Genomic DNA, 57,671 nt, shown 5'->3' on the forward strand with positions numbered 1-57,671 from the left:
GGTAAAATGTCATTTCTATCACATCATTTTCAAATAACCCGATATAACTATACTCTTCACCCACAGATAAAATAAGAGTCAAGCCATCCATAGCTTTTGGTAATTGACACTCTTCCGCTTTAAGTAAAGTATTGTGTAACAATAAATATAGAAGGAGTAGTATATTCAGTGTTAATTTATCTGTAGGAGCCATTTATCACACCCAAAATAAGTAAACTGCTCTAAGTGTAGAAGAGGGATATTATATTGACTATTCAATACATCACCTTCACTTTTAACACGAGTTAGAAACCTTATCTACAGGAAAACACAACGTAAAAACCAAAGTTCAATAACTTGTTACAATCACAATGGATATTAAAATTTGACTGCAAACCGCAACTAAAAATACATTATACAAACAAATTATAATGATAAAATATAAAACCTCATAAAATCATATGATAACAAAGTTTTAATTTTGTATTTTAGTTGTATTCTGTATACATAATAATAAAATATCACAGCAGAAAAGTATGAAGAATAAAAGCTGAAGTATGACTAGCCAAAAGTCTACTATAAAAAATTATTGTACCCTCATATTGTCACAACACTTTATTAGTCATTACTCAATAATCGGTATTATCATGCGCCAAAAAATCCTGTTTTTTATCAGCCTAACTTTACTCACACTCACTGTACAAGCCAATAATCTCCCAGATTTATCACTCGATAATAATCTTATCCCGTTTAATTCAATCAAAGGTAAAACATTTTTACACCGTAGCCAGCATAAAAATGATGTCTTTAATCTCATTCCCTATTTCAGCACGCAACAAACATTAACGTATTGCGGACCAACAAGCGCCTCAATGGTACTAAATGCGTTAAACATTCCTCGCCCAACATCGTTGTTATTAGCACCTTATCAAATTTTTGAACAAGATAATTTCTTTACACCAGACGTATTGAACATTGCCACACCCGCTCATGTTGGGATGGGTGGCATGACCATTGATGAATTATCCAGTGCGATCAAAACATTTAAGCTCAAAGTAAACTTACAACGAGGTTCGCAGATCAGTGAAACCGATTTTCGTCAAGATGCGATCAAAGCTGTAAGCTCGGATACACAATTTATTATTGTTAATTATCATCGTAAAGCGCTCAATCAAATCGGTTCAGGGCATTTTTCTCCATTAGCCGCTTATGATGAAAAAAGTGACCGCTTCTTATTACTTGATGTTTCTCGTTTCAAATACCCAGCCATTTGGGTAAATACAGCAGACTTATACCAAGCGATAATAAGCACTGCTGATTTAAACGCAGGATCAAGCCGTGGTTATTTATTAATTAATCAGTAATGATTTAAACATGACAGAAAAATCAAAGTAAAAATTAACGATTGCTTTAATTAACTTAGAAAATGAGAGCATGGATGCACTCTCAAATTATTGAAAGAAACTATATTATCTCCGCCGCAATCACTGAAATTTCAACCAATAATTCCGCTCTCGCCATTTTAGCTTCTACACACGCTCTTGCAGGTGCATAACCTTCAGGGACCCAAGTATCCCAAACCGCATTCATTTCGGCAAAAGACTGCATATCTTTAATATAAATCGTCGCAGATAAAATATGATTTCTATCACTTCCCGCTTCAATTAATAGTCTATCAACTTTATCTAGCATGCTCATCGTTTGTTCTGTCATTCCTTGATTAGCATCTTTACAAACCTGACCACACAAGTAAATCGTTCCATTGTGCTTCGTAATCCGGCTCATTCTCGCTTTTGTTTGTATTCTCTCAATGCTCATAGTGAAGCTTACCTTATCGTTACTATCATTCAGACAGTCTGCATATTAACGACTCATTCACCTTAACGCGAGCCAATAAGAAAGAGTGCAATAAAATGGATAAGTTAACCTCAGTCAAGTTAAGAAATACAGAAAAATAGAGACTAATTATCAATAAACTGCTCAGCTTGGGATCGAACACGTATGGCCAGCCGAGCTTTTTCAAACACAGATACAGCCAATAACAATAACAAAGTCCCCTTATGTGAGCTATCCCCCACGGCTAGCGCATTTTAACCCCAGATTCTAGCAGGGTTGAACGATACTCATCGTCTAGTCCTGCCGTCTTCTTTTTGCGGGCCGTACTCGCTGATTTACTTGTGTCTTTTTTAAATAGCGCTAGCGCTATTTTTCTCATGATATTAAAGGCCAATGCACCATTACCAGTCCTTATTCGAGACTCATCTTCTCTAAACGTCATATCTAGCATCCAGTGCATGCTTTCAACTTGCCAATGACTACGCACTGCTCGAGCTCCCAGTGCTGCATCCAGTCCTAATGAACTGATATACCACCGTGTTTCTGTTGTCTCTTTCCCTGTCGACTTTTCATGGACTTCAGAGTCCATCATGATGACACTTTTTAAACCTGACCACCGATACTCCTTACTTAACCAAGCTGGGTTAAGTACAAATTGAGTACAGTGTCGAGTCTCAATTCGACCATGGCCACTGTCGACTTCGGTATATTCACTCTTATCAATCCCCTCATAAAAACTAAGCGTGACAAGGGTTGTTGGTTGTGGCAGTCTCTTTTTACCCATTTTCATTTAATAATCTGATGCTTACCCACGATAAAATTAATCAACATATAGACAATATTTTTGGCCATGATATGTACGCAAAGCGTGTTCATTCTTTAGCAAATGCCACCCACGGCGTTATTCAAAAAGGCTCATTGGCTATTCATACCATTGGTAAAGGCTTAGCAACAGTCAAAAAACTCAAACCCAAATCATCTATAAAACAAGTTGACCGCTTACTCAGCAATCCCAAATTGAATGTTTGGTCATTATTTACCTCTTGGGTGCCTTATGTGGTTGGTGCTCGCAAACAAATCGTGGTGTCTCTTGATTAGACGGAGTTTGATAGCGATGAGCATTCCAGCATCGTACTGAGCATACAAACAAAACACGGTAGGAATACACCGTTACTGTGGAAAACTCATCGTCGCCATGGGCTTAAAGGTAATCGCAATCATTACGAAGATGAGTTATTGGTCAAACTCAGAGAAGTGATCCCACAAGATGTCCGAGTCACGGTTGTTGCAGATAGAGGCTTTGGCGATACCGCATTATTTAACTTTATCCAGCATGAATTGCATTTCGATTTCATTATCCGGATAAAATCTAACATTAAAGTTACGGATGCCTCAGGGGCGTTATTTCCTATCAAAGAATGGCTATTGCCAAGTGGTTGAACTAAGACGCTTAAGCATGTGCAAATAACGGGTAACAGACAAGATGTTGCCAGGGTTATTTGTTGTAAAAAGAAAGACATGAAAGAAGCTTGGTATCTTGCTTCGAGTCGAAATGATCTAGCCAGTAGTAAGATATTGACTTTATATGGAAAACGCTGGGGAATAGAAACGACATTTAGGGATATCAAGGATGACCGATTTGGCATGGGAATGAGTGCAACCTATACTCGCTCACCCACTAGAAGAGATAGATTATTTTTGCTTAGCGCGATAACGATAGGTTTACTGACGCTCTTAGGGAAAGCGGGTGAGGATGCGGATTTAGAGAAGATATTGAAGGCGAATACCAGCAAAACGCGCACTTATTCATTATTCCGCCAAGGGCGTGAATATTATGAATTGTTACCTGGAATGCGAGAAGAATGGGCAAAGCCATTGATGGATAATTTTAATCGATACCTTGAACAACATCATATATATCGATCAATATTCGGCATTATTTAAAGATCAAAAAATGAGGGGATCTCTAAGATATGGTACTTACAATCCCAACGTGTATGGGACAAACTCTTAAGGTCTCGCATAGGTTGCTCTCCTGTCTTTTGGTCGAGACTTGAGCGTACCTATACCGCGGTATAGGTGAAACCTATGCGAGTCACCTCGGCAGAGCCGGGGGGTTACCGTTTATTAATTAGCTTAACTTGGCTTCTTCCATTAGTTGACGTTTTCCAAGTGCAATAGGCGTTATTTTATCTTCAAGAGACGATAGCCAACCAAAATTAAAATAGAGCTCAGCCATCAAAAAGAATGGCCCAATGAGCAACTGATCTAAGTCATCAAAAAAGGCAGGTTTAGCCTTCTCAAAGTAATGGCCCACAAATTGGAAAATCCAACCAGTAACAAAAAGCCCTATTGCCAACCATAAAGCACCACTCCATTGAACAATACCGTTGGCAATAAAAAACATTAGAGCCATCGATACGATAAGCCCAAACGCTAAGCGGATATTCAATGCTAAATAATAAACAGACAGTGCTATTACGGCTAGCATATCAATCTCTAACCGATAATCGCCAAAAAGAATCGCCACCGGGGTTAAGGCTAACAAGATAAATACCGATAATACGATTAAGGGCACCCCAATGAAGTGAGTCATCACATTCCTAGTATTTAAATGGACACTCTTATAAGTTGATAATCTCTCTACTGCATTTCTCATTAATTGGCTTCCTTTTCACAATAATGCATCGCTGCTATAACCCTAATATACCCAAATCATCCAGAAATGCTAGTATTGACGCCCTCTATTAAACACGACACTTCACATAAAAAAAGCCCAATAAATGGACTTATACTTAACATTTGTTGTCTACATTAGGATTCTAAAATAACCGTCGCGACGGCATAATGCAGCTCATCGGCGATGGTCACATGAGCATTACACACTTTTAAGAACGCAAGCCTATCTGCCGCTCCACCCGTAAAATGAATATGCGGGGCACCGTAATCATCATTTGTAATTTCAATATGTTGAAATGACACTCCTCGTCCTATCCCTGTCCCTAAAGCTTTAGCCGCCGCTTCTTTTGCAGCAAAACGCTTTGCTAAATAACGAGCAGGTTGATTAATCGATTGAAAGTATTCAAGTTCATTCGATGTTAACACCCTTTTTGCTAGTTTTAATGGTACGCTAGCGACTAACTTTTCAATTCGCTCAATCTCAACGACATCAGTCCCTAAACCAACAATTGCCATAAATAGCCTCTCAAGCACATAACATCACGATTAATCATAAAATTCCGGTTCTCTACTCGCCACGTCGACCTTGTTGCATTAATCGTTTCATATCCTTAACCGCTGTAGCAAGCCCATCAATGACGGCACGTGCTATAATTGCATGGCCAATATTGAGCTCATACAACTCCGGAATAGCCGCGATAGGCTTCACATTGTGGTAGTGTAAACCATGACCCGCATTAACTATCAACCCTTTGGCGTGAGCATATTTTGCCATGTCAGTAATACGGCACAATTCAGCAGCTTCATCAGCCTCTGTTTTTGCATCCGCATAACCGCCAGTATGGATTTCAATCACCGGAGCGCCTACCTCAACTGCCGCATCGATTTGCGCTTTATCGGCATCAATAAACAAGGAAACCTTAATACCTTGAGCGCTCAAACGTGCAATAGCCGCCGCTATTTTTTCACGCTGTCCTGCGACATCTAAGCCCCCTTCAGTCGTTAGCTCTTCTCTTTTTTCAGGCACGAAGCACACATAAGTCGGTTTAACTTTACAGGCAATATCCAGCATTTCATCCGTCACCGCCATCTCAAAATTCATGCGCGTTTTTAATGTCTGCGCTAATACCTCAATATCTCTATCGATGATATGACGCCTGTCTTCGCGAAGGTGGACTGTGATCCCATCGGCGCCCGCATGCTCGGCCACGGCTGCAGCATGAACAGGATCAGGATAATGTGTGCCACGAGCTTGTCGTAAAGTGGCAATATGATCGATGTTAACACCTAATAAAATCTGGCTCATTGAATTTTCCTTTATTCTGTTTCATTATTTAATGCACATGTTATAGGGGTGCAATGGACTGGCGTTGCTTAAATAACGCCCTAGAATATAATGGTTTATTACCTAGAATACTGCCTAAAAGTTGCCGCATTAATTTTTTAGCAGTGAATAAATCATCACCCGTCAATGTTTGATTGGCTAAAGCCGACAACATACTGCCTTTAAAAAATTGATGTGCCGTAAAGGAGGTTGGGTAAACAGGCATAAACCCCTTATCGGGTAACAAACGATAAAAACCTTCTCCGGTAATAGGCATATCCAGAGGATCAAGCACTAAAGAAGGCATTGTGCCCAGCTCTTGTAACAACGCTAATTCAAAATAACGTAAATCTTGTTCTTTAAGCATTACCGCTATCGATAATAACGTTTGGTGATAATTAAAAAAAAGATGCTCGGCTTGATGCTCCACCGTTAAACAGCGTATGAGTAATTCATTCAGATAAAGGCCCGCATATAAACTATTCCCCAAAAGAGGCACTGCTGGGCTTGCGGCTTCGATCTGAGTTACGTTTTTAAGGGCACCATGACCTGATAAAGCAAATAACAAGGGTTGAAAAGGCTGGAGTATACTGCGGATCGAATTTTTTCTACCACCAAGGCGTGCGATAGCATCGACACGCCCTTGACCATCTACCAACAAATTAACAATAACGCGATTATCGCGATAAGGGCGGGTGTGCAACACATATCCACGCAGCATAAAATACTATCGACTTAATCTATCTTGCTGCCACCGACCCACTAACATTTATTCTTCACCATAACCTAAACTTCTGAGCGCACGTTCATCATCAGCCCAGCCAGATTTCACTTTCACCCACACTTCTAAAAAGACTTTATTATCGAATAAAGCTTCCATATCGAGACGCGCTTGAGTGGCAATGGTACGAATACGTTCGCCTTTCTTACCTATCACCATACGTTTTTGTCCACTACGCTCAACAAGGATCAAAGCATTAATATGATAAATTCCATTTTCCATCATTTTAAATTGTTCGATTTCAACGGTCGCATCATAAGGTAATTCATCACCTAAAAATCGCATTAGTTTTTCACGTACAATTTCTGATGCCATAAAGCGCTGTGAGCGATCAGTGACATAATCTTCAGGGAAGTAATGAGGTGACTCAGGCAAAGCGTTTAATGATAACTCCAAAATACGCTGAATATTCGTACCTTGAGTTGCTGAGATGGGCAAAATATCATCAAAAGGGAATTTGGTCGCCATCAATTCTAAATATGGAAACAGCGACTCTTTATCTTTAATGTTATCCACTTTATTAATCGCTAATACTATTTTTCTACCATCATCATTGTGGTGTAACTTCTTCAACACCATCTCATCATCGGCAGTCCAACTCATACCATCAACGACAAACACCACTAAAGCCGCATCGGCTAAAGAACTCGAAGCGGCACGATTCATCAAACGATTAATCGCACGCCTTTCTTCAATATGCAAACCCGGCGTATCAATAAAAACGACTTGTTTAGGCCCGTCAGTATGGATCCCCATAATACGATGACGTGTTGTCTGTGGTTTTTTAGACGTAATGCTGACTTTCTGCCCTAATATTTTATTCAGTAAAGTCGATTTACCCACATTAGGGCGACCCACAATGGCGACCATACCGCAATAAGTCACATCATAGTTTGAATGACGGGTTGATTTGTTCATTTGCGCCAGTAATTCATCTAAACTTGGTTCAACGCTTCCTTGTGCTGTTACCTCTTTCTTGTCACTCATTTCTTTATTAACTCCAGCACTTGGGCCGCGGCAATTTGCTCAGCTTTACGTCGAGAACTTGCAACACCCACAATAGGCTCATTGAGGCCTTTCACCATACATTCAACGGTAAAGGTTTGATTATGCGCTTCACCGACTGTTTTAACGACCGTATACACAGGTAACGGCTTCTTGAATCCTTGTAAATGCTCTTGTAGCAAGGTCTTTGGATCTTTCTGATCGACAGGTTTAATGCTTTTTAAACGGCTTTGATACCAATTTAAAACAAGCTGACGACAAGGCTCAATGCCCCTATCTAAATACACAGCCCCAATGATCGCCTCAACCGCATCGGCTAAAATAGACTCACGTCTAAAGCCACCACTTTTCAGCTCACCGGGTCCCAGTTTTAAATAATCACCTAGCTTAAATTCTAATGCTATTTCTGCCAACATTTTACCACATACTAGCGTGGCTCTCATGCGGCTCAAGTCACCTTCTTTGGCTTTAGGAAACTGATGATAAAGCGCATCAGAAATAACAATAGATAAAATTGAATCGCCTAAAAACTCAAGGCGTTCATTATGCTTACTCGCTGCACTACGATGAGTAAGTGCTTGATCAAGTAGCGTCAAATCTGTAAATTCATAGCCCAAAATACGGCATAATCTTGGGATATTCTTAATCGGTTCCATAGTTATTGAATTCCGCCTACACGGTTAAAGCGAACACCGGTTGGGATCCAAGTGGGTAAGAAATCTGACGCTTTACGATCAAATTCAAAACTCATCCAAATTGCAACAGCTTTACCCACAAAATTAGCCTCAGGGACAAACCCCCAATAACGACTATCAGTACTGTTATCACGATTGTCTCCCATCATAAAATAATGACCTTGTGGAACCACAAATTCACCAACGGGTAAATTGGGCTGTCTAAAATAATAATTAATCATATCAGGCCTAGCCGGATTGATTAAAATATCGTGAGTCACATCGCCTAACTGCTCTTTATAACGCAGCAGTGGTGTACCATCTTGGAAGAATTCACCACTATTCACTTCAACGCGTTTAACTAACTGGGCCGTAGGACAATCAATGCGTCCTTGCATGCAATTAGGTTTTATATACAATTGCTTATTACGATAAATAATCGTATCACCCGGCAAACCCACCACACGTTTGATATAATCAATTTTTGGGTTCTCTGGATATTTAAACACCGCCACATCTCCCCGTTTCGGCTCACCGGTTTCAATCAGTTTTTTACGCCAAACAGGATCTTTCAAACCATAACTGAATTTCTCAACTAAAATAAAATCCCCGACAAGTAATGTCGGCATCATGGATCCTGAGGGGATTTGAAACGGCTCATAAATAAAAGAGCGTAATATCAAGACAAACGCAATCACAGGAAAAATAGAACGTGCCGTTTCTACAATAGAAGGCTCGCGTATGATCTTTTCTGCACTTTCCTCACTCAATTCACTCGTCGCCGCTTGTGCTAATGCCAACTTTTCTCGGCGTTTCGGTGCAAACAAACGGGCATCAACTAACCATATAAGGCCACTAAATAGTGTCACAAGGACTAATATGAGGGAAAAATAAGCTGCCATAGTTAACGCACTCCTGCCACTCTTAAGTAATTAAATCACTATAAAATCAATAGTAATAATAAATTGTTCAACCATAGATAAAAGATACTCTATACGTACCCGTAGAAAATGGTTATCTTTGCTAGTTTATACAATAACATATTGTTTTAAATTATTTATTAACAAATAATCATTTAAAACAATTGCGGCATGACACAAGTAAACGTAAAAAAGATACGATTGCTGAATAAAAGCGCCGCAGAAACTGCGGCGCAACATAACCTAATCAATACCCTATTAACAAGCTTAACGGGCTAGTCATTCAATTTTAATGCCGCTAAAAAGGCTTCTTGAGGCACTTCCACATTGCCCACCTGCTTCATGCGTTTTTTACCATCTTTTTGCTTCTGTAACAGTTTCTTCTTACGTGATACATCACCACCGTAACATTTCGCGGTCACATCTTTACGTAAGGCTTTAATAGACGAACGCGCAATGATTTGACTGCCTATCGCTGCTTGAATGGCAATATCAAACATTTGACGCGGGATCAACTCTTTCATTTTATTAACCAATGCCAGCCCACGATAGCGTACATTGGCTTTATGAGTAATCATTGCTAATGCATCGACGCGATCACCATTAATTAAAATATCGAGTCTCACCATATCGGCTTCTTCAAAACGTTTAAAATTGTATTCTAACGAAGCATAGCCACGACTAGTTGACTTTAAGCGATCAAAAAAGTCCATGACAACTTCGGCCATCGGCATATCATAGGTAATGGCCACTTGATTACCGTGATAAACCATATTGGTCTGTACACCACGTTTTTCAACACATAATGTGATCACATTACCTAAATAATCCTTAGGCACTAGGATATTGGTCTCAACAATAGGCTCACGCATTTCTTCGATATTATTGACTGCAGGTAAATCAGACGGATTATCGACGTAAAGTATCTCACCATTAGTGCCGACAATTTCATATACAACGGTCGGAGCAGTAGTGATCAAATCAAGATTATATTCACGTTCTAAGCGCTCTTGAACGATTTCCATATGCAGTAAGCCTAAGAAACCAATTCGGAAACCAAAACCTAATGCTGAGGAGCTCTCTGGCTCAAAAAAGAGTGATGCATCATTCAAACTCAACTTATTCAACGCGTCACGAAAGTGTTCATAATCATCGGTTGAAATAGGGAAAACACCCGCATAAACCTGAGGCTTCACTTTCTTAAACCCCGGTAACGGTAATAAAGCACCATGCTTGGAATGCGTTAACGTATCCCCAACTGGTGCACCATGAATTTCTTTAATACCCGCAATAACATAGCCTACTTCACCGGTCCCAAGTTGAGCAGTATCGGTTTGCTTCGGCGTAAAAATACCCACACGATCAGCATTATGAGTCTGCCCTGTTGACATGACTTTAAACTTATCACCTTTGCGTAACACACCATGTTTAACGCGAACTAATGATACCACGCCTAAATAGCTATCAAACCAAGAGTCTATAATGAGTGCTTGTAAAGGTCCTTCAGTATTGCCTTCTGGAGCAGGGATCTTAAGGACAATATCTTCTAATACTTCTTTAATACCAATACCCGTTTTTGCAGAACATCTCACCGCATCAGTCGCTTCAATACCGACAATATCTTCGATTTCATCAGCAACGCGATCTGGATCCGCTTGGGGTAAATCAATTTTATTTAAAACCGGAACCACATCAAGATCCATTTCCAATGCGGTATAACAGTTTGCCAGAGTTTGCGCTTCTACACCTTGACCCGCATCAACGACCAACAACGCGCCTTCACAGGCCGCTAAAGAGCGTGATACTTCATAAGAAAAGTCAACATGTCCAGGAGTATCAATAAAATTTAACTGATATGTTTCACCGTTATTCGCTTTATAGTCTAAGGTGACACTTTGTGCTTTAATAGTAATGCCACGCTCACGTTCCAACTCCATTGAGTCTAAAACTTGCGCAGCCATTTCACGATCAGACAATCCTCCGCATTCCTGAATGAGGCGGTCTGATAGTGTCGACTTGCCATGGTCGATATGGGCAATAATTGAAAAGTTTCTAATATGCTTCATTATGCTGGGATGACTAAACTCGAAGTTGGAAAGAATTCTAAAAGTGCGGAATTGTACCTTATCAAACAGATAATACCAATCGTAATCATAAACATAAACCTGAGAAAAGCGAATAAAGGAAGGGGAACAAAGCCTCCGCCCCCTTATTTATCAAATAATTACGCCAACTTAAAGCGCATATCTCATTCTGTATAACACTTAAACGAGCTGATTAATTCGCTGACCAATATAAGCCAGAATCACAGGTTGAGCACTTTTTTCCATTAGTGCCGCTTTTTTCCGCGCCAAAGCCCAAGCCAGAACGCCCCCCGTCACACCCAGCATAAAAGCTGACATGTCTGAAGACATAAAAAAACTATTTGCCAAAAAAGCCCCCAGAAAAAAGCCCATTAAGGGGAATAAATACACCAAAGCTGCAGCTTTGAGTATCACGCTTTCGGGGAGGCCGATTTTTAGCCATTCGCCAATAGGGTACGCTTTATCACTTAAAATAGAAAATTGTTGTGCTTTCACAGAAAACGCTTTTGATACCGCAGAGGTTCCACAAGAATCATTATTATCACAATGATTACAAGCACTTTTTATTTCAACCTCGACTCTGATCCAACCGGTATCATCACAAGCGACAACTTTAGCCATTTCTTCCATCATAATACTTACCTATATACTCAATAGCCCTGCTTCACATTGCCAGCACAGTTTAGATTACTTAATCACAACACTTTTCGCTATTCGCGTTAAGGTCTCTGTCGGCACTTTCCCCACAGCTACCACTTCAACATTCCCCACCACTTCAGCCGACAAACCTAAACCATTACGAGTCACGAGTCCTTCAGGCAATGGGCTATCACCGACCTTAGAAATATAAACCGAAATATTGGCCAATCCATCACTTAGCGCAATATACTCCACGGTTTCATTATTACCCATTAGACGATGCTGATCATTTGTTTGCACCCTAAAACCTTGCGGCAACCAGCTGAAATCCCATTGCGTCTTTTTCGTACTCTGTGCTTGGACGACCACTGCTGGCCATTCTTGCTTCTTGGCTTCAATTAAAATAGCAGGCGCTTTATCTAATACCAGTAATTCCACCACGAGCAACTGTTCAAGCAACTGCTTATCCTTAGTCATTAAGTCATAGCGCAGCGGTAACGCCGTTTCCATGTCAAGCCAAATTTGATAACCAAAACGAAAATCATCTTTGGGAATTAAACGTACCAACTGGCTTGGGCGCCCCGCTAAACGACTCCGTCCACCTAATACAAATTGATATCCAGATTCTAATCGGCTGATGTCACCCGCAAAACCTGCCGGAAGTACACCGGGAATGCGTTTAGCGTTAACACTATAAGGTGCTTGTTTATACTCAATAAAACTAACGGTATTATCAACTCTCACCGCACTTTGTGGAGGACCATTAAGATATTCAAGAAAGGCCACTTCTTTAGCATCTACTTTTCCATGAATATACACTAATGGACTAATATGCTCAGCTTGGAGCTGAATAACGGATATTTTATATTCTTTCTCATGTAAAGCTTGGCTCATGTTTTCTAGCCAAGCTTTAGCAGACACTTCATCCTGAGCCAATGCAGGAAACATCATGGCTAAAAGAGCCAACCCTAAAATACGCACGTTCACTCTATTTAAAATTGATGACATAGATAATTACTGACTCTGTATTGCCTCTGTTTGGCTATTGTCATCTATATTCATATCACTATTCAACCTTTGTTGTAATTGATGGTCTTGAATATAAGCATTAATGCGTAATCTTTGATCTGCGACTTGATCATTTTTAGATGCCGAAGCCGAACTTTGTTGCATCGAACCTGTTTGTAAACTCACAGGGGATACACTCCCGACTAAAGGTCGAGTATTAAGCACTGATAACGGGCTCGTATCAACAGTATTACTTTGATTGTAATTATCAACACTAACAACAACCACTAAGGCAACACTGGCAGCAATCGCATATTGTCCAAACTGCTTAAATAAAGGCACTACTTTAGATTGTTGTTTCGATGATTGATTTGCTGCGGAGACATTTCGATCGATCTGTTCAGTTTTAACATCAGCCATATGATGGCATGGTTCTTGAGCAATTGCTTCAGCAATACTCATCGATAAGTCGATATTCAATACGCTCGGTAATTCATTACGCATTGCATCGCCTATTATTTGGTAATCACGCCATTTTTCATGTGAATCGATATCATTTGCTAATTCAGCCAACGTGTTATTATCGACTTCACCATCAACGGCTGCAGACACCCATTCCTGACCTAATTTATCCATTTCTCTACCTGTATCAATTTAAATGCTATCGCTCCAGCAAAGGCTGTAGCTTCTTATCGATTGCTTCTCGAGCTCTAAAAATACGCGATCTAACAGTGCCTACAGGGCAATCCATCACATTCGCAATATCTTCATAACTCATGCCATCAAGCTCACGTAACGAAATAGCCATCTTCAATTCTTGTGGTAATGTCTCTAAGGTATCAAAAACGACCTTCTGAATTTCATCTGACAACATTAATCGTTCTGGAGACGCAAACTCCTTTAATGCATCACTGCCATCATAATATTCAGCATCCTCAACATCGACATCATTTGCTGGCGCACGCCTTCCATATGCAACCAGATGGTTTTTAGCAGTATTGACTGCTATGCGGTACAACCAAGTGTAAAATGCACTTTCACCACGAAAATTAGGTAACGCTCGATAAGCCTTAATAAAAGCTTCTTGTACAATATCAGGCACATCAGCCTGATTACGCACATAACGAGCAACAAGATTCGCTACCTTATTTTGATATTTTAATACCAAAAGGTTAAAAGCATTTTTATCACCACTCTGTACACGTTCAACTAATTGTTGATCACTTATTTGTCCACTCATTCGAGCCGACTACTCCTAAATCTGTGCTGATTGCTCAGTCGCTCGAATTCATACATCTAGTATGTAGACTCACGAGTTAAAAAAAAGTTCTAAAAAAATATTCAAATGATGAATTTATCTTGTACTGACTCAACCTGTATCCATAATATCCATCTTAGTTTACTATAACCAGACCCACACAAGATACTATGATACCCGATGAAACAAGTAGTTGAACACCAATCTGACATTTTGGTTATTGGCAGCGGCGCTGCTGGTCTCACTTTAGCATTACATCTTGCTGAAAATTCTAAGGTTATTTTGCTCTCAAAAGGACCTCTCAGCGAAGGATCAACTTATTATGCTCAAGGAGGTATCGCCTCTGTTTTCGATGAAGAAGATACCATTGAATCTCATGTTTCCGATACATTAGTCGCAGGCGCAGGACTGTGCGACCCATCCGTCGTCAGCTTTACTGCTGAAAATGCCAAATCAGCCATTCACTGGCTCATTCGATGTGGGGTGGCTTTTGACAAGGAAGAAAACAAAGACGGGCATATCAGTGCTGACGCGGCTTATCATTTAACCCGTGAGGGTGGCCACAGTCACAGGCGGATCTTACATGCAGCCGATGCGACAGGTAAAGAAGTACAAGTCACCTTACAAGAGTGTGTACGCAGACACCCTAATATTCATGTCATGGAAAAGTACAATGCGATCGACTTGATCACCACACGCCGATCAAATCCCCCTGATAATCGAGTACAAGGAGCTTATGTTTGGAATAGAGATAGCGAACAAGTTGAAACCATCAAAGCACGTTTTGTCGCATTAGCCACTGGTGGTAGTTCCAAAGTTTACCAATATACGTCTAATCCTGACGTGGCTTCAGGAGATGGCATTGCCATGGCTTGGCGAGCGGGTTGTCGGATTGCCAATATGGAATTCAATCAATTCCATCCCACCTGTCTATATCATGCTGATGCGCATAACTTTTTATTAACCGAAGCCCTTAGGGGAGAAGGCGCTTATTTACGTCGTCCTGACGGTAGTCGTTTTATGCCCGATTTTGATGAACGTGCAGAATTAGCTCCTCGTGATATTGTGGCTCGCGCTATCGATTTTGAAATGAAACGACTGGGATCGGATTGTGTCTATTTAGATATTACTCATAAACCCGCTGATTTTATCATCAAACATTTTCCCACTATTTATCAACGCTGCTTAGAATTTGGCATCGATATCACAAAAGATCCCATTCCGGTTGTTCCTGCGGCTCATTATACTTGTGGCGGTGTAATGGCCGATCTTCACGGAAAAACTGATATCAACGGATTGTATGCCATTGGAGAAGTCGCCTATACAGGCTTACACGGCGCTAACCGTCTTGCCAGTAATTCATTATTAGAATGTCTGGTTTTTGCTCGTGCTGCAAGTGAATATATTAAAAGCCAATTACACAAGGTACCTATGCCGGGTAATATTCCACCATGGGATGACAGCCAAGTATCCAATTCTGATGAAGAAGTGGTGATTGCCCATAACTGGCATGAACTCAGGTTATTCATGTGGGATTATGTCGGTATTGTCCGATCCGATAAACGGTTAGAAAGAGCGATGAGACGCTGCTCTATGCTACAACAAGAAATCGAAGAGTATTATCAACATTTTCGCGTATCAAACCATTTATTAGAACTGCGTAACTTGGTTCAAGTAGCTGAATTGATTATACGCTGTGCAATGGATCGAAAAGAAAGTCGAGGGCTACACTACAATATTGACCATCCGAATAAGTCAAGCCACTCGAAACCAACCATCCTTCAACCAGACCCCTAATCCGCTCGGGCTAGTTGAAAATGCAGTATTCCGTTGGAATGATAAAGCCTTTGGCTGATCGCTAATGACTGCCAACATCAACAGACATCCCGTCATGAGATGCTATTGTCACATGAGTGGGCAGCGAGAATAGGCGTTAGTAAGGTATAAGCTGCAGCTGAAATCCTTCACTTAAGCTTGACGTTAAAAGTCATTTCTGGATTAATAACCGACATAAATGACGATAATTTATGTCGGTTAGCATATCAGCCCAAACGATCATCATGGAATACTGCTTCCCATCAAGATATTGATAATAAAATATCACCGCAAAAGGACTAATAAACGCCCTTCTAACCAAAGTAAAACGCCGTCCATCAGAAAAATGTCCCGCTCCAGAAGACATTAAACTGAATTGATATTGCCACGATCTTAACTGCCAACCTTGCCAAATAAAAAAAAGCATTAAACTAAGAGTAATTAACACTTTAATCGATAAATAAATAACATTATCGATTTGAGGCCACAGTAAAAATGAAGCAAAAAGTAATAAAGCAATAATGACTAACGATGATCGTTGGCCAAATGATGACTGAAGACTAAAATTAAGGTGCGTTTCGCCCACGAACTTTAACGATCATATCAGCAAATTCAGATACTTTGCATATCTCATGTCCCATAAACCAAGCAAAAAGATCAGGATCTTCACATTCTAATAACCGTACCAAAATCGCTTTATCTTCATTGCTTAATTGTTCATAGTGTTTATCAACAAAAGGCTGAAATAAAACATCCAGCTCTAACATGCCTCTACGGCACGCCCATCTCACTCTTGCAATCTTCATAGGCTCAGACAAGCTCGTACTCCCCGAATGTATTTATCTTAAGTAGCTAGTTTATCAGCCCCAATAGGAAGGTGTCGATATTCCATCATAAAGAAAGATCATCGAACCTTAACTCCCTAACTGATTTTTTCCTGCAAAGAAAGGAGTAAAATCCATTTCAAGTAAGCGCTTAACCGCAGGGTGCTGGATCATCCTTTCAGCAAACATAACATGATAATATTCTATTACTTCATCTGTTTCACCCAATAAATGCATGCCTCGTTTAATGACTTCTTGTTTATAAATACTGGGGACGACAAAAATGCCTTGATTTGAAAAACCAAATGCATTCATCATGGCCGCATCATCGAACTCGCCAAAAATACGCACCTTAAGCCCTTTTTCATCAAACCAATGCACCAGCTGCTGACCGAGTGATGTTCTACGCCCTGGGATCAATAACTTATCTTGCTCAAGACATGCCGGAAAGGGAGTCGACATAGGTCTATATGAAAAAAAAGCAACCCCACTCTGGCCTAATTTTTTAGATAAAATCTCTGGATATTTAAGTGATCCACCGGCGCAGTCAGACAAAATCATATCCAGTTTATGATCACGTAACCTAGCCATTAAATCCTCATGAGTCGATTCAAAGCAAGCAAGATGTAAACTACCGTCATGAGACATAACCGACAAGAGAATACGACTCACGAGTTCCTTGGATAATACATCAGCTACTCCAACTTCAAATAAGGTTTTTTCATCTTTCTGGTAATTAATAATATCCAGCATTTCATAGCTTAAGCTAAACATTTTATCCGCATAACGAAAAACCAGCTTACCCAGTTCTGTGGGGGATAACCGCCTTCCTTCACGCTTCAATAAACGCCCATTGAGACGGGCTTCTAACACCTTGATTTGTCCAGTAATGGTTTGTGGGGTTAAGCATAATGTTTCGGCCGCTTTAGCAACCGACCCTTTCTTTTGGATCATCCAAAAATAATACAGATGATTATAATTTAAATTAACCATCTAGTGATAACCTCTGTTCACGACTCAACTCTCTTAACTCTATCTAATTTATTATGATAAAAAAATAAAATATAGGTTACTTATTTCTATTACAATCCATTAAATTCAACATCACCCCCTTCAGTGCAGTAACATCATTAATATCACTGGTAATAAACGCCTCTCCAAGCCCTGAAACCAGCGATTCTCTATCTGGGATCCGTCCTTGGCAATAGGTGCGATTAGCGTCTTTAAAACGTTGACCACTTCGATATTTCAATGCCCTTTTTTCATAAGTGTTTGGCACAATATCCTTCTGAGAGCTGTCCATTCGATGCATTAATGCCCCATCAACCACCCCTTCTAAATAATCTTGGCAAATATCACTGCTTACATCTTTATTGCAGGCAGCAATTTGCGTTGCACTGACCTGCGATATCCAACATATTGACAAGAGTCCAATTAATATCTTTATTTTCATACATTCTCTCCCTTTTCATCTAACACTTTAGATAACCAGAAATAACCAATGACGGCAGAACAGATAGAACCAATTAAAATACCTAAGCGCGCTAAATCACCATAAATGGGATCGGCATTGATGAAAGCGAGTGAACTAATAAACATCGACATAGTAAAACCAATACCACACATCACAGCAACTGGAGCGATGTGCTTCCAACCCACCCCATCGGGTAATACCGCAAACTTTAATTTCACCGCAATATAACTAAATAACATCACCCCTATTGGTTTACCCAATAGTAACCCTAGCGCGATCCCCAAAGGTAATGGCGCAACCAAATAATCAATACTCATTCCCGTTAAATCAACCCCAGCATTAGCAAAAGCGAATACGGGTAAAATGAGAAACGTGCTCCAAGGATGTAAATCATGCTCTAACTTTTCAGAAGGCGAACTACCATCTTTTCCCCTCAATGGAATACAAAACGCAATAATCACTCCTGCCAGCGTCGCATGCACACCCGATTTTAAAACCGCAATCCATAAAATACTGCCTAACACCGCATAGGGAGCTAACGCCGTGACCCCTTTAACATTCAAACTCACCAACCCCATAATGGCAAAAGCAGCAATGATCATACTCAACATCGATAAGTCAGTGCTATAAAAAATAGCAATAATCACAACGACACCTAAATCATCCATAATGGCTAACGCCAATAAAAACACTTTTAATGATACAGGTACTCGACTGCCCAGCAATGCAATGATCCCCAGTGCAAAAGCGATATCAGTGGCCGCTGGGATTGCCCAAGCTGATTGAGCAACCGGATCAGAATAATTAAACAGTAAATAAATCGCCGCAGGAAAAATCATACCACCGATTGCGGCAAAAGTAGGCAATGATGCTTGAGCGGGGGTCGATAACGCGCCTTCTAATAACTCACGTTTCACTTCTAGCCCTATAAGAAGAAAAAATATTGCCATCAGACCATCATTAATCCAATGCAACAATGTTTTGTTTAAATCTAAACTACCCACACGAATTTGCATTTCTGTATTTAAAAAGTCTTGATATAGCCATGAAATAGGAGAGTTAGCGAGAATAAGCGCTAAAATCACAGCCAACATCAATAAAATACCTCCAGCGGATCCCTTATTCAGAAAATTTTTGATCACTCGTTCCATATTACTTCCTTTTTAGACCCTTACACTCGATTTAATCAGTGTAGCCGAATGAAAAGTGTATGAATAATCGATTGATTCAAACTTACAACTCGAAAATTTCGAGTTGTAAGTTTGAATCATCTAATAAAGCTAAGTTCAAGAACGTTAAAAAGAACAGAAAATAATTGGGGAGTACGATAAAAAACCCTTAATGTTGCCATTAAGGGTTTAGAGAGATAAGCAGAAGTCAGGCTAACTTAAACCGAGAAAGGATATTTAATGGCATCATGATGCTCATAACTTGTCACGTCAAAGTCATCTAAAGTCACCCAAGTTTCCAAATCATGAAGTGATTTAATATCGGGGTTAATCGCTAATTGAGGAGAGGTAAAAGGCTGACGTTTTAATTGTATATCGCGCATTTGTGGAAGTTGATCTTCATAAATATGAGCATTAACAATTTTATGGTAAGCCACTCCAGCTTTGTTTCCTGTGATCTGAGCAACTAAGGCTAATAATGTAAACACTTGAACTTGATTAAAATTAAGTCCTAAAGGTACATCACAAGAACGCTGAAAGCTGGTTAAATATAACGTATCACCCAATAAAGAAAAGTTATGAGTATGCATACAAGGCCGTAAGCAACCCATATGAAACTCACCAGGATTATAGAAACTTAAAATCTCACCTCTATCATCCACACCTTTGGTCAAATTATCGATAATTTTAGCAAGTTGATCAATACAGCCACCATCAGGTTTGCTCCAAGCACGTCCTTGTACACCATAAACCCGCCCCATATCGTCAGTGCCTTTACGGTGAGGGTTATTCAACCACTGACTATTATCATTGGCATTGGCATCCCACGTTTTAGCACCTAAAACACGAAAATCTGCAGCATTATCATAACCACGAATATAACCTAATAACTCAGCTATCGCAGCCTTCCAAAAGCTTTTACGTGTAGTAATCAAAGGAAACTGATTATTTTTCACGTCATAGACAAGATCAGCATTAATAACCGTTAAGCAGCGTTTACCTGTGCGTTCATTTTCAATCCAAGTCCCATCATTGATAATATGCTCGCATAAATCTAAATACTGCTGCATTACTTTTTCCCTTTCGTATTATCTGGTGCTTGGCGTAATAATAGATATAAACCAAATAAAATCATTGGAATAGATAGTATTTGCCCCATGGTCATAAAACCAAAATAAAGACCTAACTGAATATCAGGTTGACGAACCGTTTCAACAATCACCCTAAAGCAGCCATAACCGAGTAAAAACATACCTGAGACTGCGCCTCTTTTATTCGTTGTTTTACTAAACCAGAAGAGTAATAAAAACAGCGCAACGCCTTCTAAGGCAAATTGGTACAGTTGCGATGGGTGACGCGGTAAAGGACCCGCACCCGGAAAAACCATTCCCCAAGGCACATCGGTCACTCGTCCCCACAGTTCGCCATTAATGAAGTTACCAATGCGTCCGGCTCCAAGGCCAATGGGGACGACAGGAGCAACCATATCTGCAACGGCGAAAAATGTCCTATTCTGTTTACGGGCAATATAGAGCATCGCTAATATTACGCCCATCAGCCCACCATGAAAAGACATCCCCCCCTCTGTTATTTTAAATAAATACAAAGGGTTAGCAACAAACAAATCAAAGTGGTAAAAAATCACATAGCCGACTCGCCCACCTAGGATCACCCCTAGGAAACTATAAAAAAGCAAATCGGAAACTTCATCTCTGCTCCATAAGCCTTTAGAGCGATCCGCTTGACGATTGAGTAAAAACATTGCGGCTACAAAACCCAATAAGTACATGACCCCGTACCATCTTAACGCAGGTTCAAATGTCTGCCCAAAAAGCTGAAATGGACCAAATGACACTATGATAGGATCAATATTTGGAAAACTTAACGCCATATTTCTTCCAATTGTAAAGTAATAAAATAGAAGGGTTATCCAGTAAAGACTAACTTGAACCCGATAATAACCAATAATAATGCAAACATTTTTTTAAGTACACCCGTTGGCCAAGTACTTGCCCTTTTCGCGCCTATTGGCGCAATGAAAATAGAACTGACTACTATACCAAGCAACGCAGGGATGTAAATATAGCCAAGCGTGAATTGAGGCAAACCATACACATTCCATCCAGCAATCACATACCCCACACTGCCAAATAGGGCGATGAGTAACCCACTTGCAGCAGAAAAACCAATAGCATAACGCATTTGTAACCCGAAAAAAGTTAAAAATGGTACTAGCAATACACTACCACCGATCCCCATTAACCCGGCAATAATAGCCACTACAACCGCAGTCATAAATAACAGGACACTGGAGGGTAAATGTCTTTGTGCTTGCCCCTTAAAGGGAAACACCATTTGTATAGCCATTAATATGACAAAAATAGCAAAGCTTTGCTGTAAGGCATTCGCACTAATATTTTCTGAAATAAAACCCGAACTCAGTGATCCCAAAACAAACCCTGGTAACATAGGTTTAAACAAATACCAAGGAATGTTGTCTCTTTTATGATGAGATCGAGTTGAAGATAAACCAGTCAAAATAATCGCAGCAAGTGACGTCGCAATTGCAACATGGGGTAAAAAGTCATGTGAAACACCCACTAATGGTAGAATATGCAGTAATGCAGGAACAGAAATAAGACCACCACCTATCCCCAACAGCCCAGCCAAAAAGCCAATAATAACACCTAATACTAAACAAATACCAAAAACTTGCAGCGCTATTTCCATCTGTTTTACCTACATAAATAAAATCAATCGAAGGGAATTAAACCGAGGATGACAAAGCCAATAAAGTGCCCCTATTTACAAACTCAGTAATTCCACCAAGCCTATCGTTTCTAGATATTCCGCCAATAAAACCCTCACCTCTTGACCGCTGCTTAGACGTAATACTTTATTTAACAAATTATTCAAATCCTCAAAAGAAACACGCCTTAGTAGATAATTAATCCGTCCTAAACTTCCCTGATTCATGCTGAGATGGCTATAGCCCATGGATACTAATAACAATACCCCTATTGGTTCCCCAGCCAGTTCACCACAGACACTCACTGGCAAATTTAATGTTTTACATTCTTCACGGACTTGTTTTAATGCACGTAAAATCCCAGGGTGATAGCAATCATACAAAGTACTGACTCTAGGATTATTTCTATCTACCGCTAAAAGATATTGTGTTAAATCATTTGAGCCTACTGAAATAAAATCAACTTTTCTGGCCACATCGGGTAATTGATATAACAAAACAGGCACTTCAAGCATGATCCCAACTCTGGGCTTAACGATATCCATACCCATCTCAGTACTCAACTCAAAATAGGCTTGCTCTAAGTAAGCAAGCGATTGCTCTATTTCATCGATACAACTAACCATAGGCAACATAATACTGAGCTGATCACTCCCTTCAGCCGCTTGTAGCATGGCTCTTAATTGCACTAGAAATAATTCGGGATGATCCAGAGAAAGACGAATTCCTCGCCAACCTAAGAAAGGGTTTTCTTCATTGATAGGAAAATAAGCGAGTGGCTTATCTCCACCCACATCCAATGTTCGCATGACAACTGACTTACCCGCTGCGGCTTCAAATACTTGCTTATAAACTTTAATTTGTTCTGATTCACTGGGAAAGCGCTGTTGCAACATAAAGGGGATTTCAGTACGGTACAACCCCACTCCATCAGCGCCTGTGGCGATATCGGACTCTAAACTCGAAAGCAATCCAGCATTGAGTTGTAAGGCAATTCTCTCTCCATCGGTAGTGATGGTAGGTAAAGATAAATCTTGGGTATATCGCTCCTTTAACGCCTTCCCCATAGACATCAAACTTCTGAACTCAGTGATCACGCTGGGTCTGGGTGACACTAACAATTGCCCCCGACTCGCATTTAAAATGACTAACTTCTTATCAATATCGGCATTCAGAATATCTGAAACACCAATTAAAGCTGGGACGCCCAACGCTCTTGATAAAATAGCAGCATGAGAATTGATACCACCCAACTCTGTTACAATCCCCGCTAGTTTTTGTCTCGGAAACTCAGCAATTAACGTTGCATTGGCTTCTTTTGCAATTAAAATAACGGGAGTATCTGGTTCAAATTCAATTCTTCCCGGTTCAACTAATTGTCTCAAAACCCTCTGTCCTAGGTCTCGAATATCACCCGCACGCTCTTTTAAATAAAGATCTTTCATCTCAGTAAATTGCTTGATATAGCGTAAAGAAACTCGGCATACCGCAGATTCAGCGCTCCATCCCTGGCGGACTTCTTTAACATATTCGCCGCCTAAGCTGGCACTATCGAGTAATAATAACAAGGCTGAAAAAATCGACACGACTTCTTCATCTTTCTCTGAATCAAAACGCTGCGATAATGCGCTTAACAAGTCCTTAGTACGAGACATTGACAGTTTTAAACGTGTTTCTTCTGTGGGTAAGTCTCGGCTTTTAACATCGGGGAAAGAAAGAGAGATATGGCCACCGAGCACTAAAGCATTAGCAATGGCGACGCCATTAGCCGCTATTTTTCCAGTATAATACTGTTGGCTAACATTGTTGCCCGTTGTCGCTTTATGCCTTAATCCTCTTATCGCTACCGCAAGTTGTGCAGCAAGCGTCATTAAAAACGCTTCTTCTCCCTCACTAAACTGCCTAGGCTCAACCTGCTGCACAACAATAACGCCAATCACCACTTTTTGATAAATAATGGGAGCAGCCAAAAACGCTCGGTATTCCTCTTCAGCAACTTCAGGTAATAATTTGAACCTAGGATGGATATGAGCATCCGCTAAGTTAATCGGTTCTTCTCTTTGCGCAACAAGCCCAACTAATCCTTGTGTTAATGGCATACGCACTTTACCAACAGCTTGCCTATCTAAGCCATCAGTTGCAGAGAACTGCAATACATCTTGTTCAACTAAGTATATCGAACAACATTCTGTTGCCATCACCGCTTTTGTCTGTGATACCAACAAATCCAATGCCGATTGCAGATCATCTGCCGCCGCAACGGCCTGTGTTATATCCCTGAGCGTTTTTAACACTGAGCTCAAACTCCCTTGAGAAACGAACTACGACGTCGTCCTTTTCTTTTTTGATTTGATTCTTTCAATTGCAATGCTAGAGCCATCACGGCAAACTCTTTCATTACCTTTCGATAAACATCACGCTTAAAAGAAACCACTTGGCGTACTGGATACCAATAACTTACCCAACGCCAATCATCAAATTCAGGATGACCACTTGCGTTCAGATTAATTGCACTTTCATTACATTTTAACTGTAATAAAAACCATTTCTGTTTTTGACCAATACAAACAGGCTTACTATCTTGTCTAATCAATCTTTTAGGTAGCCGATAACGTAACCAAGATCGTGTAGAGGTTAATAATTTTACATGCTCAGGCTTCAAGCCTACTTCCTCATATAACTCTCTATACATAGCTTCTTCGGTCGACTCACCTTCATCAACACCGCCTTGTGGAAATTGCCAGGAATGTTGGCCAAATCGTCTTGCCCACATAACCTGCCCAAAGCGATTACAGATAATGATGCCAACATTTGCGCGAAAGCCGTCACTATCAATCACATGGACTCCGAACTTATTCGCTATTTAATAACTTGATTGTTTCACAAACCAAGCCTTGCAGCAATCCATATGATTAACACACACATGGGATAACATTCGTTTATTTATTCATTTATCAACAGAAAAGAGAAAATATCGCAAGATATCCACAGATTCTGTGGATATCTCTGTTCGAAACGCTCACTCAATGCAATATCACCCCGAATAAAAACATAATATTGATTTTAACACCTTAATGTAAAAACAAAAAAACATTATAAAACAATATGATAATAAAAGATAAAACAAGGGGGTCAACGAAAAACAATACAACGATTGATTTATAATCAACATTGTCAAATCTAACTTATCATCTTAATTAGCATACCCATTATTTTAAATTAAGCATTGAAACAATAAAAAAAAGCCCGTATTCTTACCCTTTATGACATTGACAAGGATAGATTTATTGATTAAAGCGCTTGGTTAAATAAGTTATCCAATAATTCTGTGGATAACTATGTTATCAAGCTCAATAAACCTTCTCAGCACTGTTACTAAATGAAAACAACAAATAATTAATCATATCTTTTATAATTATAGATCAATATATTATGTTGAAAGTAAAAGGTGATCCTCTTTAACTCACAAACTATGATTATTTTTCACTCAGCCTTTGACTTCATACTACTCTTAACTAAAAGACTCCATGAAAACGATACCACTGCCACCTCAAAGCACTGCAGAACTGATGGAACGAGCTGATTCAATGGCTGGCTTAAGTTTAGGCCTACTCGCCCATTCTCACAATATAGTGGTTCCAAAAAATCTTAAACGCAATAAAGGCTGGGTAGGCCAACTAATTGAGCATGAGCTAGGGGCTATTGCTGGCTCAAAACCAGAGCCAGACTTTATTAATCTAGGTATTGAGCTTAAAACTATTCCAATTAACCATCATGGTAAACCGATGGAAACAACCTACGTCACCACTGCGCCACTACTCAACATTCAAGGACTCACTTGGGAAAAAAGTGTGGTTTGCCATAAATTACAACAAGTATTATGGGTACCGGTTCAAGGCGAACGACACACCCCTATTGCAGAGAGGCAAATTGGTACACCTATCTTGTGGCAACCGAGCACAGAAGAAACCCAACAAATTAAACAGGATTGGGAAGAAATTATGGAATTGATAGCACTCGGTCAAGTCGAAAAAATTACAGCTAGGCACGGTGAGGTTCTTCAATTAAGACCAAAAGCGGCCAACAGCAAAATATTAACCGAGTCTATCGGCGAAAATGGTCAGCTTATTTTAACGAATCCAAGAGGTTTTTACCTGAAAATAGCCTTCACCCATCAAATCCTCTCTCAACTTATTTAACGCCCTAATACACTTGATTTGATCAAGATCACAAATACTACTGGAAATGATAGGGGGATTATCTATAAACTAGCGCCTCCAGAACTTGTTGCCACTAGGATACGACTAAAACTGTGAAAGCCGCTATACAAGCAAAAAAACTTATTTTCGCCATTTTTGCTTGGACAATCGCCATGGCATCTTTTGTTTTTTTCCGCTACGCCCAAGCGCCTAATTTACCTCAATGGGCAATTGGCTCGGCTGATCTCGCTACGCTTTCAATTTATATGGGCATTATTTTTGGCAGTTTACATTGGATGTCAAATTTAATTGCAGAAATCAGTGGGATCCACAGGTTACCTTATCTATGTTCCGTCATTTTTAAAGGACTGTTCCTCTTACTTGGAGCGATCACCTTAGCCTATGTAACACAATATCTAAATATGTGGGCGATAGAAAACCATATGACGACATTAAGGCAAATGCTAACGGCACATATTTTATATAGCCCTTCCTTTCAAGCCCTTATTGTCTATCTTGTCGTTGTACGAGTCAGTCTTGCTTTCATAGAACAAATGGCACTCCTTGTCGGTCCTAGAGTGCTGATGAATATTGGTTTAGGGAAGTATCATAAACCTCGCTATGAACAGAGGTTATTTTTATATTTGGACATGGCTTCTTCAACCACACATGCAGAATCTCTCGGTGATTACCAATTCAGTCGACTCATTCAAGATAGTTTTAGTCTATTAGCCGATCCGGTTAATAATAATGAAGCAGAAATTTATCGTTACATAGGCGACGCCGTCATTATTCATTGGCCATTAAAAGATGGCATTATTAATGACCGATGCTTAAATATTTACCATGAGTTCACGCAATTATTAAATTGGCAACGCCCTTATTTTACTGATAAATATGGTTTTGTTCCTCAATTCAAAGCTGCAGCTCATTGTGGGCAAGTTGTAGCAGCCGTTGTTGGCGTCCATAAACAAGAAATTGGTTTTTTCAGTGATGTATTAAATACCCTCGCAAGACTACAAGATCAATGTAATCCACTAGGGCAAAGAATGCTTATCTCAGGTGAGCTAGCATCACGCTTAAGCTTATCTCCTGCCTATAAGCTCAGTAACTTAGGACCAATCAAGCTTAAAGGAAAACAACACTCTATTGAAGTTTTTAGCGTATTGCCTAAGTAAAAAGCCTTCCACATAGTCGCTTACTGATTAATAATACGCTTTATTCCTGTTTTAATAACGTTTGAATTTCCAACCCTAAATTTCTAAACGTCAGCAAACGACTGGAAGTTTGTCGCCAAACTAACCCGATATCTCGATAGGGGCTTTCACCCAATGGAAGCATACTAATCAAATCCGTATTATCCAAAATCCCAGCATCTATAGCCATTTGCGGCAAGAAGGTCGTACCCAGTTTACAGTTAACCATCTGCACTAAAGTGTGTAAACTCGTTGCCGAAAAAGGATTAACCTTAGCGCTGTCTTCTAATTGGCAGGCACTAATGGCATGTCCTGTGATGCAATGCTCTGCCTGCAATAAAAAAATACTCTCATCTGGTAAGCTATGGTAATCAATGGGCTCATTTATTTGGCTGGACAAATCTTTATGTAATACCATTTTAAAGGGATCTATCCCCACTTTCATACTATGGTAACCACTTGTATCAACAGGAAGTGCGAGTAAAAGTAAATCTAACTCACCTTTTCCTAACCCATTTAATAAACGATCTGTCGTCTCTTCTTTTAGAAATAAATTCAATTTTGGATAAACTTTTTTACAATGTTGGACCACTCTGCTGAGCAAAAAAGGAGCAATGGTTGGTATGCAGCCAATGCGCAGATCTCCACTCATAGGCTCACCTTGATGTTTAACCAGTTCTACAAGCTCATCAACATCAGTGAGTATTGCCCCCGCCCTCTGAACAACTTCTTCTCCAATTGCTGTAAAAATAAATGATTTATGATCCCGCTCAATCAATTGGTGGCCAAGCTGTTGTTCTAAATTTTGTATGCCACTCGATAACGTCGACTGACTGACATGGCAAAGTTTAGCTGCACGATTAAAATTCTGTTCTTGATGGAGATTAACCAAATAAAATAAATTTTTTAAACTAGGAAGGTGCTTCATAAATGCATAGCCAAATTGAGAAGAAAGATCATTTTTTAGAGTTTAGCATACTCAATCCCTGAGGAGAATGAGCTTAAAAAAGCTAAAATGACAGATGAACACTGAAGAATATCTACCGTATAGAGGCCCTAAGAACGAAGTATTAACTGAATGAAATAACGAATATGATAGACGATAAAGTGGATGGGTTAACGACAGCAATAAAAAAAACAGCTCATGAGTAATGAACTGTTAATATAGATTCATTCACTTCACTAATTATTAAATGATGACATTAAATATTAGTAAAATTCGTTGAGATTAAATAAAGTTAACCTTGACGAAAACGTAAGACATTACACCTGAGATTCAAGGTGTTCCTTAAGTTTAGCTAGATCGTCTTGAGCATGAGTCACAATGGCTTGCAACCAAGCACTGTGCCCAGTCGCCCATACAGCTTCTTCTCCGTGTTGTAACTGCTGAGCATACTGTTGAATTCGCTTTAAACCAACTGATCCCGCCGCACCTTTGAACTTATGCGCTTCTGAACATAAGGTCGCTTTGTCATTTGCTTTATCTGCACTCACAAGATTACCTACATATTCAGGCATCAGTTGTTCAAACAAAACAACGCTTTTCAGTAAGGTCGCAGCTCCAATAGCCTGACAGTATTGTTCAAGTGTATTAAGATCTAAAATTGATTCTAATTCGGCTGTTGCCATATTTAGGCACCCCTCAAATATTGCCAAATGTATAAAAAGACTAACCTAACACATATTACTCATTATCGCTGCTTACGCAACAACTCGAGACGTTTCATTGTTAAAACTGTCGATAAATAACCATTGGTTAACTAAAAATTAATAAAACAAATAAAATAAATATCAACAAAACATTGTTATAACAAAAAGCTCACTCGATTCATTCTCAATAACCTATCAACCGGATGATACTTAATTCTAGAGCGCTGTGATCAACCGGAACTCTGGTTAAGCCATGTCGCTTAAATACCATTATTCCCTCTATCTGTGTTACAAGTAATAGCGGGCTATTACACTGTCTTGATGTCGACAAATATTTTGATTCTAAGCAGAATATAAGAGTGAAACCAACCAACGCATACATAACAAATAGATTTATAAGTAAATAATAGAGATAAATCCTAACACTCATTATACTCAAATCCTATTATTAATAAAAAGCACAGTATCAGCTTGCTTTATATTATCCCATGAAACAAAAAAGCCTTGTTTCACCCAAGTAACACCTTTCGTCGCAAGTTTCCACGTAGGCATTGTATTCATCACTGAAGACAGCAAAAGACCAGCATCTTATATAAGCTCACAAAATTCACTTCCTACAATACTGCTATAAACAATCAAAATTAATTTTATATGCATAAATAATCAATTCAAAGAACCTATCAATCTCTCTACAATGTAAAAATTAATATCCAAACCACTCTTTATTAGAATGTACCCCATAAGTAAGCCTCAATATTGATAAAAGTTAAAATCCTTTTTATTCATAGTATTATATGATCAAATAGGCAGTTTACGTTAAGGTAATCTATCACTTCGTCTGTCAAAAACACAGACATAGAGCCAAAGAACTCTAATTAAGTTTGATTTGACCTTTGTCTACTCTCGCGTTAAGTTGGTTGGTTCGGTGCATATCTATGAGATTAGGAGATCATGTATTCGAGTTGTATTTAAAGCGATTGAGGGAGTGTTTAAATGGGCTTATATCATCCAAGTTTTGAACGTGATAATTGTGGATTTGGGCTAATAGCTCAAATGGATGGTGAAGCGAGCCATAGAATTGTTCGAACCGCTATCCACGGCTTAGACAGAATGAAGCACCGAGGAGGCATTGCAGCCGACAAAAAGACGGGCGATGGCTGTGGCTTATTAATGCAGCTACCAACGGCTTTCTTTAATGCAATAGCCTTAGAAAATGAATGGCATTTAAGCCGAAAATTCGCCGTTGGTATGCTATTTCTTAATCAAGATGAAATCTTAGCTAGCATCGCCAAACAACTATTAACAAAAGAATTAGAAAAAGAAACCTTAAGTGTCGCTGGCTGGCGAACCGTGCCTATTAATCCTGATGTTTTAGGACCCATAGGTAAAGCTTGCCAACCTCAAATTTGCCAAGTTTTAATTAATGCTCCGATAGGATGGCGAGAAAAAGATTTAGAACGACGCCTTTATATGGCTCGCAGACGTGTTGAGCAGCAGTTAGTACATGATGATGAATTTTATATCGCGAGCCTTTCAGGACAAGTCATTGTCTATAAGGGTTTGATGATGCCTGCTGATTTACCTGAATTTTACACTGATCTTGCTGACATACGATTGCAAACTTCAATCTGTTTATTCCACCAGCGATTTTCAACCAATACTTCTCCTAAATGGCCTCTAGCACAGCCTTTTCGTTACTTAGCGCATAATGGAGAAATTAATACCATTACGAGTAATCGTCAGTGGGCACGAGCAAGAGCTTACAAATTCAACGCCCCATTATTGCCAGATCTCCAGCAAGCAGCGCCTTTTGTCAACGAAAATGGTTCAGACTCTTCAGCACTGGATAATATGCTAGAAATGTTACTTGCTGGAGGTATGGATCTATATCGCGCCATGCGACTACTCATTCCACCCGCATGGCAAAGTAATCCAGAAATGGATGATAAACTCAAAGCGTTCTATGATTTTAACTCTATGCATATGGAACCTTGGGATGGACCGGCAGGCATTGTGATGAGCAATGGTCGTTATGCGGCATGTGCCGTCGACAGGAATGGTTTAAGGCCTTCAAGATATGTCATCACTAAAGATCGAATCCTAACCTTAGCCTCCGAAGTGGGTATTTGGGACTATTCTGCTGATGAAGTCACAGAAAAAGGACGAGTAGGACCAGGAGAGTTACTGGTTTTAGATACATTAAATGGCAAGTTATTCTCCTCTTTTACGATTGATAACGATTTAAAGAGGCGTCACCCCTATAAAGAATGGATGGCAAAAAACAGCAAAACCTTGCTTCCTGCTGATAGATTTGAACTTAATCAGCAAGGTAATAATGAGTTTGATGCGCCAACACTACTGCAATACCAAAAGTTATTTGGTTATACCCGTGAAGAACTAGAGCAAGTTATTTGGGTACTGGCCCAAAAGGGAGAAGAAGCCACCGGTTCAATGGGTGATGATACCCCTATGGCGATACTATCTAAGCAATCGCGCAGTATTTTTGATTACTTTAGGCAAAAATTTGCTCAAGTCACCAATCCTCCCATTGATCCTCTACGGGAAAAACATGTCATGTCACTGTCAACCTGTGTCGGACGTGAACAGAATCTATTTAATGAGACAACAGGACATGCTTATAGAGTCATGTTCAATTCACCCATTTTACTCTATACCGATTTAATGCAGTTAATGGCATTAGACAGTGATTATTATCAAGCCGATACGATTTGTTTAAATTATCTCAAAGAAGAAGGATTAGAAGCCGCATTGCATCGTATTTGTCTCCAAGCAATACAATTGGCACAAGCTGGCACCACCTTGTTAATTTTATCTGATCGCGCCACAGCGAAAGACAAGTACATCATTCCTGCGGCAATGGCTGTCGGAGCGGTTCAACAAATATTAGTGAATAATAATTTACGTTGCGACACCAATATCATCATAGAAACCGCATCTGCGCGCGATCCCCATCATTTTGCTGTACTGTTAGGTTTTGGTGCGACAGCCATTTACCCTTATTTCGCCTATGAATGTATTTCCAGTTTAGCCAAACTGCATCAAATTGATGATCATCGCACATTACTGCTCAACTTTAGACAAGGTATTAATAAAGGTTTACGAAAAATAATGTCTAAAATGGGGATCAGTACTGTTGCCTCTTATCGCTGTAGTCAGCAATTTGAAGTCATAGGGCTCAATGACGATATTATCAAACTTTGCTTTAATGGTGTCATCAGCCGCCTTCAAGGGGCTAATTTCCAACTGATCGAACAAGATCAAGCTGTATTACATAAAGCAGCATTTCGACCTCATCTGCCGCTGCCACAAGGAGGACTGCTAAAATACGTTGAAGGCGGGGAATACCACTGCTTTAATCCTGATGTCGTCAATACCTTACAAGATGCTCTCAAACGTAAAGACTATAATACTTATCAAATCTTTACCGCGCTGGTTGATAATAGACCTGTCGCCACATTGCGTGATCTTATTGCGATTGACTCACCCGCTCATCCTGTAGCAATCGATGCTGTAGAAGAGGCTAGCCAATTATTTTCGCGTTTCGATAGTGCAGCAATGAGTATTGGTGCATTAAGCCCTGAAGCCCATGAAGCATTAGCGGTTGCAATGAATAGGCTAGGCGGACGCTCAAACTCTGGAGAAGGAGGCGAAGATCCCCGTCGTTTCAACTCTGAGCGCAATTCAGCCATTAAGCAAGTCGCTTCAGGTCGATTTGGCGTCACCGCTCACTATCTTGTTAATGCTGATGTATTACAGATAAAAATCGCTCAAGGGGCAAAGCCAGGAGAAGGCGGCCAATTACCTGGCCATAAGGTCAGTGCGGAAATTGCGGTTTTACGTCATGCAAAAGCAGGAGTGACCTTAATATCTCCTCCTCCTCATCATGATATTTATTCAATTGAAGATCTTGCCCAACTTATTTTTGACTTAAAACAAGTGAATCCTAAAGCCCTTGTCTCGGTAAAATTGGTGTCTGAACCCGGCGTGGGTACCATCGCCACAGGTGTCGCTAAGGCTTATGCCGATATGATCACCATATCGGGTTATGATGGCGGCACAGGAGCCAGCCCCATTACCTCTGTCAAATACGCGGGTAGCCCTTGGGAGCTCGGATTAGCAGAAGTCCATCAGGCCTTAGTCAAAAATGGACTGCGCCATAAAATTCGCTTACAGGTGGATGGGGGCTTAAAAACGGCAAAAGATGTCATAAAAGCGGCCTTACTTGGTGCTGAAAGCTTCGGCTTTGGCACTGTCCCTATGATTGCGCTGGGCTGTAAATATTTAAGAATTTGTCACCTCAACAATTGTGCTACCGGCGTTGCGACCCAAAACAAACAATTGCGTGATCAGCACTATCATGGCTTACCAGAAAGAGTGATCACTTACTTCGAATTTGTTGCGCAAGAGATTCGAGAATACATGGCAAAACTCGGTGTCACTCGCTTTGAAGAATTGGTCGGACACGGTGAGTGGTTGACGGCTCTCGATGGCCAAACAGAAAAACAAGCGCATTTAGACTTAACGCCAATCTTATTTACCCCTACTGTTCCCGCAGACTCTGCACTGACATGGAAAGAGAATAACCAATCTCCAGATCTTGGGAAGCTCAATCAAATATTATTAAATCAATGTAAAGAGGCCATTGATACAGAGCAATCCCACAGCCTAACTCACTCTATTAATAATACTGATCGTGCTATCGGGGCAAGTTTAGCTGGTTATATCGCTAGGACTGCGGGTAGTGCAGGCCTTAAATCACCTATCGCATTAACCTTCAATGGCAGCGCAGGACAAAGCTTCGGCGTATGGAACACCCACGGCTTGGAGCTCACCCTCACTGGTGATGCCAATGATTACGTTGGAAAAGGGATGTCTGGCGGAAAAATTTCTATTCATCCTCCATTAGGCAGTTCTTTTAAAAGTGAACGCTCATCAATCATCGGTAATACCTGCCTATACGGTGCAACAGGAGGTAAGCTTTTCGCCGCGGGTAAAGCGGGTGAGCGATTTGCTGTTAGAAATTCAGGCGCATTAGCCATTGTTGAAGGGGTGGGTGATAACGGCTGCGAATATATGACTGGAGGTGTTGTTGTAGTGCTTGGAAGAACCGGGGTTAACTTTGGTGCTGGGATGACGGGCGGATTTGCTTATATATTTGATCAATACGGTCATTTCAATCGTCGCGTCAACCCTGAAATGGTCGATACCCAAAAGCTGAGCTTTCCCATTCAACAACAGCATTTACGTTCATTAATTGAAGAACATGTTAATGAGACGGGCAGTGAACATGCCAAAATGATCTTAAATGACTTTGAGAATTGGCTAGATTGCTTTGTATTAGTCAAACCGAAGAATATTAAAGTGAGCGATCTGCTTAAATTGGCACAAACTGAACCTGCACTCGCAGTCAGAGCGGGGTAAATAAAGATGAGCAATGATTTTCAATTTATCGATGTCGGGCGTCAAGATCCAAATAAAGTCGATACAGAAACGCGAAAAATACAATTTGTTGAAATTTATCAACCTTTTGAACAATCTGAAGTGAATGAGCAAGCCGATCGCTGTCTAGATTGTGGTAACCCTTATTGTGAATGGAAATGCCCATTACATAATTACATTCCCAATTGGCTTGATTTAATCAAGCAAGGCCGCATTATGGAAGCGGCTACTTTAGTTCATGAAACCAATACATTACCTGAAATATGTGGTCGTGTTTGTCCACAAGACAGATTATGTGAAGGTGCCTGTACTATTAATGATGATTTCGAAGCCGTCACTATCGGTAATATCGAAAAATACATCACTGATACCGCCATCGCACAAGGCTGGCGTCCCGATCTGAGTCAAGTCAGTCCCAGAACTGAACGAGTGGCTATTATTGGTGCAGGGCCCGCGGGTCTGGGTTGCGCCGATATTCTCAGCAGAAATGGGATCAGCGCTGTTGTTTATGATAAAAACCCTCAAATAGGGGGATTACTCACCTACGGGATCCCCGCCTTTAAACTCGAAAAGTCCGTTATGGCGACTCGACGAACCATCATGGAAGAAATGGGGATTCAATTTCAACTGGGTGTTACCATAGGGGAAGATCTCAGCTTTGATTCACTATTAGCTGAATATGATGCCATTTTCTTGGGTATGGGCACTTATACGGCCATGAAGGCTAACATTGAGGGCGAAGATGCCCAAGGCGTATACCAAGCCTTACCCTACTTGATTGGTAATACACACCATCTTATGGGAACCCAGCAACCTGATAACCCCTACCTCAACTTAAAAAACCAGCGCGTTATCGTTCTTGGTGGCGGAGATACGGCAATGGATTGTGTTCGCACAGCCATTAGGCAGCAAGCCCAATCGGTGATCTGTTTATATCGGCGGGATGAAGCCAATATGCCTGGTTCTCGCAAAGAAGTGCAAAATGCAAAAGAGGAAGGTGTTCAATTTCTCTTTAACCAACAACCTGTCGCCATTAAAACGAAGAATGAGCAGCTTATAGGAATTGAATGTATTGCAACAGAAATGGCCGCCAGTGATGCCAATGGTCGTCAAGCCGCCATCCCTGTTCAAGGAAGTGAACATATCCTAGAAGCTGATGCCATTATTATTGCATTTGGCTTTCAACCCAGTCCGGCCCCTTGGTTTAGCCAACATGAAATTGAAGTGGATAATATCGGTCGAGTCAAAGCCCCTAAAACCTCTGATAAACCGTTTCAAACCAGTAACCCCAAAGTTTTTGCCGGAGGTGATATGGTAAGAGGATCAGATCTTGTGGTCACCGCCATCGCCGAAGGACGAGATGCCGCGTTAGGGATCCTTAATTATTTTGATGATTTAACCTGAACTCTGGATAATGGGTGTGATATTAAGTTTTAACTTAAACTCAACATGTTAATTAATATCGGTTTTATAGTCACTCTATTATCTAGATTGGTAGTAACATTATTGTCTATATCAAGACGAAAGTTCGTACGTAATAGCGAGCTATTACTCGAAATTTCAACACCGATAGGGCAATAATAACGCGACTGAGTGGCGCAGCTTATCCAGAGCTCAGGTTGATTGAGACCATTAACAAAATATCTCACTGATTATTCTTTTTCAGTGAGATTCTTTTAAACCCAATTTTTCAGGTTATTTAAACCTACATCAAAAGTTTCAGCACCTTACTCTTCTTTAAGTTCAAGCCTGAAGACTTCACGCTATCCAATGGCACATTCATCGCGACATTATGCTATATTAGCAGCGTATTTATTACCTAACTTATAAGGTTATTTCATGAAAATCGGTATTATCGGTGCAATGGAACCTGAAGTTGCTCATATCATTGAGTCAATGGCTTCAAAAACGTCACAAACTATTGCTGGCATCGAATTTGTCGCAGGAACTTTAGCCGATAAAGACATTATAGTAACTCGCTCAGGTATTGGAAAAGTGGCGGCCAGTATGGCAACGACCCTTTTAATTGAAAAATACTCACCAGATGCCATTATTAATACAGGCTCCGCAGGCGGGTTTTCACCCGAGCTTAATATTGGCGATATTGTTATTGCTTCAGAAGTTCGCCATCACGATGTGGATGTCACCGCCTTCGGCTATGAAATCGGCCAAATGGCACAACAGCCAGCGGCTTTTATCTGTGACAGTCAATTAGTCAATGCAGCAAAAAAAGCCATATCTGAAATTGGTGAAGTCAACACCATTGAAGGACTCATTTGTACAGGAGACAGTTTTATCTGCGATCCTAACCGAACAAAGCAAATGCTAGAACATTTCCCATCCATGGCAGCCTGTGAGATGGAAGGTGCCGCTATAGCACAAGTATGTCATCAATTTAATTTACCCTTTGTCGTTATTCGTTCTTTATCTGATAATGCCAATAATGACTCTCCAGTTGATTTTGATACTTACCTCGCTAAAGCGGGTCATCATTCTGCTCTAATGGTCATGGCATTATTAAAGACCTTATAATGAATTTTAATATTATTACTCCAGAACTTATTTCCTCTTTAACAATCGATAGAGGGATACTTCAAGGAGCGATAATACTCATTATCTCTATTTTACTCGCTAGAATTGCTCCCTTACCGAGAAATATGCAACCTATTGTTTGGTTTGGGATCCTAGCCAAAAAGCTAAGCAAAAGAACCTCTCACAACAACTGCTCTGCTTTTCAGCAAATTATTGCCGGCATACTATCAAGCTTACTTTTACTCTTGCCTTTTTTTGCTTTGGCTTTATTCCTTACACATAGTGTTGGTTTTCCTTGGATATTTGAGTTTATTATTCTTTATATTTGTCTCAATGATGCTAATTTTAAGCTGGTTGCTGAAGAAGTTTGTGTCTCTATTGCCCAAAAAGATAAGCTTCGTGCACGGGCATTACTTCACCCTTGGCTCACCCGTAATACTTTTGTACTTTCTTTCGACAGTTTAAGTAAGGCAACCATTGAAAAATTAATCACAGCACCCGTTTATGGTGTCGTCGCCACCATCGCCTTTTACAGCTTAGGTGGTGCGCCCTTAGTATTACTTGCAAGAATGATTAAACAACTAGAATTAACTTGGCCCTGCTTTAATCCTAAATATCAATATTTTGGACGGTCTAGCTATTTAATCGGTAATATCGTTTTCTTCATCCCCACCTTATTATGGAGTTTTAGCTTAGCGATTCAAGGTGGACCTCAAAGCTTGTTAACCTTTGTTAGGCCACGGGTTAAAGGGGTGCCTAGAGGTTACATATATGTTTGTGAAATCGGTGCGAGGGTGCTCAATATAGAGTTAAGTGGCCCGATGACTTTTGGGAGTAATTGCATCGCATTACCTAAAATAAAATATGGCCCAGTCCCCGATCATCATGATATAAAAAGAGCCATCTTACTGACTTCCACAGCCTTTACTTTTTGGATCTTAAGTTTAATCATCATCCCTGCCATTTGGGCTTTACTTCGTTACTTACAATAAATCATCTATAAAATGAACCCAAACGAAATGATTAATTTATTTTGAACATCACTAAGGGACTTGGTATGATCGGCCTCACTTATTCGCCATCGGTAGTCTTTATATGGCCCTCGATAATACCCAGATATCGTTAACCACTCCAGCACTGTTGTTTCCCGCTATTTCTTTGTTACTACTCGCTTATACAAATCGATTTTTTGCCCTAGCCGCCCTCATTCGGACATTAAGCAGTGAAGGCACTCCCGTCCATGCTGATCAACTTAAAAATTTACACCGACGCATTAGTATCATAAGAAGAATGCAAGAATCAGGCGTCTTCAGTTTTGCTTTTTGTGTCTTATGCATGATTTTCATTTATGCTGGTTTCTATCATATCGGTTCACTCATATTTGGTTGTAGCTTATTACTGCTTTTATATTCATTGTTACTCTCCGTTATTGAAATCCGTATATCAGTTGATGCTCTCAATATCCATTTGAAAGAACTAAATAAATAGAAGTGCATTCAATAAAAAACTTAAAACAGCAAGCTTAAAATGAACCATGTCCCTAACAAAAACATGATAAGATATTTTAATATGAAACTGAGACTCATAAGTGTTTTTTTACTGTTCCTCTTTGTTAATTTTTCCGCCAAAGCTAGCAACGGTGATATGCCCCCAGAGCAAAAAATGGCGGTTGATTATATGAACGCACTCACACATCAACAATTTTATAAATTAAATCATTATTACAATCGTGATAGTGTTTTCTATGATAAGACGGCTAACCGTAAATACATCGGAAGAAAAAATATTCTGTCTTTTTTACAACGAGTACAGCAAGGCGTCCTTGAATATAAATTTAATATTGACCATATGTTTAATTCAGGTTCTTTAGTTGTTCTTATCGGAAACTATTATTATAAAGGACCCGGTGATTTATTTGGTAAACCTGGTAAAATCATAACCTTAGCGATACCCAGCGTCACAATGCTCACATTAGATCTTGGGAAAAAAAGAATAAAAGAACATCAAGACCTACTTGATTATCAAACAATGTCAGACCAACTCACCATACAATGAATAATAAATGTTATGCATTTTTCATAAAGTTTTACAAATTTAAAGTAAACTCTGCTCACATTAATCGGTCTAAAAATGCTAAAGTGATGAACCAATTGAAGTATGGTTATATTATGAAAAAAGTACTCAAAGGACTCATATTTAGCATACCTCTTGTATTAATAAGTACAGTGAGTATTGCCTTTGAGGAACCAATAGTGATTTCTTATGCGCAGCAACTCACTGAAAACTTCAATCAAGATCTTGCAGATGCGCAACTACAACAACTCAGTTGGAGTTTTCATCCTCAGAAAATTTCAGCTCAATATGCCGGAAATGATTTTGTTTTACTTAAAGTAAAACAATCTGAAGATAAAGTAGTGACCTATAATGTGCATCAAAATAAAAATAAAAATCAAACCTTATTACTCATTCTGACGCTCACTCAAAAAGACCAATTATGGGTATTGGAGGAGGCTAAGTTAACATGGCAATGCCAAAGCCTAGATGGCCAACATTTCGATACTAAGCCTTGTTCATTAGCCCCTTCTTTACGCGATTAATTTTTCGCAACCAAGATGAACAATAACGCCCATCTTGGAGATGACATAAATTAGACGAGTGTCACCTTCGCAAATTTACGTTTACCAACCTGAAACACGCCTGTCATTCCAACGGTAAGCTGTAAACGAGTATCAGTCACTTTCTCACTATCCAGTTTGACTGCCCCCTGTTTAATCATCCGCATAGCATCTGAAGTCGAACTCACCAGTCCTGCTTCTTTAAGTAAATTAGCAATGGCTATCCCTGCGCCAACCACTAATTCCAATTCAGGAATATCATCTGGGATAGCACCTTTTTGAAAACGCTGAATAAACGATTGATGAGCAGCCTCAGCAGCAATATCATCATGAAAGCGTGTAATGATTTCTTTGGCCAATGCAATTTTAACGTCTCTAGGATTCGCTCCCTGCTCTACTTCTTGTTTTAACCGCTCAATCTCTGTTAAAGGACGGAAAGATAACAATTCAAAATAGCGCCACATTAATTCATCGCTAATCGACATTATTTTACCGAACATTTCCTCTGCAGGATCATTTACACCAATATAATTATTGGCAGACTTAGACATTTTTTTAACACCATCTAAACCTTCAAGTAGTGGCATCATAATCACCGTCTGAGGTTTTTGACCATCTGATTTTTGTAGCTCACGGCCCATCAGCAAGTTAAACTTTTGATCCGTACCACCTAGCTCTACATCCGCTTTTAATGCTACTGAATCATAACCTTGTAATAATGGATACATAAATTCATGAATGGCGATGGATTGACCTGAAGCATAACGTTTCTTAAAGTCATCTCGCTCCATCATGCGCGCAACCGTCTGCTGCGAAGCCAAGCGGATCATACCCGCTGCGCCTAAAGGCTCTAACCAATCCGAATTGAATTCTATACGCGTTTTTTCAGCATCGAGTATTTTATAGACTTGTTCGATATAAGTCTGAGCATTCGCTTTCACTTGTTCACGGGTTAACGCTGGACGAGTGCTATTTTTACCACTTGGATCGCCGACCATCCCCGTAAAATCACCTATCAAGAATATCACCTCGTGACCTAAATCTTGAAAAGTTCTTAATTTATTTAAAATCACTGTGTGTCCTAGATGAATATCTGGCGCAGTAGGATCACAACCTAATTTAATTCTTAATGGGCGATTTTCTTTTAATTTTTCCAACAAATCGGCTTCAAGCAATACTTCTTCAGTACCGCGTTTAATCTCTGCTAATGCATGTGCTATATCAGCCATTTCGGCAATTACTCTAGTCATAAAATAATAATGACCCATGTTACTTGTTAGCCAGCATAATTGAAAGAGTGTAAACTAAAGGGATAAGTTAGTAGGGATAGAATTAGGTTTAAGCTCCATGGGAAAGATCATTACATTATTTAATTTGTTACCAAAATTTCATCAAATAGCATTAAGTGTCTTAATTTGCACCCTTCTTTTTGTCGTTCTTATTTTTCCTCATGGTGAAAAAACGACCCAACGGAGTGCACTCAATAACGGCGAATATGCTCTGAATACTCGCTATACTGTCGATATTAATGGGACAAAAAAACCAGCGCAGTCAGCATCATTGGTCCACTCTACGTCCAAGAAGCGTCAACAAGAAAACGCTTCTGTAAATTCCCACTCCCTCATTCAAGCCAAGCATGACCTCAGTCCAATCAAACTCACGACTGTTGAAGCACAATATCAGACTGAAGAGTTTACGGTCAAAAAAGGCGATACGTTAGCCTCACTTTTTAAACGCGCAGGCTTAAGCTCTAAAGATGTATACGACATCACTTTACTTCCCAACGTTAAAACCAATTTACTTAAAATACTCCCAGGGGAAGAAATCATCATCGCTAAAGATCAAGCTGGAATGTTAGTTCAGTTGCATTACCCTCTTGATCCTATTCGTACGCTTATCATCAATAAAAATAAAGACCACTATATAGAGAAAATAACCAGCAAAAAAGTTAAATATAATCAAAAGTTTGCTTCTGCTATCATTAAAACTAATTTTTGGAATGCGGGGATCTCCGCCTCACTGACACCCAATCAAATTATGCAACTGGCCACTTTGTTTGGCTGGGATATCGATTTTGCATTAGATCTACGTAAAGATGATAGTTTTTCAATCCTTTTTGAGAAAAAATATGCCGATGGTCAATTTTTAAAAAACGGGCATATACTGGCGGCAGAGTTCATCAACCAAGGAGAACGCTATACCGCAATACGCTATACCGACGGCCATTACTATTCTGAAGAAGGCCGAAGTATGCGCAAAGATTTTTTACGTTCTCCCGTTGACTTTAAATATGTCAGTTCTCGCTTTAATCCCAGACGTTTACACCCTGTTACAGGACAAGTTAAGGCGCATCGAGGCGTTGACTATGTTGCCGCTATCGGCACGCCGATTAAAGCGGCGGGTAAAGGAAGAGTCATAAAGTCTTCTTACAATAAATATAATGGTAATTATGTTTTCATCAAACATAACGATACTTATACCACTAAATATTTGCACCTTAAAAAACGCAAAGTAAAGACAGGTCAAACCGTTAAACAAGGTGATATTATAGGCACTCTAGGGGCGACCGGGCGTATTACAGGCCCTCATTTACATTATGAATTTATTGTCAATGGGGTGCATAGAAACCCTAGGACCATTAAATTACCGAAATCAAAACCCATAGCATCACAAGAAAAAGCACAATTTTTATCACTAAGTCAACGTGTGATGGCTACACTTGAACAAAATAAACAAGTTCAACTGGCTTATAGAGATTAAGCATACTGATTTAGGTGATAGTCATCACATTATTATGCTAAAAAACCAACAAGAGTATTAATTCATGAATAAAACTTATTTTATCGGCTTAATGTCCGGCACCAGTATGGACGCCATCGATGCTGTGCTTGTCAAATTTCATGGTGATATTCCAACATTAATCGCTTCACACCAAGAAGCAATGCCAGAAAAAGTCTTCAAAGATCTGAATAAACTCTGTTCGCCAAGTAACGATGAAATCAACCGCCTTGGCCAAATCGATCGCACTATGGGAAAACTTTTTGCCACTGCGGTTAATCAATTACTGGCCCTATCGGGTATCAAAAAAGAGCAAGTCATTGCCATTGGTTCTCATGGACAAACCATACGGCATATGCCAAATCTGAATATGGGTTTCACCTTACAAATGGGCGATCCCAATACTATCGCCTCAGAAACAGGCATTGATGTCATTGCTGATTTTCGAGGAAAGGACATCGCACTCGGTGGACAAGGCGCACCTTTAGTCCCTGCATTTCATCAATATATCTTCTTCCAGCCCCAGCATAAAAGAATGATTTTAAATATCGGCGGGATAGCCAATATTACTTTTTTACCTGGAAATGAAAGTCAAGTATTGGGCTTCGACACTGGACCGGGGAATACCTTAATGGATACCTGGACCCAAAGAGTCAATCAAGAACCTTATGATAAAGCCGGTGCTTGGGCAGCATCTGGGACAACGGATCCTGATATGCTGGCTCAATTATTATCCCATCCCTATTTTTCACTTGGCCATCCCAAGAGTACCGGACGTGAACTCTTTAGTCATTCATGGCTAGAGCAGCAATTGTCGAACTATAACCATTTAAATGAAGCTGATATTCAATCGACGTTACTCGATCTCACTTGCCAAAGTATCGCAAATGATATTATTAAGTTATCAGCGACAGGAGAGTTATTTGTTTGTGGTGGAGGCGCTTATAACACAGCATTAATGCATCGATTAGCAAGCCTTCTGCCTCAATATCAAATTAACACCACAGAAAAACTGGGTATTTCACCTCAATGGGTAGAAAGTATTGCTTTTGCTTGGTTAGCCATGCGCTATGAATATTCCCTTCCCGGTAATCTACCCGCGGTCACCGGTGCCTCAAGAGCGGCTATTCTCGGAGGAAAGTATCATGCAAATTAATTTAAGAAAGGGCAAAATAAACCCCAAACGACCCACAGTCTCGTTATGGGCTTCTTCATTGCAACACTAAATGTTATGATCGCCAAAGAAACAGGTCGGCCTTTCAATACATCACGCCTACTCAATGACTATCTATTTGATAATAGCCTTGGCACTACTGTCTATTTAAGCTTTATCTAAAATAAGAGAATATCCAAAATGAGCACAAAAGAGAAAAGCTTAAAGCAAATTACACAATTAACGCCTGAAGCGCGTTATGATTTTTTAGTAAAACAAGTCAAAGAACAAAAAAACCTTTGGACATTACAAGATCTCAATGGTTGCGTCATGTTAACCACTGATGAAGAGGATTGTATTCCTATGTGGCCATCTGAAGACGCGGCGGCACTCTGGGCCGTTGATGATTGGGTCGATTGCCAACCCCTAGCAATACCACTAACAGAATGGCTAGAACGCTGGGTGCCTGGAATGCAAGATGATGAGCTTTGTGTCGCTGTTTTTCCTGTGCAGGATGATTTAGGCGTGGTCATTCCACCTTATGAGTTAGAATCAAGATTACAAGCCAAACAACAGCACTAATCATCCAATACATTCATTGATAATATGAATATTAACGGGCTTTGGATAACAAATAGAAAATTGATTACCCAAAGCACGTTATCTCGTTCAGGACGCAATACTTGCTTGCCCATGTCGAGGTACTCTGAATGAAATCAACACACAAAATCTATGACTAACATCTATCAATAAACTCTGTGGATGAAATCGATGGCTGAAACCCCCCATAAAATAGAAAAAAAAATGCCATTACCTAAAAGATTAATGTTACTTTTAACCTTGATAGCGCTCACTGGCATTATAGTGCTTCAGTTTCAACAAGGGGGGTTATTATCCATCTTGCTTTTACTGATTATACTTGCCTCACTTGGACGACAAAAATCAGGTTTAATCATGCTACGCCTGTATAGCTGTATACACTTATTATTCGTCAGCTACCTCCCCATCTTCATCTATCAAGCGGGTAATACTGCCGATATGATACATGCTTTTCCTTTACTACAAGACTGGCCAAACCAATTTTATATTTTACTGTGGGTTGGAGTCAGTCTTCTCTCAATATTACAAGTTTATCTCGCTTTTAATCTTAAGATCAGCGCTTACTTTAAAGATAAAATCAATTTAAACATTATTAGTTAGTATTGATTAATACTCGATATTCAGTCATCAAATGATGTCTGAATATCAATTTAGCACAACAAGACGCTCACTTAAAACGCTTCAATTCTGTTAAAAGACGCTCATTTATACCGAGAAACTAGCACCACATCCACACGTAGTTGTGGCATTTGGATTTTTAACAAAAAACCGCGACCCTTCTAAACCAGAGGTATAATCCACTTCTCCCCCCACTAAATATTGCAGGCTCATAGGATCCACGACAAGCTTAACACCTTGTTTTTCAACTATAAAATCGCCTTCATTTACTTTTTCATCAAACGTAAAGCCATATTGAAAACCAGAACATCCGCCACCGGTAACATAAACGCGAAGCTTTAATTTTTCATTTTCTTCTTCATCGAGCAAAATTTTTACTTTTGAAGCCGCTGCATCAGTAAAACTAATGGGCAAAGCATCTTCTGTTTCTTCTGTCATGACTACCTCTAAAAACGCATTACTGTGATAGATTATCTAATACCTGACTACTTTGATCAAGTATTCCCTCTGCCTCTTTTTCTTCAAGCTGTAATTCTTGCAATGTATATTCTTTTTCTGTTTTAGAGCCCTTAGACCAACGTCCTTTAGGGACAACCACCTTCACCTTTATACTCGATAAAGTAAAATCATCTGGAAAAGTAACAGAAGTCTCTAACACTTGAAAGTAACGGAATTGAAACTGAAACGACGCCTTAGATAAACCGCTTAATTTAATCTCTTTACGCTGCCCTTTTGAAAGCCCAATAAAAGTCACTTCAGCATTACCCTTTAACGATTGTTTTTTATTTTGCAACTGCGTTAAGACTAATTTGATCCTATATTGTTCAGAAAGTAAGCCTGACGATAATTCAAAACCATTTATCACAACCCCATCAGCATTACTTTCCGGGGACATAATGCTGCGATAGAAAGCCAGCTCTCTTTCCAGTTCTTTTTGTTTACTATGCTGGGCTTCGAACATGGCTTTCATGCCTTCATTCGTTTTAATCGACATACTTAATTCAAGCTTTCTTGCTGCTAACTTTTGATTTAGCACTTGCACTTTCATTCCTTCAGCGCTTACACTTTGAACAGAACCATCAGCTTTCATTTTAAAATAGGGGATAATAGCGTTAGCGCTGACACCACCCAGTATAAAAACAACCACTAATAGTAATAGCAAGTTAGCCTTGGATGAGTAGAACTTTCGCTCCATTGCTTGCATGCGATCAAGCCAGCGATAATAATTTGACATTAAGTAACAACCTCTCTGTGCCCTTTGCACTCATTTAAATGAGTCACATAAATCAGGATATATTTGTGCCATTGTCCAAACAAAAGCAAACCATAACGTGGCGAAAAAACTTTAAAACAAATCTGAAAGACACTCTTTCACAAGCGAAAGTCAGTGTCCAGCTTTGCTTATTGGCTTTATTATTCGCACTTATAGCCTCAACAGTTATCGTTATTTTTAGATCACTACTTGCTTGGCTCGACAGTTTCACACAAACGCAAAAGTTTAATTTTACTGATCTGATTGACGACTGGCGAGTATTATTACCTATTTTGGGTGCCTTTTTAATTTGGGCGATCGCACAAATGGGATCTAAACACTATAAACGTATGGGAATTGCCTATGTATTGCACAGAGTGAAACTGCATTATGGAAAAATTCCACTCGCCTCTGCACCCGCTCAATTCTTTCAGGCCTTATTTGCTTTAGCATCACAATTTTCCGTCGGCCGTGAAGGCCCTGCTATACACTTAGGTGCCGTCAGTGCCAGTGTATTAGCTGAAAAGTTTAAACTCCCAGATAACAGTGTTCGTATCATGTGTGCCAGTGGTATTGCCGCTGGCATTGCCGCTATTTTTAATGCTCCCCTCGCAGCGGTCATTTTCGTTCTTGAAGTCATTTTACGAGAATATAAAATTCATTACTTCTTCCCAATTACGATTTCTGCGATTTGTGGCGCTGTATCCAGTCGGTTATTTTTTGGAAATATTCATATTTTTGATCAAATTAGCGTCATTAAAATTCCATTGTCTCAATACCCGATCTTAGCCTTATCAGGACTTATATTAGGCTGTGTCGCTGCTTTTTTTAATTTTTCATTACTCACTTTAACGGAAAAGTCACACAAATGGCCGCTAATGAAGCGTCTATTAATTGCAGGGGTAATAACCAGTCTCATTGGTCTTTTTTTACCACAAGCGATTGGCAGTAATGAACACGCTATTAGTGAAGCCATTCAAGCTAATCCAAGCATCCTGTTGTTAGTCGCTATACTCATTGGTAAAATATTTGCCACAGTAGCAGCAGTAGGGCTCGGGATCCCTGGTGGACTCATAGGTCCACTTTATGGTATAGGTGCCCTACTCGGTGCCGCCATAGCCTTATTTTTCCTAGAGTGGTTCCCTTCCATGGCGCCCTTTATTGGGCTTTATGCCATCATAGGAATGACTGCAATGATGGGTGTCTGTTTAAGCGCACCACTAGCAGCATTAGTTGCACTCATCGAGTTAAGTGGCAATACCGCTATTATTTTGCCTTCAATGTTTGTCATTATCCCAGCCTTTCTTATTTCACATCAACTATTTAAAACTAAGTCTATTTTTTTTAGACAGCTCGAAATTATGGGTTTAGGGTTTAAAGTCACTGCAGTCAATTTAGGACTACAAAAAATCGGCGTTAGAGCCATTATGAATAAAAACTTTGTGGTTATTAAGAATGAAGATGAACACTTACTTAATGCATTAAAAGAGCAGAAAGGCCATCCGATTCTGACGTATACGAAAGAGAACAATGTTGAAATTATTCAGTTAGAATTACACACCAGTGATACTGAAACCACACTACTAAGAAAGGGCGTGAAAGGCATAGCAGACACTTGTACCCTAAGTGAAGTTTATCAACTATTATCCCCATTACGGCGAGGAAATGTCTTTATCTTCGATCACACATCTCTCGATATTGTCGGTGTCATTTCTTGGGAAAACCTCTTACTTGAGATACAATCAGAACAGATTTAATTTAAGATCTCACTTCATCAGGTTAGACCAGTTTCTCACAACCTGCTACACAATTTTATATTCATATGATGCCAAAAATGAAAAAATCATTGCCAATAGAATAATCAACGTTTTTAGCATGCATGGAATATGATAGGCTGAATAGCATTTTGCCGATCGCATCACTCGGAGTAATAGTATGAGCACACCAATCCAACCATCATCGGTTTATAACAATACTGTAAGCTATGATAGTCCAAGCGATGAAAAAACAGGGACCGTAAAATCCGGATCACAATCTGATGATGAATTGAGATTGCTTAAAGACGGTGCTGAATCGGGTAAACCCGATAGTCTCTTTAAGCTCTACCAACTTTCAACAGAGCCCGGTGAACAAGCAGAGCAAGCAAAAATGATTTTAGCAAATTTGCAACCCGACCCTCTTAATCTAACAAGCAGCAGTAACGTGCTTCTTCAATCTAGCCTGGCACTTTATCTAGCTTGTAAAGAAAATTCAACCGCTGAATCTAAGGCTGCCTTACAAGCATTAAATAATACATTAGGTTCAGAGGCCCACTTACAAGATTCACTAAATGAATTAATTTTAACCAGCACACACAAAACTATCCGCTCAGAAACATCAAGCCTTCAAACAGACAATAATCAATTTCAAATGCAAAGTCAGGCTTTTAGAGAAAAGTTCATGAAAAATGAATAAACAAAGAAGAAAATAACTTACTTTGTGTGTACTTAGACTTAACTTGGTTGATTATGAGACCGGAATGTATTGATGAATAAAAAACCTCAAGGAAAGAATGGGTGTCTTCTAAAAAATATTACATTTATTTCTAGCACATCTGATGATGCTTATTGTCATCCTGCCTATTGATAGAAGAACATAGGTAATAATAATCAGATAATAATTAAAACATCAATGTTAACGCTAATAATTTAGGTGCTTTAAATGACACCCATTTCTTCTAACACAACAAGCTTTCTTCATAATATAGGTCCCTCGAATACAGAAGAAAGTCAAAGTCATTTTGATATATTGTTTAGTGAAAGTTACCTAGAAGAAGAGTCCTTTAATCGTTTAAATTTAGCAACAACATTTAATGAACTTAAAGACTGCTTTCAACAGGGAGATCCTGCCAGCATTGATATTCTTTTTAGTTTAACAAGCCGAAAAGATCAAATAGGAAAAGCAGCCACTCAAGTATTAATCGAAATCAAAGATCAATCTTCGGTAGGCACTCATGAAAGAGATTACTTTGATGATCTATGTAACACTTTTTATCAACAGTGTCGGCTTAATGAAGACAATAACCATTCACCGCAATTATTTCAGTTGTCGACAGAATTGCTAACAATGATGTTAGACGTACAGCTAAAAAGGAACAATGATACTCGTAACCAAGATATATTTAATATTATACAATTATTACAAAAAAAATCAGCAGTAGATGAAAGTCATTTAGTGAAAACATCTGATAGCTATTCAACTTCTGTGACAATGGCAGAAGATGATGGGTTTATCATCATATCAAGTCCAAAAAATATTTCACCTTTTGACAATCACTATAAAGATACATTAACGACGACCACAGCAGAAACAATCGAAAATCACATTATGGATAATAATATAACCAAGATGAATAACTCCACACTCCATCCTTATTTATCACTATCAGAACAAAATCAGCTACAAGATAGCGCATTAAGCCACTATTTTGGTACTCAAAAAATAGACTCACTTTCTCAAACAAGACATGAATTTATCGAATTCTTGCAAAAGCTAAGAGAATCAACACCTTTTAGTGATAGAATCATGGATAAACTGATTCATAAATGGGACTTTAACAATCCTATTTTTATACCAAAACCTGAAGTCAATACTGACACTTCAACAGTACAAGCAATGACCTTACCGCACTGGCAACTCGATAGTCACAGTTCGCCTCTGAAAGAAAGCATTCTGGGCAATGTTAATACCTCAATCCCGACTTCTGTTACACCCAAAATATCTATCTCATCCATTCAAACTAAAATAGAAGATGAAAATAAACAGAAAGTAGAAAAAGTACTATCTCAAACAAAAAAAATAACAGATAGATTACCTTCTTGGTTAAGTTCACTGTTTAATAAAAATAATAATTAAAACATAAAATCAATGTATACCTCCCTCGAAAAGCTATTTCATACTAACAACGTCATTAAATAGCTTTTTTTATTTATCACATGATTTCTCCTATTGAAAATAATAACTAAAACATTTAATTACACCCACCACACTAAAGCAAAGTAAAGTAAATACAAATTTATACGCCGTTAAAACTATTAACCCAACAACTGGTCTGATGACTTTTCTGTTGTTTAAGTTATTTTTAGAAGAACTATATTTTTAATTAAGTAGAATATAATATAATATAATCTTTAATTTATAAGTAGTAATATGACTTCTATTTCTCCTTCCGCTACTAGCTTTTTACATAATATTGAACTTGATAATTCCAAACAACAAGAGATTGATTTTGGTAACCTATTTACTAATAAAAACATCACTCCCGAACGTTTTGACCAACTAAATTTAGCCTCCACTTTTGACACATTAGAAGCTTTTGCCAAAAATAATGATGGCGAAAGTATGGAAATACTTTGCAATCTGACTGCAAGAAATGACGAGATAGGTAAAGCTGCAACAGATGTACTCGTTCATATTAGAAATTTATCTGAAGAAGGCAGTCATAGACGCGAGTTGCTCGACACTATGTGTAATGATCTGTATAAAACTTGCAGAAATAATGAAACTCATAATCGAACACCTCAAGCTCACCAGCTGACAGCTGGTATGCTTGAAATCATATTAGATAACAAACTATCTACTGAAACAGATCTCAATAATGATACACAAAATTTACTTCATTTGTTACATCAAAAATATACTCAACCTGCTACATCTTCGGTTGTATTAACTGAAGACAACATCCATTCGAATGTCGAACTGAGTAGGCAAGAAGCACTTGAGAACCGAAAGCAAGTACTCAGCAAACCAATTGAAAGTAAACCCTCACCATTTACACTCAAAAACCTCGAACTATTTACATCACAAGATGAAAACAGACAACTTTCTCCTAAAGAAAGATTAGAAAGAGCTTTTGGTCCTATTACAGCAAGCCAAACAGCCCACAACAGCACAACCAATGAAACTGAATCAACATCTTCAAGTAGTTTATATACGGCAGAAAGCATTAGACCTAGACAACAAATGGATGTTCAAAGCCAAGTCAGTGGCTCATTAATGGGGGCTCAGTATATTGGTGACACTCAAAGTGAAATGAGCACAACCAGCTTTCTCAGTAATTCCAGTATCGGGAATGAAACAGAATCAACTATATCTTCAAGCAGTTTCCACACAATAGACAGTATTAAACCTAGGCAACAAATTGATGTTCAAAGCCAAATAAGCACAACCAGCTCAGTCAATACTAATTCGACTCTTTCTACAGTAGATAGTGATAGTCAGGTTCTTTTCAATACACCAAAAGACCCAAATGACAGAAAAGGTGTCACTATAGCCTCCTCTTCGAGTACTACACAAGAAATGCCCTTAACATTGACCCAAAAACAACTAGATGCAGCAGCCCTAAAAGAAGCGATAGCTAAACATCAAGAGTTTAGAGACAGCTATGAAGCTTCAATGAAAGCATTATTATCTAATTCTAGCATGGCTAATCGTCCTACTGAGATTATGTTGCAACGTTTGCAAAAAGCAATGCAATCTTATGATTTAAACAATCAATTACCTACATTGGATACACTGAAAAAACCAACACAGGCGATAACATTACCTCAGGATAGCTCACAGTTAAAAGAAAAATTAGCTAAACAAGAGATAACCCCTAAAGAAACAGCTGTCACGTCCATGGCATCGAAAAACGAAACATCTTCAAATGAAGTATATGAATTAATGGTTGGGCAAGAAAGTCCTTTAGTCACACAGAAGATATCTCCTTCTACAACTGACAATCAATCAAAAGTGACTTGGTATAACCCATTCAGTGTCATGGCTGCTAGCTTAAACTGGGCTGTCGGACGTGAATTCCAAGATGGAAGAAAGGTATAACTAATTCAGTCTTCTTCACTTAATTCTAAATAAAGTGAAATCAAACCGACCAATACTATCGTGATGGGTCGGTTTTTTTAACCATCACTTAACCTCATTGCTCATAGCCAAGAAGCCAACTTATTCGATAAGCACCTCTGCAACAAACTCTATTAACTTCCTGCTGCCTTTCTGGTATCATCGCGCCTCAGCCACATTCGACTCTCTTTCTTCAACTTTTGGGCTTATGTTCAACGAAAGATGACGGTGTCATCAACGTTGGTAACATGACCCTATAACATTGGAAACAGGCTGATGACTCAGTTTCAAGGATCGCATATCCTCTCGGTAAACCAACTCGATTTAGATGCAATTAACACCATTTTTAATGTCGCCACTCAAATGACACCCTATGCCCTTAGGCAAAAACGTACCCGTGTATTAGAAGGGGCTGTATTGGGTAATTTATTTTTTGAGCCCAGCACGCGAACCCGCGTCAGTTTTGGCTGTGCCTTTAATTTACTCGGTGGCCATGTTCGCGAAACGACAGGTATGGCCTCTTCTTCATTATCTAAAGGTGAGTCCTTATACGATACCGCTCGCGTACTCTCCACTTATTCTGATGTCATTGCGATGCGCCATCCTGAGCCGTTTTCAGTGCAAGAATTTTCAGTCGGTAGCCGCGTGCCTGTGATCAACGGGGGTGATGGTACCAATGAACACCCAACACAGGCATTATTGGATTTATTTACCATCCAAAAAGAATTAGCTGAAGCAAACAGAGGCATCAACGGCCTGCACATTGCGATGGTGGGAGATTTACGCTTTGGCCGCACAGTGCATTCTCTGTCACGCTTATTATGCATGTACAAGAATGTCACCTTCACCCTTGTCTCACCCAGCGAACTGTCCATGCCTGAGTATGTGTTGTCTGATATCGAAAAAGCCGGACATCAAATAAAAATCACCGATCAACTCGAGGGTCACCTCGATAAAGCCGATATTCTCTACCTGACTCGCATTCAAGAAGAGCGTTTCCCATCACAAGAGGAAGCCAATAAATACCGCGGTAAGTTTCGTTTAAATAAAGGTATTTATACCCAACACTGCAAATCGAATACGGTGATCATGCATCCCTTACCACGGGATTCCCGTGCGGCAGCCAATGAATTAGATAACGATCTCAATAGCCATCCTAATTTGGCTATTTTTAGACAAGCCGATAATGGACTATTGATCCGCATGGCATTATTTGCGTTAACACTCGGCGTAGACACCCAACTCAAACAATATGAATCTCCCGTGAATTGGTATTCACGTAAAGCCGATTTTTAGCTGACGTCACGATCCACTGCGTTCGGTTAATCAACAATATCATTTAATGATTTATTTAAGGATGACACATGACACGTTCTGATACGCTTTTTGCTCAAGCAAAAAACAGTATTCCTGGTGGAGTGAATTCTCCCGTTCGCGCTTTTAATGGCGTTGGCGGCTCACCGCGTTTTATTGCAAAAGCCGATGGCGCTTATATTTATGACGTTGATGGAAAAGCCTATATTGATTATGTGGGCTCTTGGGGTCCAATGATTTTGGGTCATAATCATCCCGCTATTCGTCAGGCCGTGCTCGATGCGGTTGAAAATGGCCTCTCATTTGGTGCACCAACAGAGCTTGAAATACAAATGGCTGAAAAAGTCATCGATATGATGCCTTCAATAGAACAAGTCCGCATGGTGAGCTCAGGTACAGAAGCCACCATGAGTGCTATCCGCTTGGCACGTGGCTTTACCCATCGTGATAAAATTTTAAAATTTGAAGGTTGTTACCATGGGCATGCCGATTGTTTACTGGTCAAAGCAGGCTCCGGCGCCCTAACCTTAGGTCAGCCTAGCTCACCAGGCGTACCAGAAGATTTTGCCAAGCACACACTAACTGCGGTTTACAATGAACTCGATTCAGTTAGCACCTTATTTGAACAATACCCTGACGATATTGCCTGTATTATTTTGGAGCCCGTTGCCGGTAATATGAACTGCATCCCTCCAGTTAAAGGCTTTTTAGAAGGCTTAAGAGCCCTATGTGATAAGTTTGGTGCATTACTGGTTATCGATGAAGTCATGACGGGCTTTCGTGTCTCTAAGACAGGCGCTCAAGGTTATTATGGCGTCACCCCTGATTTAACCACCTTAGGTAAAGTCATTGGTGGTGGCATGCCTGTTGGCGCTTTTGGTGGCCGTAAAGATGTGATGCAATATATTGCACCCACAGGGCCTGTTTACCAAGCCGGTACCCTATCAGGTAATCCGATTGCGATGGCTGCAGGACTCGCTCAAATGCATGCGCTATGTGAAGAAGGCTTGTATGACACCTTAAGTAACAAAACACGACAAGTCGCTGAAGGCTTTAAATCTGCAGCTGATAAGCATGGCATTCCAATGGCCATTAATCTTGTCGGTGGTATGTTTGGTTTCTTCTTTACCGAAGAAAAAAACATCACTCGCTTTGAACAAGTCACTCAATGTAACCTGGAGCATTTTCAAACTTTTTACCATGGCATGCTCGAAGAAGGTATTTATCTTGCCCCGAGTGCGTATGAAGCCAGCTTTTTATCCATGGCCCACGATGAAGAGGCTATCAAGCTAACCTTAGCAGCCGCCGATCGCGTATTAGCATCAATGGCGAAATAGCTGCCTCCATCAGTCAACAAAGTAAGGATAATCGCCCTTAAACGATCGATTATCCTTATTCATCTCTCTACTATCCCCTATAAACAATGTTAACGTAATGAAAATAAAGTTATTTTTGTTGTTTTCACTTGCCATTATCTAACGCCTGTGGTCTGATCCTATTCCAAATTGTATTTGCTTTAAAAATGCAATTGAAATCAACTTCCTTTTACCAGAAATGTCATTTATCAATGTTGGAATGTCACCATGTTGTCTCCGTTCTTGCTCTCTCTTGCAATACTCGCGCTACTTAGCATTATTTTTGAAGAAGTCACTCAAATTAATAAGGCTAAAACCACATTATTTTTAGGCTGTATCTCTTGGATAACCCTGTTTATTTCTGCTAGGGATCCTGCTCATCAGCAGCTGATCTCTGAACAGTTAAACGAAAACTTACTCGAAATTGCGACATTATGGCTGTTTCTTATGTCGACCATGACATTTGTCGCCTATCTCAATGCCAAAGGCCTTATCCAAGGATTGGTACAAAAAATCTTTCCCCAACAAGTATCAGTACGGGTACTGATGATATTGGTGGCATTGTTTTCATTAGTGTTATCTTCATTTTGTGATAATGTAACCTCAACATTAGTCTCACTGGGATTACTCACTACCTTTAAACTGGAAGCAAAAGTCCGTTTAAGAATGGCGGTATTGATTATTTTTGCCGTCAATTCGGGCGGTGTCGCCTTAATTACAGGTGATGTCACCACACTGATGATCTTCTTAGAAGGGCATCTGAAAATATCCGAACTGTTAATGCTTTCCATCCCATCAATGATCAGTGTCATGTTACTTGCTGTACTTTTTTCGCTAAAATCGGAAGGAGAAGTGAGTACAACCCCGACTCAGCATCATTACCAAACCGTGGATATTATTATTGCGGTTATTTTCTTCAGTACTATTTTAGCCACGATGGCATTAAATGTGCTTTTTGCCATTCCACCGGTACTGACTTTTTTAACGGGCTTGTCGATTATGTTTCTCGTCGGACATATCTTCCGTAGCAATAAGGAAGAATTGAGGATCTTGGAATATATTCGCCAAGTTGAATATGACACCTTGCTGTTCTTTCTCGGGATTTTATTACTGGTGGGTATGTTAAAAGAAATTGGCACCTTAGATTTATTAGCCCAAATTTATACTCAGTTTGACCCTACTATATCGAACTTTATTACCGGTATAGGCTCAGCCCTAGTCGATAATGTGCCTTTAACCGCTGCATTACTCAAAGCCGATCCAATGCTTAATACGCCTGAATGGTTAAGCTTAACCTATGCGGTGGGTGTGGGTGGCTCATTATTGGTTATTGGCTCTGCTGCAGGCATTATCGCCATGACAAAAGTGAAAGAGTTAACGTTTGTCAGCTACCTAAGGTATGTGCCCGCATTATTTGTTTGTTATTGCATCGGATATAGCCTCACGCTGTTCTTGGCGTATCATTTTTACGCTTAAACCAAAGCTAACATGGCTAAAGTCATGAGGGTCATCAGCTTTCAAATGGAAGCTGATGGCATTAAAATTTATCAAGTGTTGGATTTATCTGCTATTGATCCAGTGTGTTTGGATGACATTGCTTCAGTTGTGTCGATTGCTGCCGCAGGCTTCTGTGTAGATTTGTTTATGACACGCTGTGAACCCATCCTTGGGCGCTCTACGACTTCATCCCTGAAGCCGAAGGTCATAAACATCTCTACACTAGGGTTTAAAAGCAAAGCAAAAGCCAGTGTGTTTCCTCAATTTTAGTTCTCAGTTTAATGATGGTTTGTCTTTGAGGTAAGCGGGCTTTCAAATAAAAGCGGATAACATTTTTTATATTTTAATTTATCAAGTGTTGGATTTATCTGGTATTGATCCAGTGTGTTTGGATTACATTAGTTCAGTTGTATCGATTGCTGCCGCAGGCTTCGGTGCAGATTTGTTTATGACACGCTGTAAACCCATCCTTGGGCGCTCTACGACTTCATCCCTGAAGCCGAAGGTCATAAACATCTCTACACTAGGGTTTAAAAGCAAAGTAAAAGCCAGTGTGTTTCCTCAATTTTAGTTCTCAGTTTAATGATGGTTTGTCTTTGAGGTAAGCGGGCTTTCAAATGAAAGCGGATGACATTTACTAACTTATGTTATCAAGCGCTTGCAATAGAGGAAATGAAATATAGTAGATTTTCACAAAACAATTCATATAACGTTGATTATTAAGCGGAGCTTAAAGCATAGCCTCGTAATGGTTTGCCATGCATAGTGCAATAGAACCATAAGTAAGGGATATGCGTTTTCCAATATCCGCATATTCCTTCGATATTATCTTATTTTTATACATATATTGACTATCAGATATACTATCAAGCCAATTAACATCTCTAACTCCCCCTATCATTAATCTACTAAAAGCATGTGTTTCTAGCTTTTAATTGCTTGTCTGCAAAGCGTAAATAGCCTGATTAACCCAATGTAAATGATTATCTATAACTTTTGTATTACTATAGATGACGAAAGCTTTATCAGTTAAAAAGCGCTTGTATTTATCTGGCTTTGAGTAAAGATTGTCATCTACTTCCTTATAGAATTCCTTTTCACTTGGCTTCAAGGCGGGGATAAGCTCATGCATTTTTTCAAGTTTGACTTTAAGAGTATTGTACACACTGACTCTATCTTCAACAGAACAATCTTCAGCGATAACTTGGGATGTAAATAACGCTAAGATTAAAATAGATTTTTTCATATCAAATCCTTTTTACATAGCAGCAATAGCACCTATCTTATTGATACTAACCTATAAAACCGAATAGTTATTGTTGTCAAACCCGCTATTAAAGGTAACGATAACAACTTA

At 39.5% G+C, this 57,671-nt stretch carries 53 protein-coding genes and 2 pseudogenes (1 of these 55 only partly in view); 24 read left to right on the forward strand and 31 right to left on the reverse strand.

Going from position 1 to position 57,671, the window contains the following annotated elements; genetic code table 11:
• Window positions 1–193 carry the beginning of a hypothetical protein gene (locus tag L2764_RS01015; RefSeq protein ID WP_248938381.1) on the reverse strand. The gene continues 248 nt to the left of window position 1, outside the view, so only the first 193 of its 441 coding nucleotides appear in the window; it begins with the start codon at window positions 191–193; the stop codon falls past the left edge of the window.
• A 433-nt stretch (window positions 194–626) separates the two neighbouring features.
• On the opposite strand from L2764_RS01015, the gene L2764_RS01020 reads away from it, so the two are divergent.
• Window positions 627–1,343, forward strand: coding sequence for a phytochelatin synthase family protein (locus tag L2764_RS01020; RefSeq protein ID WP_248938382.1), 717 nt, complete (start codon window positions 627–629; stop codon window positions 1,341–1,343).
• 100 nt (window positions 1,344–1,443) lie between these two features.
• On the opposite strand, the gene L2764_RS01025 is transcribed toward L2764_RS01020, so the two are convergent.
• Window positions 1,444–1,797 (reverse strand): RidA family protein, encoded by a 354-nt coding sequence (locus tag L2764_RS01025; RefSeq protein ID WP_248938383.1) that lies wholly within the window; start codon window positions 1,795–1,797, stop codon window positions 1,444–1,446.
• A gap of 262 nt (window positions 1,798–2,059) precedes the next feature.
• A pseudogene (locus L2764_RS01030) lies at window positions 2,060–2,530 on the reverse strand (ISAs1 family transposase); the annotation flags it as partial.
• Between the two features lie 86 nt (window positions 2,531–2,616).
• Between L2764_RS01030 and L2764_RS01035 the strand changes: the two are divergent.
• Window positions 2,617–3,759, forward strand: a pseudogene (locus L2764_RS01035) (IS4 family transposase).
• Between the two features lie 187 nt (window positions 3,760–3,946).
• On the opposite strand, the gene L2764_RS01040 reads toward L2764_RS01035, so the two are convergent.
• From L2764_RS01040 to rpoE, 12 genes are all read right to left on the reverse strand, one after another.
• Window positions 3,947–4,474, reverse strand: coding sequence for an Mpo1 family 2-hydroxy fatty acid dioxygenase (locus L2764_RS01040; RefSeq protein WP_248938384.1), 528 nt, complete (start codon window positions 4,472–4,474; stop codon window positions 3,947–3,949).
• A gap of 155 nt (window positions 4,475–4,629) precedes the next feature.
• Window positions 4,630–5,010, reverse strand: a complete 381-nt coding sequence (gene acpS, locus L2764_RS01045; protein ID WP_248938385.1) for a holo-ACP synthase — start codon at window positions 5,008–5,010, stop codon at window positions 4,630–4,632.
• Between the two features lie 52 nt (window positions 5,011–5,062).
• The gene (gene pdxJ, locus L2764_RS01050; RefSeq protein ID WP_248938386.1) at window positions 5,063–5,800 is read right to left on the reverse strand and encodes a pyridoxine 5'-phosphate synthase; all 738 of its coding nucleotides are present in this window, start codon (window positions 5,798–5,800) and stop codon (window positions 5,063–5,065) included.
• A 40-nt stretch (window positions 5,801–5,840) separates the two neighbouring features.
• Window positions 5,841–6,539, reverse strand: a complete 699-nt coding sequence (gene recO, locus L2764_RS01055) for a DNA repair protein RecO (protein ID WP_248938387.1) — start codon at window positions 6,537–6,539, stop codon at window positions 5,841–5,843.
• 48 nt (window positions 6,540–6,587) lie between these two features.
• Window positions 6,588–7,586 carry a GTPase Era gene (gene era / locus L2764_RS01060; protein WP_248938388.1) on the reverse strand — a complete coding sequence of 333 codons (999 nt, stop codon included), beginning with the start codon at window positions 7,584–7,586 and terminating at the stop codon, window positions 6,588–6,590.
• Window positions 7,583–8,260, reverse strand: a complete 678-nt coding sequence (rnc, locus tag L2764_RS01065) for a ribonuclease III (RefSeq protein ID WP_248938389.1) — start codon at window positions 8,258–8,260, stop codon at window positions 7,583–7,585. Before rnc ends, era begins: the two co-directional genes overlap by 4 nt.
• A gap of 2 nt (window positions 8,261–8,262) precedes the next feature.
• Window positions 8,263–9,180, reverse strand: coding sequence for a signal peptidase I (gene lepB, locus L2764_RS01070; protein WP_248938390.1), 918 nt, complete (start codon window positions 9,178–9,180; stop codon window positions 8,263–8,265).
• A 293-nt stretch (window positions 9,181–9,473) separates the two neighbouring features.
• On the reverse strand, window positions 9,474–11,264 hold the full coding sequence (lepA, locus tag L2764_RS01075; protein ID WP_248938391.1) for a translation elongation factor 4: 1,791 nt from the start codon (window positions 11,262–11,264) through the stop codon (window positions 9,474–9,476).
• Between the two features lie 198 nt (window positions 11,265–11,462).
• A complete protein-coding gene (locus L2764_RS01080; RefSeq protein WP_248938392.1) occupies window positions 11,463–11,915 on the reverse strand; it encodes a SoxR reducing system RseC family protein in 453 nt (150 codons plus the stop codon).
• A gap of 54 nt (window positions 11,916–11,969) precedes the next feature.
• Window positions 11,970–12,902, reverse strand: coding sequence for a MucB/RseB family sigma factor regulatory protein (locus L2764_RS01085; protein ID WP_248938453.1), 933 nt, complete (start codon window positions 12,900–12,902; stop codon window positions 11,970–11,972).
• 33 nt (window positions 12,903–12,935) lie between these two features.
• Window positions 12,936–13,565, reverse strand: a complete 630-nt coding sequence (locus tag L2764_RS01090; protein WP_248938393.1) for a sigma-E factor negative regulatory protein — start codon at window positions 13,563–13,565, stop codon at window positions 12,936–12,938.
• 25 nt (window positions 13,566–13,590) lie between these two features.
• Window positions 13,591–14,169, reverse strand: coding sequence for an RNA polymerase sigma factor RpoE (gene rpoE / locus L2764_RS01095; RefSeq protein ID WP_248938394.1), 579 nt, complete (start codon window positions 14,167–14,169; stop codon window positions 13,591–13,593).
• 198 nt (window positions 14,170–14,367) lie between these two features.
• Between rpoE and nadB the strand changes: the two genes are divergently transcribed.
• Window positions 14,368–15,984, forward strand: coding sequence for an L-aspartate oxidase (gene nadB / locus L2764_RS01100; RefSeq protein ID WP_248938395.1), 1,617 nt, complete (start codon window positions 14,368–14,370; stop codon window positions 15,982–15,984).
• 190 nt (window positions 15,985–16,174) lie between these two features.
• Here the strand turns inward: nadB and L2764_RS01105 are convergent, their stop codons facing one another.
• The 10 genes from L2764_RS01105 to rppH all read right to left on the reverse strand — a co-directional run bounded on the left by L2764_RS01105 (window position 16,175) and on the right by rppH (window position 25,057).
• The gene (locus L2764_RS01105) at window positions 16,175–16,588 is read right to left on the reverse strand and encodes a protein YgfX (RefSeq protein ID WP_248938396.1); all 414 of its coding nucleotides are present in this window, start codon (window positions 16,586–16,588) and stop codon (window positions 16,175–16,177) included.
• Entirely contained in the window at window positions 16,569–16,808 is a 240-nt protein-coding gene (locus L2764_RS01110; protein WP_248938454.1) for an FAD assembly factor SdhE, read from the reverse strand. Before L2764_RS01110 ends, L2764_RS01105 begins: the two co-directional genes overlap by 20 nt.
• A gap of 108 nt (window positions 16,809–16,916) precedes the next feature.
• On the reverse strand, window positions 16,917–17,819 hold the full coding sequence (gene nhaR, locus L2764_RS01115) for a transcriptional activator NhaR (RefSeq protein ID WP_248938397.1): 903 nt from the start codon (window positions 17,817–17,819) through the stop codon (window positions 16,917–16,919).
• A gap of 76 nt (window positions 17,820–17,895) precedes the next feature.
• A complete protein-coding gene (locus L2764_RS01120) occupies window positions 17,896–18,279 on the reverse strand; it encodes a hypothetical protein (RefSeq protein WP_248938398.1) in 384 nt (127 codons plus the stop codon).
• Window positions 18,276–19,451 (reverse strand): Na+/H+ antiporter NhaA, encoded by a 1,176-nt coding sequence (nhaA, locus tag L2764_RS01125; protein ID WP_248938399.1) that lies wholly within the window; start codon window positions 19,449–19,451, stop codon window positions 18,276–18,278. Before nhaA ends, L2764_RS01120 begins: the two co-directional genes overlap by 4 nt.
• A gap of 236 nt (window positions 19,452–19,687) precedes the next feature.
• Window positions 19,688–20,539 carry a thymidylate synthase gene (locus tag L2764_RS01130; protein ID WP_248938400.1) on the reverse strand — a complete coding sequence of 284 codons (852 nt, stop codon included), beginning with the start codon at window positions 20,537–20,539 and terminating at the stop codon, window positions 19,688–19,690.
• On the reverse strand, window positions 20,539–21,360 hold the full coding sequence (gene lgt / locus L2764_RS01135; RefSeq protein ID WP_248938401.1) for a prolipoprotein diacylglyceryl transferase: 822 nt from the start codon (window positions 21,358–21,360) through the stop codon (window positions 20,539–20,541). Before lgt ends, L2764_RS01130 begins: the two co-directional genes overlap by 1 nt.
• A gap of 35 nt (window positions 21,361–21,395) precedes the next feature.
• Window positions 21,396–22,199: a sulfite exporter TauE/SafE family protein gene (locus tag L2764_RS01140; RefSeq protein ID WP_248938402.1), complete on the reverse strand. Its 804-nt coding sequence runs from the start codon at window positions 22,197–22,199 to the stop codon at window positions 21,396–21,398.
• Between the two features lie 75 nt (window positions 22,200–22,274).
• Window positions 22,275–24,512 carry a phosphoenolpyruvate--protein phosphotransferase gene (ptsP, locus tag L2764_RS01145; RefSeq protein WP_248938403.1) on the reverse strand — a complete coding sequence of 746 codons (2,238 nt, stop codon included), beginning with the start codon at window positions 24,510–24,512 and terminating at the stop codon, window positions 22,275–22,277.
• A 5-nt stretch (window positions 24,513–24,517) separates the two neighbouring features.
• Window positions 24,518–25,057: an RNA pyrophosphohydrolase gene (gene rppH / locus L2764_RS01150; protein ID WP_248938404.1), complete on the reverse strand. Its 540-nt coding sequence runs from the start codon at window positions 25,055–25,057 to the stop codon at window positions 24,518–24,520.
• Window positions 25,058–25,745: 688 nt separating this feature from the next.
• On the opposite strand from rppH, the gene mutH reads away from it, so the two are divergent.
• Both mutH and L2764_RS01160 read left to right on the forward strand, forming a co-directional pair.
• Window positions 25,746–26,417 (forward strand): DNA mismatch repair endonuclease MutH, encoded by a 672-nt coding sequence (gene mutH, locus L2764_RS01155; RefSeq protein ID WP_248938405.1) that lies wholly within the window; start codon window positions 25,746–25,748, stop codon window positions 26,415–26,417.
• 113 nt (window positions 26,418–26,530) lie between these two features.
• Complete coding sequence (locus L2764_RS01160; RefSeq protein ID WP_248938406.1) at window positions 26,531–27,595, forward strand: adenylate/guanylate cyclase domain-containing protein; 1,065 nt, start codon at window positions 26,531–26,533, stop codon at window positions 27,593–27,595.
• A gap of 40 nt (window positions 27,596–27,635) precedes the next feature.
• On the opposite strand, the gene oxyR is transcribed toward L2764_RS01160, so the two are convergent.
• Entirely contained in the window at window positions 27,636–28,541 is a 906-nt protein-coding gene (gene oxyR / locus L2764_RS01165) for a hydrogen peroxide-inducible genes transcriptional activator OxyR (protein ID WP_248938407.1), read from the reverse strand.
• A 335-nt stretch (window positions 28,542–28,876) separates the two neighbouring features.
• A complete protein-coding gene (locus L2764_RS01170) occupies window positions 28,877–29,242 on the reverse strand; it encodes an Hpt domain-containing protein (protein ID WP_248938408.1) in 366 nt (121 codons plus the stop codon).
• 1,014 nt (window positions 29,243–30,256) lie between these two features.
• On the opposite strand from L2764_RS01170, the gene gltB reads away from it, so the two are divergent.
• The 7 genes from gltB (at window position 30,257) to L2764_RS01205 (ending at window position 39,852) form a co-directional block, all read left to right on the forward strand.
• Window positions 30,257–34,705 carry a glutamate synthase large subunit gene (gltB, locus tag L2764_RS01175; protein ID WP_248938409.1) on the forward strand — a complete coding sequence of 1,483 codons (4,449 nt, stop codon included), beginning with the start codon at window positions 30,257–30,259 and terminating at the stop codon, window positions 34,703–34,705.
• 6 nt (window positions 34,706–34,711) lie between these two features.
• Window positions 34,712–36,127, forward strand: a complete 1,416-nt coding sequence (locus L2764_RS01180) for a glutamate synthase small subunit GltD family protein (RefSeq protein ID WP_248938410.1) — start codon at window positions 34,712–34,714, stop codon at window positions 36,125–36,127.
• Window positions 36,128–36,562: 435 nt separating this feature from the next.
• Window positions 36,563–37,255 (forward strand): 5'-methylthioadenosine/adenosylhomocysteine nucleosidase, encoded by a 693-nt coding sequence (locus tag L2764_RS01185; protein ID WP_248938411.1) that lies wholly within the window; start codon window positions 36,563–36,565, stop codon window positions 37,253–37,255.
• Window positions 37,255–38,247: a cobalamin biosynthesis protein gene (locus L2764_RS01190; RefSeq protein WP_248938412.1), complete on the forward strand. Its 993-nt coding sequence runs from the start codon at window positions 37,255–37,257 to the stop codon at window positions 38,245–38,247. Before L2764_RS01185 ends, L2764_RS01190 begins: the two co-directional genes overlap by 1 nt.
• Window positions 38,248–38,350: 103 nt before the next feature.
• Complete coding sequence (locus L2764_RS01195) at window positions 38,351–38,743, forward strand: DUF2721 domain-containing protein (RefSeq protein WP_248938413.1); 393 nt, start codon at window positions 38,351–38,353, stop codon at window positions 38,741–38,743.
• A gap of 87 nt (window positions 38,744–38,830) precedes the next feature.
• Window positions 38,831–39,310, forward strand: a complete 480-nt coding sequence (locus L2764_RS01200; protein ID WP_376708363.1) for an ester cyclase — start codon at window positions 38,831–38,833, stop codon at window positions 39,308–39,310.
• Window positions 39,311–39,423: 113 nt separating this feature from the next.
• Window positions 39,424–39,852 carry a hypothetical protein gene (locus tag L2764_RS01205; protein ID WP_248938415.1) on the forward strand — a complete coding sequence of 143 codons (429 nt, stop codon included), beginning with the start codon at window positions 39,424–39,426 and terminating at the stop codon, window positions 39,850–39,852.
• A gap of 50 nt (window positions 39,853–39,902) precedes the next feature.
• Here the strand turns inward: L2764_RS01205 and tyrS are convergent, their stop codons facing one another.
• Entirely contained in the window at window positions 39,903–41,099 is a 1,197-nt protein-coding gene (tyrS, locus tag L2764_RS01210; RefSeq protein ID WP_248938455.1) for a tyrosine--tRNA ligase, read from the reverse strand.
• 118 nt (window positions 41,100–41,217) lie between these two features.
• On the opposite strand from tyrS, the gene L2764_RS01215 reads away from it, so the two are divergent.
• The 4 genes from L2764_RS01215 (at window position 41,218) to L2764_RS01230 (ending at window position 45,001) form a co-directional block, all read left to right on the forward strand.
• Entirely contained in the window at window positions 41,218–42,630 is a 1,413-nt protein-coding gene (locus tag L2764_RS01215; RefSeq protein ID WP_248938416.1) for a peptidoglycan DD-metalloendopeptidase family protein, read from the forward strand.
• Window positions 42,631–42,694: 64 nt separating this feature from the next.
• Window positions 42,695–43,804: an anhydro-N-acetylmuramic acid kinase gene (locus L2764_RS01220; protein ID WP_248938417.1), complete on the forward strand. Its 1,110-nt coding sequence runs from the start codon at window positions 42,695–42,697 to the stop codon at window positions 43,802–43,804.
• 198 nt (window positions 43,805–44,002) lie between these two features.
• Window positions 44,003–44,383, forward strand: a complete 381-nt coding sequence (locus L2764_RS01225; protein ID WP_248938418.1) for a DUF2750 domain-containing protein — start codon at window positions 44,003–44,005, stop codon at window positions 44,381–44,383.
• 189 nt (window positions 44,384–44,572) lie between these two features.
• Window positions 44,573–45,001 carry a hypothetical protein gene (locus tag L2764_RS01230; RefSeq protein ID WP_248938419.1) on the forward strand — a complete coding sequence of 143 codons (429 nt, stop codon included), beginning with the start codon at window positions 44,573–44,575 and terminating at the stop codon, window positions 44,999–45,001.
• 105 nt (window positions 45,002–45,106) lie between these two features.
• Here L2764_RS01230 and erpA read toward each other — a convergent pair whose 3' ends face one another.
• Both erpA and L2764_RS01240 read right to left on the reverse strand, forming a co-directional pair.
• The gene (gene erpA, locus L2764_RS01235; RefSeq protein ID WP_248938420.1) at window positions 45,107–45,457 is read right to left on the reverse strand and encodes an iron-sulfur cluster insertion protein ErpA; all 351 of its coding nucleotides are present in this window, start codon (window positions 45,455–45,457) and stop codon (window positions 45,107–45,109) included.
• A 19-nt stretch (window positions 45,458–45,476) separates the two neighbouring features.
• On the reverse strand, window positions 45,477–46,253 hold the full coding sequence (locus L2764_RS01240; protein ID WP_248938421.1) for a DUF6776 family protein: 777 nt from the start codon (window positions 46,251–46,253) through the stop codon (window positions 45,477–45,479).
• Window positions 46,254–46,318: 65 nt separating this feature from the next.
• Here L2764_RS01240 and L2764_RS01245 point away from each other — a divergent pair, with 65 nt between their 5' ends.
• The 8 genes from L2764_RS01245 to L2764_RS01280 all read left to right on the forward strand — a co-directional run bounded on the left by L2764_RS01245 (window position 46,319) and on the right by L2764_RS01280 (window position 56,584).
• Complete coding sequence (locus L2764_RS01245; RefSeq protein ID WP_248938422.1) at window positions 46,319–48,028, forward strand: chloride channel protein; 1,710 nt, start codon at window positions 46,319–46,321, stop codon at window positions 48,026–48,028.
• Window positions 48,029–48,206: 178 nt separating this feature from the next.
• Window positions 48,207–48,725 (forward strand): hypothetical protein, encoded by a 519-nt coding sequence (locus L2764_RS01250; protein WP_248938423.1) that lies wholly within the window; start codon window positions 48,207–48,209, stop codon window positions 48,723–48,725.
• A gap of 246 nt (window positions 48,726–48,971) precedes the next feature.
• Window positions 48,972–50,165, forward strand: a complete 1,194-nt coding sequence (locus L2764_RS01255) for a hypothetical protein (RefSeq protein ID WP_248938424.1) — start codon at window positions 48,972–48,974, stop codon at window positions 50,163–50,165.
• 294 nt (window positions 50,166–50,459) lie between these two features.
• On the forward strand, window positions 50,460–52,130 hold the full coding sequence (locus tag L2764_RS01260; RefSeq protein WP_248938425.1) for a hypothetical protein: 1,671 nt from the start codon (window positions 50,460–50,462) through the stop codon (window positions 52,128–52,130).
• Window positions 52,131–52,424: 294 nt separating this feature from the next.
• Window positions 52,425–53,444: an aspartate carbamoyltransferase gene (locus L2764_RS01265; RefSeq protein ID WP_248938426.1), complete on the forward strand. Its 1,020-nt coding sequence runs from the start codon at window positions 52,425–52,427 to the stop codon at window positions 53,442–53,444.
• A 68-nt stretch (window positions 53,445–53,512) separates the two neighbouring features.
• Window positions 53,513–54,799, forward strand: coding sequence for a glutamate-1-semialdehyde 2,1-aminomutase (gene hemL / locus L2764_RS01270; RefSeq protein WP_248938427.1), 1,287 nt, complete (start codon window positions 53,513–53,515; stop codon window positions 54,797–54,799).
• Between the two features lie 246 nt (window positions 54,800–55,045).
• Complete coding sequence (nhaD, locus tag L2764_RS01275) at window positions 55,046–56,293, forward strand: sodium:proton antiporter NhaD (protein WP_248938428.1); 1,248 nt, start codon at window positions 55,046–55,048, stop codon at window positions 56,291–56,293.
• A 24-nt stretch (window positions 56,294–56,317) separates the two neighbouring features.
• Window positions 56,318–56,584: a hypothetical protein gene (locus L2764_RS01280; RefSeq protein WP_248938429.1), complete on the forward strand. Its 267-nt coding sequence runs from the start codon at window positions 56,318–56,320 to the stop codon at window positions 56,582–56,584.
• A 661-nt stretch (window positions 56,585–57,245) separates the two neighbouring features.
• Here L2764_RS01280 and L2764_RS01285 read toward each other — a convergent pair.
• Window positions 57,246–57,560, reverse strand: a complete 315-nt coding sequence (locus L2764_RS01285) for a hypothetical protein (protein WP_248938430.1) — start codon at window positions 57,558–57,560, stop codon at window positions 57,246–57,248.
• Window positions 57,561–57,671: the final 111 nt, after the last annotated feature.

The organism is Shewanella surugensis (assembly GCF_023284005.1).
Lineage (GTDB): Bacteria > Pseudomonadota > Gammaproteobacteria > Enterobacterales > Shewanellaceae > Shewanella > Shewanella surugensis.

What these genes read in the sequence shown, in the direction of transcription:
- L2764_RS01020 (WP_248938382.1), top strand. Translation starts at nt 627, where the DNA reads ATGCGCCAAAAAATCCTGTTTTTTATCAGCCTAACTTTACTCACACTC.
- L2764_RS01025 (WP_248938383.1), bottom strand. Translation starts at nt 1,797, where the DNA reads ATGAGCATTGAGAGAATACAAACAAAAGCGAGAATGAGCCGGATTACG.
- L2764_RS01040 (WP_248938384.1), bottom strand. Translation starts at nt 4,474, where the DNA reads ATGAGAAATGCAGTAGAGAGATTATCAACTTATAAGAGTGTCCATTTA.
- acpS (WP_248938385.1), bottom strand. Translation starts at nt 5,010, where the DNA reads ATGGCAATTGTTGGTTTAGGGACTGATGTCGTTGAGATTGAGCGAATT.
- pdxJ (WP_248938386.1), bottom strand. Translation starts at nt 5,800, where the DNA reads ATGAGCCAGATTTTATTAGGTGTTAACATCGATCATATTGCCACTTTA.
- recO (WP_248938387.1), bottom strand. Translation starts at nt 6,539, where the DNA reads ATGCTGCGTGGATATGTGTTGCACACCCGCCCTTATCGCGATAATCGC.
- era (WP_248938388.1), bottom strand. Translation starts at nt 7,586, where the DNA reads ATGAGTGACAAGAAAGAGGTAACAGCACAAGGAAGCGTTGAACCAAGT.
- rnc (WP_248938389.1), bottom strand. Translation starts at nt 8,260, where the DNA reads ATGGAACCGATTAAGAATATCCCAAGATTATGCCGTATTTTGGGCTAT.
- lepB (WP_248938390.1), bottom strand. Translation starts at nt 9,180, where the DNA reads ATGGCAGCTTATTTTTCCCTCATATTAGTCCTTGTGACACTATTTAGT.
- lepA (WP_248938391.1), bottom strand. Translation starts at nt 11,264, where the DNA reads ATGAAGCATATTAGAAACTTTTCAATTATTGCCCATATCGACCATGGC.
- L2764_RS01080 (WP_248938392.1), bottom strand. Translation starts at nt 11,915, where the DNA reads ATGATGGAAGAAATGGCTAAAGTTGTCGCTTGTGATGATACCGGTTGG.
- L2764_RS01090 (WP_248938393.1), bottom strand. Translation starts at nt 13,565, where the DNA reads ATGGATAAATTAGGTCAGGAATGGGTGTCTGCAGCCGTTGATGGTGAA.
- rpoE (WP_248938394.1), bottom strand. Translation starts at nt 14,169, where the DNA reads ATGAGTGGACAAATAAGTGATCAACAATTAGTTGAACGTGTACAGAGT.
- nadB (WP_248938395.1), top strand. Translation starts at nt 14,368, where the DNA reads ATGAAACAAGTAGTTGAACACCAATCTGACATTTTGGTTATTGGCAGC.
- L2764_RS01110 (WP_248938454.1), bottom strand. Translation starts at nt 16,808, where the DNA reads ATGAAGATTGCAAGAGTGAGATGGGCGTGCCGTAGAGGCATGTTAGAG.
- nhaR (WP_248938397.1), bottom strand. Translation starts at nt 17,819, where the DNA reads ATGGTTAATTTAAATTATAATCATCTGTATTATTTTTGGATGATCCAA.
- L2764_RS01120 (WP_248938398.1), bottom strand. Translation starts at nt 18,279, where the DNA reads ATGAAAATAAAGATATTAATTGGACTCTTGTCAATATGTTGGATATCG.
- nhaA (WP_248938399.1), bottom strand. Translation starts at nt 19,451, where the DNA reads ATGGAACGAGTGATCAAAAATTTTCTGAATAAGGGATCCGCTGGAGGT.
- L2764_RS01130 (WP_248938400.1), bottom strand. Translation starts at nt 20,539, where the DNA reads ATGCAGCAGTATTTAGATTTATGCGAGCATATTATCAATGATGGGACT.
- lgt (WP_248938401.1), bottom strand. Translation starts at nt 21,360, where the DNA reads ATGGCGTTAAGTTTTCCAAATATTGATCCTATCATAGTGTCATTTGGT.
- L2764_RS01140 (WP_248938402.1), bottom strand. Translation starts at nt 22,199, where the DNA reads ATGGAAATAGCGCTGCAAGTTTTTGGTATTTGTTTAGTATTAGGTGTT.
- mutH (WP_248938405.1), top strand. Translation starts at nt 25,746, where the DNA reads ATGAAAACGATACCACTGCCACCTCAAAGCACTGCAGAACTGATGGAA.
- oxyR (WP_248938407.1), bottom strand. Translation starts at nt 28,541, where the DNA reads ATGAAGCACCTTCCTAGTTTAAAAAATTTATTTTATTTGGTTAATCTC.
- L2764_RS01170 (WP_248938408.1), bottom strand. Translation starts at nt 29,242, where the DNA reads ATGGCAACAGCCGAATTAGAATCAATTTTAGATCTTAATACACTTGAA.
- gltB (WP_248938409.1), top strand. Translation starts at nt 30,257, where the DNA reads ATGGGCTTATATCATCCAAGTTTTGAACGTGATAATTGTGGATTTGGG.
- L2764_RS01180 (WP_248938410.1), top strand. Translation starts at nt 34,712, where the DNA reads ATGAGCAATGATTTTCAATTTATCGATGTCGGGCGTCAAGATCCAAAT.
- L2764_RS01185 (WP_248938411.1), top strand. Translation starts at nt 36,563, where the DNA reads ATGAAAATCGGTATTATCGGTGCAATGGAACCTGAAGTTGCTCATATC.
- L2764_RS01190 (WP_248938412.1), top strand. Translation starts at nt 37,255, where the DNA reads ATGAATTTTAATATTATTACTCCAGAACTTATTTCCTCTTTAACAATC.
- L2764_RS01195 (WP_248938413.1), top strand. Translation starts at nt 38,351, where the DNA reads ATGGCCCTCGATAATACCCAGATATCGTTAACCACTCCAGCACTGTTG.
- L2764_RS01205 (WP_248938415.1), top strand. Translation starts at nt 39,424, where the DNA reads ATGAAAAAAGTACTCAAAGGACTCATATTTAGCATACCTCTTGTATTA.
- tyrS (WP_248938455.1), bottom strand. Translation starts at nt 41,099, where the DNA reads ATGGCTGATATAGCACATGCATTAGCAGAGATTAAACGCGGTACTGAA.
- L2764_RS01215 (WP_248938416.1), top strand. Translation starts at nt 41,218, where the DNA reads ATGGGAAAGATCATTACATTATTTAATTTGTTACCAAAATTTCATCAA.
- L2764_RS01220 (WP_248938417.1), top strand. Translation starts at nt 42,695, where the DNA reads ATGAATAAAACTTATTTTATCGGCTTAATGTCCGGCACCAGTATGGAC.
- L2764_RS01225 (WP_248938418.1), top strand. Translation starts at nt 44,003, where the DNA reads ATGAGCACAAAAGAGAAAAGCTTAAAGCAAATTACACAATTAACGCCT.
- L2764_RS01230 (WP_248938419.1), top strand. Translation starts at nt 44,573, where the DNA reads ATGGCTGAAACCCCCCATAAAATAGAAAAAAAAATGCCATTACCTAAA.
- erpA (WP_248938420.1), bottom strand. Translation starts at nt 45,457, where the DNA reads ATGACAGAAGAAACAGAAGATGCTTTGCCCATTAGTTTTACTGATGCA.
- L2764_RS01240 (WP_248938421.1), bottom strand. Translation starts at nt 46,253, where the DNA reads ATGTCAAATTATTATCGCTGGCTTGATCGCATGCAAGCAATGGAGCGA.
- L2764_RS01250 (WP_248938423.1), top strand. Translation starts at nt 48,207, where the DNA reads ATGAGCACACCAATCCAACCATCATCGGTTTATAACAATACTGTAAGC.
- L2764_RS01255 (WP_248938424.1), top strand. Translation starts at nt 48,972, where the DNA reads ATGACACCCATTTCTTCTAACACAACAAGCTTTCTTCATAATATAGGT.
- L2764_RS01260 (WP_248938425.1), top strand. Translation starts at nt 50,460, where the DNA reads ATGACTTCTATTTCTCCTTCCGCTACTAGCTTTTTACATAATATTGAA.
- L2764_RS01265 (WP_248938426.1), top strand. Translation starts at nt 52,425, where the DNA reads ATGACTCAGTTTCAAGGATCGCATATCCTCTCGGTAAACCAACTCGAT.
- hemL (WP_248938427.1), top strand. Translation starts at nt 53,513, where the DNA reads ATGACACGTTCTGATACGCTTTTTGCTCAAGCAAAAAACAGTATTCCT.
- nhaD (WP_248938428.1), top strand. Translation starts at nt 55,046, where the DNA reads ATGTTGTCTCCGTTCTTGCTCTCTCTTGCAATACTCGCGCTACTTAGC.
- L2764_RS01280 (WP_248938429.1), top strand. Translation starts at nt 56,318, where the DNA reads ATGAGGGTCATCAGCTTTCAAATGGAAGCTGATGGCATTAAAATTTAT.
- L2764_RS01285 (WP_248938430.1), bottom strand. Translation starts at nt 57,560, where the DNA reads ATGAAAAAATCTATTTTAATCTTAGCGTTATTTACATCCCAAGTTATC.